This window comes from Micromonospora sp. CPCC 206061 (assembly GCF_036906915.1).
GTDB lineage: Bacteria > Actinomycetota > Actinomycetes > Mycobacteriales > Micromonosporaceae > Phytohabitans.
Genome location: NZ_JBAKHX010000012.1, coordinates 56,748 through 114,418, shown reverse-complemented (window position 1 = coordinate 114,418; position 57,671 = coordinate 56,748). Strand labels below are relative to the sequence as shown.

The 57,671-nt window shown below is 70.7% G+C and carries 52 protein-coding genes (2 of these 52 cut by a window edge); 17 read left to right on the top strand and 35 right to left on the bottom strand.

What is annotated here, in order from left to right; all coding sequences use genetic code 11:
• Window positions 1–188 carry the beginning of an amino acid adenylation domain-containing protein gene (locus tag V6V89_RS12410; RefSeq protein WP_334619199.1) on the bottom strand. It extends 14,281 nt beyond the left edge of the window, so only the first 188 of its 14,469 coding nucleotides appear in the window; its start codon is at window positions 186–188; the stop codon falls past the left edge of the window.
• A complete protein-coding gene (locus V6V89_RS12405) occupies window positions 185–1,462 on the bottom strand; it encodes a lysine N(6)-hydroxylase/L-ornithine N(5)-oxygenase family protein (protein ID WP_334619198.1) in 1,278 nt (425 codons plus the stop codon). The genes V6V89_RS12410 and V6V89_RS12405 overlap by 4 nt, the downstream gene beginning before the upstream one ends.
• A gap of 112 nt (window positions 1,463–1,574) precedes the next feature.
• On the opposite strand from V6V89_RS12405, the gene V6V89_RS12400 reads away from it, so the two are divergent.
• Window positions 1,575–2,522, top strand: a complete 948-nt coding sequence (locus V6V89_RS12400; RefSeq protein WP_334619197.1) for a methionyl-tRNA formyltransferase — start codon at window positions 1,575–1,577, stop codon at window positions 2,520–2,522.
• On the opposite strand, the gene V6V89_RS12395 is transcribed toward V6V89_RS12400, so the two are convergent.
• The 5 genes from V6V89_RS12395 to V6V89_RS12375 form a co-directional block, all read right to left on the bottom strand.
• Complete coding sequence (locus V6V89_RS12395; protein ID WP_334619196.1) at window positions 2,500–3,165, bottom strand: SRPBCC family protein; 666 nt, start codon at window positions 3,163–3,165, stop codon at window positions 2,500–2,502. The genes V6V89_RS12400 and V6V89_RS12395 overlap by 23 nt on opposite strands.
• Window positions 3,162–3,509 carry an ArsR/SmtB family transcription factor gene (locus V6V89_RS12390; RefSeq protein ID WP_334619195.1) on the bottom strand — a complete coding sequence of 116 codons (348 nt, stop codon included), beginning with the start codon at window positions 3,507–3,509 and terminating at the stop codon, window positions 3,162–3,164. The genes V6V89_RS12395 and V6V89_RS12390 overlap by 4 nt, the downstream gene beginning before the upstream one ends.
• Window positions 3,510–3,540: 31 nt before the next feature.
• Complete coding sequence (locus tag V6V89_RS12385; RefSeq protein ID WP_334619194.1) at window positions 3,541–4,836, bottom strand: response regulator transcription factor; 1,296 nt, start codon at window positions 4,834–4,836, stop codon at window positions 3,541–3,543.
• A 123-nt stretch (window positions 4,837–4,959) separates the two neighbouring features.
• On the bottom strand, window positions 4,960–6,519 hold the full coding sequence (locus V6V89_RS12380) for a peroxidase family protein (protein ID WP_334619193.1): 1,560 nt from the start codon (window positions 6,517–6,519) through the stop codon (window positions 4,960–4,962).
• Window positions 6,520–6,747: 228 nt separating this feature from the next.
• Window positions 6,748–7,035, bottom strand: a complete 288-nt coding sequence (locus tag V6V89_RS12375; RefSeq protein WP_334619192.1) for a HesB/IscA family protein — start codon at window positions 7,033–7,035, stop codon at window positions 6,748–6,750.
• 111 nt (window positions 7,036–7,146) lie between these two features.
• Here V6V89_RS12375 and V6V89_RS12370 point away from each other — a divergent pair, with 111 nt between their 5' ends.
• Both V6V89_RS12370 and V6V89_RS12365 read left to right on the top strand, forming a co-directional pair.
• Window positions 7,147–7,410: a hypothetical protein gene (locus V6V89_RS12370; protein WP_334619191.1), complete on the top strand. Its 264-nt coding sequence runs from the start codon at window positions 7,147–7,149 to the stop codon at window positions 7,408–7,410.
• A 22-nt stretch (window positions 7,411–7,432) separates the two neighbouring features.
• Window positions 7,433–7,747: a type II toxin-antitoxin system PemK/MazF family toxin gene (locus V6V89_RS12365; protein WP_265253285.1), complete on the top strand. Its 315-nt coding sequence runs from the start codon at window positions 7,433–7,435 to the stop codon at window positions 7,745–7,747.
• 64 nt (window positions 7,748–7,811) lie between these two features.
• Here the strand turns inward: V6V89_RS12365 and V6V89_RS12360 are convergent, their stop codons facing one another.
• Window positions 7,812–8,576 (bottom strand): arylamine N-acetyltransferase family protein, encoded by a 765-nt coding sequence (locus V6V89_RS12360; protein ID WP_334619190.1) that lies wholly within the window; start codon window positions 8,574–8,576, stop codon window positions 7,812–7,814.
• A 185-nt stretch (window positions 8,577–8,761) separates the two neighbouring features.
• Window positions 8,762–9,487, bottom strand: a complete 726-nt coding sequence (locus tag V6V89_RS12355; RefSeq protein ID WP_334619188.1) for an IclR family transcriptional regulator — start codon at window positions 9,485–9,487, stop codon at window positions 8,762–8,764.
• A gap of 147 nt (window positions 9,488–9,634) precedes the next feature.
• Between V6V89_RS12355 and V6V89_RS12350 the strand changes: the two genes are divergently transcribed.
• The 4 genes from V6V89_RS12350 (at window position 9,635) to V6V89_RS12335 (ending at window position 15,194) form a co-directional block, all read left to right on the top strand.
• Window positions 9,635–10,375: an IclR family transcriptional regulator gene (locus tag V6V89_RS12350; RefSeq protein WP_334619187.1), complete on the top strand. Its 741-nt coding sequence runs from the start codon at window positions 9,635–9,637 to the stop codon at window positions 10,373–10,375.
• A gap of 81 nt (window positions 10,376–10,456) precedes the next feature.
• On the top strand, window positions 10,457–11,971 hold the full coding sequence (arfA, locus tag V6V89_RS12345; RefSeq protein WP_334619186.1) for an arabinosylfuranosidase ArfA: 1,515 nt from the start codon (window positions 10,457–10,459) through the stop codon (window positions 11,969–11,971).
• Complete coding sequence (locus V6V89_RS12340; RefSeq protein ID WP_334619185.1) at window positions 11,971–13,923, top strand: DUF2264 domain-containing protein; 1,953 nt, start codon at window positions 11,971–11,973, stop codon at window positions 13,921–13,923. Before arfA ends, V6V89_RS12340 begins: the two co-directional genes overlap by 1 nt.
• Window positions 13,902–15,194 (top strand): BNR repeat-containing protein, encoded by a 1,293-nt coding sequence (locus V6V89_RS12335; protein ID WP_334619184.1) that lies wholly within the window; start codon window positions 13,902–13,904, stop codon window positions 15,192–15,194. The genes V6V89_RS12340 and V6V89_RS12335 overlap by 22 nt, the downstream gene beginning before the upstream one ends.
• 137 nt (window positions 15,195–15,331) lie before the next feature.
• Here the strand turns inward: V6V89_RS12335 and V6V89_RS12330 are convergent, their stop codons facing one another.
• From V6V89_RS12330 to V6V89_RS12320, 3 genes are read right to left on the bottom strand one after another with little or no spacing between them, the layout of a single operon-like run.
• Window positions 15,332–16,153 (bottom strand): carbohydrate ABC transporter permease, encoded by an 822-nt coding sequence (locus tag V6V89_RS12330; protein ID WP_334619183.1) that lies wholly within the window; start codon window positions 16,151–16,153, stop codon window positions 15,332–15,334.
• Between the two features lies 1 nt (window position 16,154).
• Complete coding sequence (locus tag V6V89_RS12325) at window positions 16,155–17,132, bottom strand: carbohydrate ABC transporter permease (RefSeq protein WP_334619182.1); 978 nt, start codon at window positions 17,130–17,132, stop codon at window positions 16,155–16,157.
• 10 nt (window positions 17,133–17,142) lie between these two features.
• Window positions 17,143–18,426, bottom strand: coding sequence for an ABC transporter substrate-binding protein (locus V6V89_RS12320; protein ID WP_334619181.1), 1,284 nt, complete (start codon window positions 18,424–18,426; stop codon window positions 17,143–17,145).
• 176 nt (window positions 18,427–18,602) lie between these two features.
• Between V6V89_RS12320 and V6V89_RS12315 the strand changes: the two genes are divergently transcribed.
• Window positions 18,603–20,549, top strand: coding sequence for a beta-galactosidase (locus V6V89_RS12315; protein ID WP_334619180.1), 1,947 nt, complete (start codon window positions 18,603–18,605; stop codon window positions 20,547–20,549).
• 7 nt (window positions 20,550–20,556) lie between these two features.
• Here V6V89_RS12315 and V6V89_RS12310 read toward each other — a convergent pair whose 3' ends face one another.
• Genes V6V89_RS12310 through V6V89_RS12295 form a run of 4 tightly spaced genes read right to left on the bottom strand, consistent with a single transcriptional unit; the run spans window position 20,557 to window position 24,193 of the window.
• A complete protein-coding gene (locus tag V6V89_RS12310) occupies window positions 20,557–21,102 on the bottom strand; it encodes a hypothetical protein (RefSeq protein ID WP_334619179.1) in 546 nt (181 codons plus the stop codon).
• The gene (locus V6V89_RS12305) at window positions 21,084–21,479 is read right to left on the bottom strand and encodes a glycoside hydrolase (protein ID WP_334619178.1); all 396 of its coding nucleotides are present in this window, start codon (window positions 21,477–21,479) and stop codon (window positions 21,084–21,086) included. Before V6V89_RS12305 ends, V6V89_RS12310 begins: the two co-directional genes overlap by 19 nt.
• A 14-nt stretch (window positions 21,480–21,493) precedes the next feature.
• Entirely contained in the window at window positions 21,494–22,714 is a 1,221-nt protein-coding gene (locus V6V89_RS12300; RefSeq protein WP_334619177.1) for an ROK family protein, read from the bottom strand.
• Window positions 22,715–22,747: 33 nt separating this feature from the next.
• Window positions 22,748–24,193: an RICIN domain-containing protein gene (locus V6V89_RS12295; RefSeq protein ID WP_334619176.1), complete on the bottom strand. Its 1,446-nt coding sequence runs from the start codon at window positions 24,191–24,193 to the stop codon at window positions 22,748–22,750.
• A 155-nt stretch (window positions 24,194–24,348) separates the two neighbouring features.
• On the opposite strand from V6V89_RS12295, the gene V6V89_RS12290 reads away from it, so the two are divergent.
• Together V6V89_RS12290 and V6V89_RS12285 are read left to right on the top strand one after the other, a co-directional pair.
• A complete protein-coding gene (locus V6V89_RS12290) occupies window positions 24,349–25,104 on the top strand; it encodes an ABC transporter ATP-binding protein (protein WP_334619175.1) in 756 nt (251 codons plus the stop codon).
• On the top strand, window positions 25,105–27,684 hold the full coding sequence (locus V6V89_RS12285) for an ABC transporter permease (protein WP_334619174.1): 2,580 nt from the start codon (window positions 25,105–25,107) through the stop codon (window positions 27,682–27,684). It abuts the gene before it with no gap.
• A gap of 239 nt (window positions 27,685–27,923) precedes the next feature.
• On the opposite strand, the gene V6V89_RS12280 is transcribed toward V6V89_RS12285, so the two are convergent.
• Complete coding sequence (locus V6V89_RS12280; protein ID WP_334619173.1) at window positions 27,924–28,346, bottom strand: sigma factor-like helix-turn-helix DNA-binding protein; 423 nt, start codon at window positions 28,344–28,346, stop codon at window positions 27,924–27,926.
• A 676-nt stretch (window positions 28,347–29,022) separates the two neighbouring features.
• Between V6V89_RS12280 and V6V89_RS12275 the strand changes: the two genes are divergently transcribed.
• Window positions 29,023–30,108 carry a hypothetical protein gene (locus V6V89_RS12275; RefSeq protein WP_334619172.1) on the top strand — a complete coding sequence of 362 codons (1,086 nt, stop codon included), beginning with the start codon at window positions 29,023–29,025 and terminating at the stop codon, window positions 30,106–30,108.
• A gap of 94 nt (window positions 30,109–30,202) precedes the next feature.
• A complete protein-coding gene (locus tag V6V89_RS12270; RefSeq protein WP_334619171.1) occupies window positions 30,203–31,000 on the top strand; it encodes a universal stress protein in 798 nt (265 codons plus the stop codon).
• Window positions 31,001–31,002: 2 nt separating this feature from the next.
• Here the strand turns inward: V6V89_RS12270 and V6V89_RS12265 are convergent, their stop codons facing one another.
• From V6V89_RS12265 to V6V89_RS12245, 5 genes are read right to left on the bottom strand one after another with little or no spacing between them, the layout of a single operon-like run.
• The gene (locus tag V6V89_RS12265; protein ID WP_334619170.1) at window positions 31,003–33,099 is read right to left on the bottom strand and encodes a beta-galactosidase; all 2,097 of its coding nucleotides are present in this window, start codon (window positions 33,097–33,099) and stop codon (window positions 31,003–31,005) included.
• Complete coding sequence (locus tag V6V89_RS12260; protein ID WP_334619169.1) at window positions 33,096–33,962, bottom strand: carbohydrate ABC transporter permease; 867 nt, start codon at window positions 33,960–33,962, stop codon at window positions 33,096–33,098. Before V6V89_RS12260 ends, V6V89_RS12265 begins: the two co-directional genes overlap by 4 nt.
• The gene (locus V6V89_RS12255) at window positions 33,959–34,867 is read right to left on the bottom strand and encodes a carbohydrate ABC transporter permease (protein ID WP_334619168.1); all 909 of its coding nucleotides are present in this window, start codon (window positions 34,865–34,867) and stop codon (window positions 33,959–33,961) included. Before V6V89_RS12255 ends, V6V89_RS12260 begins: the two co-directional genes overlap by 4 nt.
• A complete protein-coding gene (locus V6V89_RS12250) occupies window positions 34,868–36,214 on the bottom strand; it encodes an ABC transporter substrate-binding protein (RefSeq protein ID WP_334619167.1) in 1,347 nt (448 codons plus the stop codon). It lies immediately after the preceding gene.
• Window positions 36,211–37,233 (bottom strand): LacI family DNA-binding transcriptional regulator, encoded by a 1,023-nt coding sequence (locus V6V89_RS12245; protein ID WP_334619166.1) that lies wholly within the window; start codon window positions 37,231–37,233, stop codon window positions 36,211–36,213. Before V6V89_RS12245 ends, V6V89_RS12250 begins: the two co-directional genes overlap by 4 nt.
• Window positions 37,234–37,389: 156 nt before the next feature.
• On the opposite strand from V6V89_RS12245, the gene V6V89_RS12240 reads away from it, so the two are divergent.
• Genes V6V89_RS12240 through V6V89_RS12230 form a run of 3 tightly spaced genes read left to right on the top strand, consistent with a single transcriptional unit; the run spans window position 37,390 to window position 39,970 of the window.
• Window positions 37,390–37,812, top strand: a complete 423-nt coding sequence (locus V6V89_RS12240) for a CBS domain-containing protein (RefSeq protein ID WP_334619165.1) — start codon at window positions 37,390–37,392, stop codon at window positions 37,810–37,812.
• Between the two features lie 42 nt (window positions 37,813–37,854).
• Entirely contained in the window at window positions 37,855–38,820 is a 966-nt protein-coding gene (locus V6V89_RS12235; protein ID WP_334619164.1) for a zinc-binding dehydrogenase, read from the top strand.
• 58 nt (window positions 38,821–38,878) lie between these two features.
• Window positions 38,879–39,970, top strand: a complete 1,092-nt coding sequence (locus tag V6V89_RS12230; protein ID WP_442935126.1) for a nitroreductase family protein — start codon at window positions 38,879–38,881, stop codon at window positions 39,968–39,970.
• Window positions 39,971–39,983: 13 nt separating this feature from the next.
• Here V6V89_RS12230 and V6V89_RS12225 read toward each other — a convergent pair whose 3' ends face one another.
• The 8 genes from V6V89_RS12225 to V6V89_RS12190 form a co-directional block, all read right to left on the bottom strand.
• Window positions 39,984–40,601 (bottom strand): FKBP-type peptidyl-prolyl cis-trans isomerase, encoded by a 618-nt coding sequence (locus V6V89_RS12225; RefSeq protein WP_442935125.1) that lies wholly within the window; start codon window positions 40,599–40,601, stop codon window positions 39,984–39,986.
• A 101-nt stretch (window positions 40,602–40,702) separates the two neighbouring features.
• Window positions 40,703–41,671, bottom strand: coding sequence for a glycosyltransferase family 4 protein (locus V6V89_RS12220; RefSeq protein ID WP_334619161.1), 969 nt, complete (start codon window positions 41,669–41,671; stop codon window positions 40,703–40,705).
• A complete protein-coding gene (locus tag V6V89_RS12215) occupies window positions 41,668–42,783 on the bottom strand; it encodes a DegT/DnrJ/EryC1/StrS family aminotransferase (RefSeq protein WP_334619160.1) in 1,116 nt (371 codons plus the stop codon). Before V6V89_RS12215 ends, V6V89_RS12220 begins: the two co-directional genes overlap by 4 nt.
• Window positions 42,780–43,421: an acyltransferase gene (locus V6V89_RS12210; protein ID WP_334619159.1), complete on the bottom strand. Its 642-nt coding sequence runs from the start codon at window positions 43,419–43,421 to the stop codon at window positions 42,780–42,782. Before V6V89_RS12210 ends, V6V89_RS12215 begins: the two co-directional genes overlap by 4 nt.
• Complete coding sequence (locus tag V6V89_RS12205; RefSeq protein ID WP_334619158.1) at window positions 43,418–44,461, bottom strand: Gfo/Idh/MocA family protein; 1,044 nt, start codon at window positions 44,459–44,461, stop codon at window positions 43,418–43,420. The genes V6V89_RS12210 and V6V89_RS12205 overlap by 4 nt, the downstream gene beginning before the upstream one ends.
• A complete protein-coding gene (locus V6V89_RS12200; RefSeq protein WP_334619157.1) occupies window positions 44,454–45,968 on the bottom strand; it encodes an O-antigen ligase family protein in 1,515 nt (504 codons plus the stop codon). Before V6V89_RS12200 ends, V6V89_RS12205 begins: the two co-directional genes overlap by 8 nt.
• A gap of 44 nt (window positions 45,969–46,012) precedes the next feature.
• The gene (locus tag V6V89_RS12195; protein WP_334619156.1) at window positions 46,013–47,467 is read right to left on the bottom strand and encodes a lipopolysaccharide biosynthesis protein; all 1,455 of its coding nucleotides are present in this window, start codon (window positions 47,465–47,467) and stop codon (window positions 46,013–46,015) included.
• Window positions 47,460–48,671: a glycosyltransferase gene (locus V6V89_RS12190; protein ID WP_334619155.1), complete on the bottom strand. Its 1,212-nt coding sequence runs from the start codon at window positions 48,669–48,671 to the stop codon at window positions 47,460–47,462. The genes V6V89_RS12195 and V6V89_RS12190 overlap by 8 nt, the downstream gene beginning before the upstream one ends.
• A gap of 288 nt (window positions 48,672–48,959) precedes the next feature.
• Here V6V89_RS12190 and V6V89_RS12185 point away from each other — a divergent pair, with 288 nt between their 5' ends.
• Window positions 48,960–49,901: a 5'-3' exonuclease gene (locus V6V89_RS12185; protein WP_442935122.1), complete on the top strand. Its 942-nt coding sequence runs from the start codon at window positions 48,960–48,962 to the stop codon at window positions 49,899–49,901.
• A 645-nt stretch (window positions 49,902–50,546) separates the two neighbouring features.
• Here V6V89_RS12185 and V6V89_RS12180 read toward each other — a convergent pair.
• From V6V89_RS12180 to V6V89_RS12170, 3 genes are all read right to left on the bottom strand, one after another.
• Window positions 50,547–51,410, bottom strand: coding sequence for an MHYT domain-containing protein (locus tag V6V89_RS12180; RefSeq protein ID WP_334619154.1), 864 nt, complete (start codon window positions 51,408–51,410; stop codon window positions 50,547–50,549).
• 97 nt (window positions 51,411–51,507) lie between these two features.
• Window positions 51,508–54,288 carry a DEAD/DEAH box helicase gene (locus tag V6V89_RS12175; RefSeq protein ID WP_334619153.1) on the bottom strand — a complete coding sequence of 927 codons (2,781 nt, stop codon included), beginning with the start codon at window positions 54,286–54,288 and terminating at the stop codon, window positions 51,508–51,510.
• A gap of 16 nt (window positions 54,289–54,304) precedes the next feature.
• Window positions 54,305–55,336, bottom strand: coding sequence for a hypothetical protein (locus tag V6V89_RS12170; protein ID WP_334619152.1), 1,032 nt, complete (start codon window positions 55,334–55,336; stop codon window positions 54,305–54,307).
• A 156-nt stretch (window positions 55,337–55,492) separates the two neighbouring features.
• On the opposite strand from V6V89_RS12170, the gene V6V89_RS12165 reads away from it, so the two are divergent.
• The gene (locus tag V6V89_RS12165) at window positions 55,493–56,236 is read left to right on the top strand and encodes an HAD family hydrolase (protein WP_334619151.1); all 744 of its coding nucleotides are present in this window, start codon (window positions 55,493–55,495) and stop codon (window positions 56,234–56,236) included.
• 97 nt (window positions 56,237–56,333) lie between these two features.
• Here the strand turns inward: V6V89_RS12165 and V6V89_RS12160 are convergent, their stop codons facing one another.
• A complete protein-coding gene (locus tag V6V89_RS12160; protein WP_334619150.1) occupies window positions 56,334–57,233 on the bottom strand; it encodes a YegS/Rv2252/BmrU family lipid kinase in 900 nt (299 codons plus the stop codon).
• 1 nt (window position 57,234) lies between these two features.
• Window positions 57,235–57,671 carry the final stretch of a twin-arginine translocase subunit TatC gene (tatC, locus tag V6V89_RS12155; protein ID WP_334619148.1) on the bottom strand. It continues 496 nt past the right edge of the window, so 437 of the gene's 933 nt are visible here — the last part of the coding sequence; its start codon lies off the right edge, out of view; the stop codon is at window positions 57,235–57,237.

Genomic DNA, 57,671 nt, shown 5'->3' with positions numbered 1-57,671 from the left:
CGGGGCAGCGCCAGCGCCACCACGCGTTCCGGCGTCACCCCCTGGGCGATCAGGGCGTGTGCGAGCCGGTTGGCGCGGGCGTTCAGCTGCGCGTACGTCAGCTCCGTGTCCTCGAACACCAGCGCCACCGCGTCGGGCGCCCGCCGGACCTGTGCCTCGAACAGCTCCGGAAACGTCGCGAGCCTCACGCGCGAGCCACCCCTACCGCCTGCCGCTCCACGATGGACCGCAGGATGTCGGCGACCCGCATGGCCGTGTTCGACAGCAGCGACGACGTGATGCCGTGCGTGTGCTCGGTGCCGCCCTGCAGATAGACGCCGGCGCGCAGCTCGGGTGCGGTGACCACCCGGTAGTCGCGGGCCACCCGCAAGCGGCCGCGCTCGTCCTGCCGGCAGTACCGGCGGATGCCGCCAAGCAGGTGCGCGGGGTCCGCGGGCTGGTAGCCGGTCGCGTAGACCACCACGTCGGCGTCGAGCACGCTCTTCGTTCCGGTGGCGAGGGACTCGACGGTCACCTCGACCTTGTCACCGTTCTCGACCGCCTCGACGACGCGGGAGACGTTGAATAGCCGGAGCCGCTCCTCACCCAGCACCTTTTCCCTATAGACCCGGCGGTACAGGTCGGCGATGAGGTCGACGTCCACAACGGAGTAGTTGGTGTTGCCGTGGTAGTCGACCAGGGCCCGCTTGACGTCCTGCGGCGCGTCGTAGAACTCGCCGACGGCCGCGGGGTCGAAGATGCGGTTGGCGAACGAGCTGTCGTCGGCCGGGCTGTACCCGTACCGGGAGAAGACCGCGCACACCTCGGCGTTCGGGTAGCGCTGGTGCAGGTGGCCGGTGACCTCGGCGGCGCTCTGCCCGGCACCCACCACGACGAACCGGCGCGGCTTCTCGGAGAGGCCAGCAAGCCGGTCGAGCAGGTCGCTGTTGTGCCATATCCGGTCCGACACCGCGACACCGTCCGGTACGCAGGGCCGCAGGCCGGTGGCGAAGACGAGGTTGCGGGTCCGGTACACCGCCTCCTGGTCGCCGGCGCGCACCCGTACGTCGACGAACTCGACGCCGTCCTCACCGGACACCGGCTCGACGGCCACCACCTCGTGCCCGTACCGCACCTGGTCGTCGACCTGGGCGGCGGCCCATTCGAGGTAGTCGTGGAACTCCACGCGCAGCGGGAAGAGGTTCTTGTGGTTGATGAAGTCGATCAGCCGACCTCTGCTGTGCAGGTACCGCAGGAAGGTGAACTCGCTGCCGGGGTTTCGCAGCGTCACGAGGTCTTTGAGGAACGAGACCTGCATGGTCGCGTCGTCGAGAAGCATCCCCCGGTGCCAGCCGAACCGCGGCTGGCGTTCCAGGAAGACTCCGTCGAGTGGCCTCTCACTCTCCGTCAAGGCGATGGCGAGCGCCAGGTTGGAAGGGCCGAAGCCGATCCCCACGACGTCGTACACCGGTAGCTGCGACATGCCCGTCCCATCACTCGGCGTTGCGAACTTAGGACAGCCTTGCTTAAGTTACCGTGTTAGGCAAGCCTCAGATAACCAGAGATAACCAGGTACCTTTCGCGGGAGGACATTCATGCGGGTAGTCATGTTCGGATACCAAACCTGGGGTCACCGCACCCTCCAGGCGCTGCTGGACTCCGAGCACGAGGTCGCCCTCGTGGTCACCCACCCGCCGAGCGAGCACGCGTACGAGAAGATCTGGGACGACTCCGTGGCCGAGCTGGCCGAGAAGCACGGCGTGCCGGTGCTGATCCGCAGCCGCCCCGACGACCTCGTCGAGCCGCTGCGCGCGGTCGACCCCGACATCATCGTGGCAACGAACTGGCGCACCTGGATCCCGCCGGAGGTCTTCACACTGCCCCGCCTCGGCACCCTCAACGTGCACGACTCACTACTGCCCGCGTACGCCGGCTTCTCGCCCCTGATCTGGGCGCTCGTCAACGGCGAGCCGGAGGTCGGCGTCACCGCGCACATGATGGACGAGGTATTGGACGCGGGCGACATCGTCATCCAGCGGGCGGTGCCGGTCGGCCCGACCGACACCACCACCGACCTCTTCTATCGCACGCTGGAGCTGTTTGGGCCGATCACCACGGATGCACTGGCGCTCATCGCCACCGGACGCACCGACTGGGTCGAGCAGGACCGTTCGAAAGCCAGCTTCTTCCACAAGCGGTCCATCGAGGACAGTCGCATCGACTGGGCCTGGCCGGCCGAGGAGATCGAGCGCCTGGTCCGGGCGCAGTCCGACCCGTATCCGAACGCCTTCACGTATCGCGGCGGCGAGCGATTGCGGGTGGTGTCGGCAGCGGTCTCCGAGGGCCGCTATGGCGGTACCCCGGGCCGAATCTTCATCCGCGAGGGTGACGGCGTGGTGATCGTCGCCGGCACGGACGCGCGCCGCGGCCGCAACCCCGGCCTGGTCCTGCGCCGCGTCCGCACCGAGGACGGCACCGAGTACGCCGCCATCGACTACTTCCGCACGATGGGCGGCTACCTCACTGACCGTCCGGCTCCGTGACCGGCGGGACGTAGAACGCGGTCGTGTTGGCCACGCGGCGGGCCACGTCTTCCGGGTCGAGGCCGGCGTCCAACATGGCCGCGCCCCAGGCCTCGCTGCTACGCGTCGCGAACTCGCGGCCCTCCGGTGACGCGTCGAAGGCCTCGCGCTCCTCGGGTGTGAGCTCGCCACCACGAAGGTGCAGTGCGAGCCCGAGCAGCGCGAGGTCCCAGCCGACGCCGACGGCGCCCGGTCCGAACTCGTCGTCCAGCTTCGGGTCGACGACGGCGGCGTGTTCCAGTTCGAGCGTGGTGGTGGCGCCGCCTGGGCCTTCGGACAGGCGCACCGTAACCTCGGAGACGTCGGACGGGCCGGGGTTCTCGCCGTAGACCCACGTCACCTTGAGGTGTCGGGGCGGTTCACAGTGGAGGATCTCGCCACCGGCGTTGCCCTGGAGCTGGTATCGCCCTCCGATCTTGAGCTCCCCGGTGACCGGCATGAACCACCTGGTAATCCGCTCAGGGTCGGTGATGGCTTCCCACACGTCTTCGATGTCGGCTGGATAGCTGCGCTTCAGCGTGACCGTGGCGGCCTCGCCGGCCGGGATCGTGGCGCGGCCGAGTCCACGTTGGACTGCGGCCAGCTCGTCGACGATGTCCTTCATGCGTCATCCTTCTTTTTCGGGCGGCGCTCCCGCTTGCCGCGGGCGAGCTCGGTCGCCAGCGCGTCGAGGCGCTGGCCCCAGAAGCGCCGAAACGTCTCCAACCAGAGGTCGACCTCGCGCAGCGGCGCGGTGTCGACTGTGTACAGGCGGCGGGTGCCCTCGGCCCGGACGGTCGCGAACCCGTTGTCGCGCAGCACGCGCAGGTGCTGCGACACGGCGGGCTGCGAGATCCCGAATTCCCGCTGGATGGCAGCGGTCACCGCGCCGGAGGTCTGCTCACCCTCGGCGAGCAGCTCCAGGATGCGGCGGCGGACGGGATCACCAAGGACATCGAACGCGTGCACGACCAACAATAACGGCGCTAGCTTATATAAGTCAATCCTGGTGGTCGTCCAGCAACTCCAGGAGACCTAAGGCGTGGGCGGTGGCGAGGGCGCCGGCCCGGTTGCGGGCGCCGAGCTTGCGGAACAGCCGGGCCTGGGTGTTCTCCACCGTCTTCTCCGCGATGCCCAGCGACCGCGCGGTCTGGCGTACCGTATGGCCCGCCGCGATCGACCGCAGGATGTCGCCCTCGCGCGTGGTGAGGTCGGGCAGGCCGCCCTCCGGCTCACCGGCCCGGTTGCCCACGGCGTCGATGAGCCACGTCGCGGCCGTCGGGTCGACGGTCAGATGGCCGGAGACCACCAGGGTAAGGGCCGGCACCAGCGCCGTGCCGATCCGCTCGGCCGCGACGATCCCGATCGCGCCCCGGCCAAGGGCTTCGAGGATGTCGCCTCGGGTCATCGGCGCCGAGCACACCAGCAGCACGGGTACCCAGGACTGACCCAGCCTCGGCCAGTGCTCCGGCGCCGGGTCGACCAGGATCACCGGCGCGGCGGACGATCCGACGTAGTCGTCGACCTCCTCGCCGTCCGGCGTGGTGTCGGTGACGAAAGGAATGTGGTGCGACAGCAGCGCGGCCGCCGCCTGGTGCCGCGCCGGCACGTCCGGGCCGCGCAACACCGCGAGCCGCAGCCCGCCCATCGCGTACACCCGGGGGCGGCCGGGCGGCAGCCGGTTCACCAGCCCTAGGGCGGCCGCCCTAGCGACCGCGTGGCTCTGGCTCGACACCGCGAGCTTCTGGTAGATCCGTCGCTTGGCATTCTCCACTGTGCACGGTGTGAGTCCCAGCAGCTCCGCGATCCGGCTCACCGTATGCCCTGCGGCGGTCAGCGTGAGGATTTCGCGCTCCTGCTCGGTGAAACCGACGCCGTTCTGGGGGCCCGCGCCGGTGCGCACGGCCTCGGCGTGCTGGTGCAACAGCATCAGCAACGCGTCGAGGCCGTGCGACGACGGCACGAGGGTGTCGACCCCGGCCTGCTGGCTCGCCGCCAGGTCCGAGGACGACAACCGCTCGTACACCACAACCAGGCGCAGGTACCGGAACCGGGTGCGCAGGTCGATCAGCGTCGCCAGCGCCTCCGTCAGGCGCGGTCCCGCGTCGTAGATGACGACGTCTGGCCCGCACAAGTCGCACAGGCCGAGCAGCGCGCCGTCATCGGCGACGTGACCGACGACTGTGTACTCCGCTTGCGCTGTCAGGCAGACAGCCAGCGTGTCCCGGAACAGCCGTCGGCTGGACCGGATGGCGACCCTGATGACGCGACCGTTCGACAACATCGTCCGCTGCACGGCCTGCCTCCTCGGCATCCGTCCCCAGCCCAGTTTCCAGTTTGTTACATAGACTTCCGTGAGTGTCGGACTTTTACCTCAGATGGCGCATCAGTCCTAGGGGATTCTTGTCCAGATGTCCGGTTACTGGCCACGACTAGCCGGGTCAACCCGGGCGAATCTGAGCAAGTCAGTCACCCGGAAGTTGCCGGGCGTCTGGCTCGGCAGTGTCGGCCTCCACGTCGGCGCGACCGCCAGGTACGAGTTCGGGTCGAGTTGCAACAGACCGATGAACACCTCGCCCACGACCGTACCGCCGACCGGCCCGAGCCGCCGCCCCCCGGCAAGGATCTCGGCCTCCGCCAGCGTGTAGTACCAAAGCGGTGTCTGGTTCTCCAGCGCCACACCGTAGTGCGCCAACTCGGGCAGGTGCAGCTGCGGCGCGCCGATGGCCTGGGCGATGCGCTGCCCGGCGGGAATCGACCAGGTGACATGCCGCAGCAGGTTGCGTTGGGGCAGCGAGATCGGCGGGGCGCCGCTCGCGATCGCGGCCAGTGGCAGCCGGAACATCGGCGTCGAGATCTTGCGGTCGATGAGCTTGTTGTTGCGGACCAGGCCGTCGCCGAAGTCGAAGAACGTCTGCCAGCCGATGAACCGCCGTGGCGACCGGGCGCCGCCGCGCATGTCCTCCGGGTCCGCCTGGCCCTCCGCCGCCGGGTCGAAGATGAACGCGAAGAACTGGGTGTTACCCGGGTTGCCCTGGAAATTCACCCGGTACGACGGGCGCACCTGGGTGTGGCCGAACCGGTAGCAGGCGCCCTGGAACTCGACCGGGATGAACGCCGGGCCGGGCTCCGGCCGGTACCAGCGCCGGCCGCCGGAAAGGATCCGCTGTACGACGTCCGCGCCGATCGTCAGCGGCAGGAACTCGTTCAGGATGATCCACTGGTAGTGCCACGTGAGGATGCGCCGGGCCTGGGCAAACTGGTTGGCCGCGGGCACGCCCTGCGCACGCAGGTCGTCCACGATCCGGTTGTGCGCCAGGATGAAGGCGCACTGGAGACCGGAGATCACCACGTTCTCGTCGTTGCGCGGGTCGGCGATGATGGCCGACCCGTTCGCGTTGCGCGGCACGTCCTCGAACCGGCCGCCCGACTCGATGCGCAGCTTGACCCGGTCCGACTGGTACAGGTTCGGGCTGGCGGCCGGCCCGCCGCCGTACACGGAGTCGAGGTCCAGGGCCGGCGTCCGCACGTTTGGCGTGCTCTCGGGCGCCGTCGGCACACCGAGCGGCGACGACGCGTCGAACGTCATGTCGTGGTCGAGGAACTGCCCGATGAACGTGACGCCAGCCGTCATGCTGGCGTTGTCCGGGTTGTTGACGAACAACGCCGGATCGACGATCAGGTCGACCGGAGCCCTGGTCAGATCGTCCTTGGCGTCCATGATTCCGCCGGCCTTGCCCATGTCGATGAGGGCGGCGCGACGCCGGTCGTCAGCGGGAACGAACGGCGGCAGATTCGGATACATGCGTCCGAAGCGATCGGCGGGGGTGGCCGCGATGACACGGGTTTCCGGGGGTGCGGCGAGCGCGCCGCGGGGACCGAGCGCGACAGCTCCCGCCGTGCCGACGCCCAGGCTGGTGAGGACGGAGCGGCGACTGACCTTGGAGTTTCGACCTTCTGATCGTGGGGTACGGGTCATGGGGGTTGCCCACCCTTCGCCCGTGGGCGGCGCTCGAACGGCGCCGGGATGACCACGGAGTGACCCAAATTCTTGAACGATTACCAATCACGCCATACCGCCCCAAGGGGATTCAGTGGGAGCGCGCCCAAACCCCCCGGTAGGGATTCGGGCCAGGGTGACCGGCGACGGCTTCAAGCCTGACGGCCGTCGCTGGGCACCCCGGCCCGAATCCCTACCGCAACAACCTCAACCAGGCTGCTGTTCGGCGACCGCGAACTGCACCGACCCGTTCGGGTCCACGGCCGCGTCGAGGGCCTTGTCATCCAGCAGCTCGGCAGCCGACGACTCCAGGAAGAGCCGCGCGCCAGACTCGTCGACGACCTGGTCGCCATCCACGGGCTCCGGGGCGAGGCTGAGCGTGAGCGCACCCGCGCTCGGGTCGGTGGCGATCCGGAGGCCCGCGCCGTCCGGCACCTGGGGCTGCTCGGTCAGACTGCGGATAACCGCTACCGCGTTGTCGGTCAGGGTCAGCATTACGCATCCTTTCGACTTCTCGGTCAAGCTCGGTCAGCTCGGTTGCCAACCGGCATATCCGGCCACCGTACCCGCGTTCCCGGAATCCACCACCGGCGTACCATCTCGACCATGGCGGAAAAGGTCACGTTGACACTCAGCGCGGACACCCTGGCCAGGGCCCGTGCCGAGGCCCGCGCGGCTGGCATGAGCCTGTCGGAGTGGATCGACCGCGCGGCGCGCCGCGCCGCGGTCCGGGACGCCGCACGCCGCCACGAGGAGTGGCTGGCGACCGACCCGGACGCGCGCGCCGAACTGGAAGGCTTCGACCGGATGGCGGACCGCCTCGACGGCGGCTGGCCCGACCCACCCACCGACCTGGTGGACGCCGCATGACCCTGCCCATTGGCGCTCGCCGGTGAACCGGGGCGAGGTGTGGACCATCGGTGACCGCGCCGACCTGCGGTACCGCGTGGTCGTGCTCTCCGGCGACGCGCACAACGAACGCCCCAGCGCCGCACCGTACTGCGCCCCGGTTGTCCGGCAACGCGGCACCACCGACCTGCCGCCGTTCGCCGTGCCGCTCGCCGAGACCGACCCGGTGGCCGGCGTGGTCGTCGTCAACCGGATGCGCCGCCTCCCCGCCACGGCCGGCGCCGAACGCATCGGCATGGTCACGGGCGCCAGCCTCGCCCGCCTCGACGAAGCACTACGCGACCTCTTCGAGCTCTAGCGCCGCGGGGGCGCACACCCACCCGCTCACGCGTCGATCTCCCTTGATCTGTGAAGGCGTCAGATTAGGGCGCTTTCGGAACCTCGTCGAGGTGGATGCCGAAGTGCTCCCGGTACGCGGCCAGGGCGGCTTCGTCGGAGGAGAGCGGCTCCTCGGTGCGGGCGCCGTCGCGGGTACGGATCAGCGTGCGGCCGCTGATCGTGACGCGGTCACCGCGGTCCAGGCGCGAGCAGATCGTGTTGCGGGTGAAGTTCGAGCCGGGAGAGGTCTGCTGCCACCAGCACGTCGGCTCGAAGTCGGCCAGGGTCCGCGGGCGGAGCTCGATCCGGTACTGCGGCTCACCGTCCTTCACCACCTCGACGTCCCCGTCGTCCGTGTCGACCAGCGCGAACCGCCCGTCCGGGTCCACCTGCTCCGCGCGGTCGTCCCAGCGGAGCGGGTGCCGGCTGTGCGCGCCGAACCCCACGTCGGCCAGCCACGTTCCGGTACCGTCCGCAGTGGACACCAGCAGCGCGAGGTGGTCGAACGGCGGTCCCCACCGCCCGCCGCCGAACACCCGGGCGCCGACCCGCGTCACCGTGTACCCGAACGCCTCAAGCAACACCGCGAACGCCCCGTTGAGCTCGTAGCAGAAGCCACCACGGCGCCGCTTTACGATCTTGTCGAACAGTGCGTCCTCATCGAGGGAGATCTGCTCGCCAAGGTGAATGCTGAGGTTCTCGAACGGTACTGCCGAGAGGTGGGCTTCGTGCAGGTCGCGCAGCGCGCTTGCGGTGGCCGCCGAGGGCCGCGGGGCGCCGATCCGGTCGAGGTACGCGTCGACATCCATGCGTCAAGCCTGCGACCTCAACCCGGCTTCACGTCAAGCTCGCGCCCCACGGATCAAGGGACTTTTCACCGATCAAGGGCGAACGCACGCGGAAAAGAGATCGAACCACGTGCGTTTGCCCTTGATCGGCGGAAGAGGGGCGGCGGGGCGGGGGCGGGCCGGGGCGGGGGCGGGGCGGGGGCGGGTTAGCCCAGGTTTTGGGAGAGGGCTGTCGATGTGCGGGTCAGCGCTGTTGCGGCCTCGTCTTCGGCGTCGCCGGACAGGGAGACGGCGGTGCCCATGACGGCCAGGGCGGCCACGATCTGGCTGCGTTCGAACACGGGTGCCGCGATCACGCGTACCCCGTTGTCTTCCGGGACGTTGACGGCGTACCCGCGACGGCGTACCTCGTCGACGATCCGGCGCAGGTCGGTCGATGCCTTGATCCGGCGGGCGACCGCGGGCGCCTCGACGGCGGGCAGGAAGGCGCAGAACACGCGGCCCTGCGCCGACCGCGTCAGGTCGAGCTGCGACCCCGTGCGAACGCTGAGGCGCACGTCGCCGGTGGTGTTGTCGAGACAGCGCACCACGCTTGGTGCGTCGCCGTTCCAGACGCTGAGCACGCTCGTGTGGTCGGTCTCGCGGGTGAGCCGTTCCAGGTACGGCTCGGCGGCCGTCACGATCGGCAGCCCGGCGCGGGCCGCCGCCTCCAGCGCCAGGATGCGCGGCCCGAGCGTGTACTTGCCGGAGGCCGGGTCGTATCGCAGCAGGTTGGCGGCTCGCAGCGCCCGGGCGTACCGGTGGGCGGTGGCCTTGCTCATCCGAAGTTCGGCGGTGATCTCGGCGAGGCTGAGCCGGGGCCGTTCGACGCTGAACGCGCTCAGCATGGCGGCGGCGCGCTGCACGGTCTGGATAGCGGGCCCATCGGGCATGTGCCGGACTTTAGTGCGTTATGCCCTCCCCGAGCTGTCGGAAGGGCGACCCGATGGGGCATCGCAATGTTCACCAACATGACATGATGACGTCGCCTCCCGTGATATTGCGGAGTCTCCCGTGATCCAGCGGAAAGGATGGGCTCGGTGGACGCGTCGCCCGCGATCCAGACCGTGCAGCGCGCCGCCGTGATCCTCAGTGCCTTCACGGTGAGCCGGCCCCGGCTCAGCCTCAACGAGCTGACCGCCAGCCTCGGCACCAGCAAGGCCACCGCCCATCGATACACAAAGGCGCTGCGGGAGAGCAACCTGCTGCGATATGACGAGCGCGAGGCGCTCTACTCGTTGGGTCCGCAGATCCTCACGCTCTCAGCCGCCGCCCGGGCCGGCATGCCGGTGATCGGCGTCGCCGGCCCACACATGCAGCGGCTCGTGCGCGAGCTCGACGAGACCGTCGTGTTGAGCGTGTGGGACGGCGACACCGCGGTCGTGGTCCGGGTCGACGACAACACCGACAGGGTGATCCGCATCAGCGTGCGCACCGGTTCCCGGCTGTCGCGCACCGCGTCGTCGCAGGGCCGCGTGTTCTGCGCGTTCCTCAGCTCCGCTGAGGTGCCCGCGCTGGTCGCCGACCTGGCCGCCTCCCCCGAGCTGCGCCGCGAGCTCGAACGCATCCGCGCGGCGGGTGTGTCTGCTCACACGCCGCCGGTCAACGGCATACGCAGCGTCGCCGCGCCGGTTTTCCGAAACGGTACGTTGATCGCCAGCATGGCGGTCGTCGGCACCACGAGCTCGGTCCCAGAGGGTGCCGACTCGCCCCTCGCCGCCGCGCTCAAGCACACGGCAGCCCAGCTCACAGCGGAATTGAACAGCGCCAACCCTGGATGATCGGGTTATCGGTAACTGGCCGGAAGGCTGTCTTATTCCAACCCGTTGACGAAGCCGAGGGGCGTCCCTACGCTGGCCACGGTGAGCAATGATCAGCAGAAAGTTACGGCAACCGCCTTCCTTGATCCGCACTTCACCGTCGGTGAGGTGAACCCCCGGCTGTTCGGGTCCTTCCTCGAGCACCTCGGCCGGGCCGTCTACAGTGGAGTGTTCGAGCCCGATCACCCCCTGGCCGACGAGGACGGGCTGCGCACTGACGTACTGGGGCTGATCCGCGAGCTGGGCACCACGATGGTCCGGTACCCCGGCGGAAACTTCGTGTCCGGGTACAAGTGGGAAGACGGTGTCGGCCCGGTCGAGCAGCGGCCACGCCGCCTCGACCTCGCCTGGCGCACCACCGAGACCAACCAGTTCGGGCTGAGCGAGTTCATGCGGTTCACCGCCAAGACCGGCCTGGAGCCGATGCTCGCGGTCAACCTCGGCACCCGCGGCGCCGCGGAGGCGTACGAGTTGCTCGAATACTGCAACCACCCCGGCGGCGCCGCGTACTCCGACCTGCGCCGGGCGCACGGCGACGAGAAGCCGTACGGGATCAAGCTGTGGTGCCTGGGCAACGAGATGGACGGCCCGTGGCAGATCGGCTTCAAGACCGCTGAGGAGTACGGCCGGCTCGCCGTGGTCGCCGCCAAGGCGATGCGCCTGGTCGATCCCGACCTCGAACTGGTCGCCTGCGGCAGTTCCGGGCGGGGCATGCCCACCTTCGGCCAGTGGGAGGCCACGGTCCTGGAGCACGCCTACGACGCCGTCGACCTGATCTCCTGCCACGCGTACTACCAGGAGCGCAACGGCGACGTCGACAGCTTCGTGGCGTCCGCCGCCGACATGGAGGCGTTCATCGACGGCGTGGTGGCGACCGCTGACTACGTGGGCGCCAAGCGCCGCGACCCCAAACGCATCAACATCTCGTTCGACGAGTGGAACGTCTGGTACCAGGAGAACTCCCCGCACCCCGAGCCGGAGCCGTGGGCGGTCGCACCCCGACTGCTGGAAGACCTGTACTCGGTGACCGACGCCGTCGTGGTCGGCAGCCTGCTGATCACGCTGCTGCGACGCAGCGACCGGGTCACCGCCGCGTGCCTGGCCCAGCTCGTCAACGTGATCGCGCCGATCATGACCGAGCCCGGCGGCCCGGCGTGGCGGCAGACCACCTTCTACCCATTCGCCGACGCCGCCCGCTACGGCCGGGGCGAGGTGCTGCGGCTCGCGGTCCAGAGCCCCACCCACGACACGGCCGCGCACGGCACCGTACCGCTGCTGCACGCCACCGCCGTGCGTGGCGAGGACGGCTCGCTGACGGTGTTCGCGGTCAACCGTGACACCACCCGCCCGCTGGAGCTGGCGGTCGACCTGCGCGCGTTCGGCGACGCCGCCGGGCCGGTGACGCACACCTACCTGGCCGACGCCGACCGGCACGCCAAGAACACGCTCGACCAGCAGGACCGGGCCACGCCGAAGGCAGGCCCGCGGGTGGTGCCGGATGGTGGCGTGCTGCGCGTCGAGCTGCCGCCGCTCTCGTGGAACACGATCCGACTCTGATGGGCCCGCGCCAGGACCGGGCCCGGTCACCGTACACCGGGTGGACGCGAGCGCACTGGGAGGCGGCCGCCGACCGGACGCTGGCCGCCGTGCGCCCGTACGCTTCGCCCGGGCACGCGCTCGTCGACCTGCCCGGTCCGCCCAGCATCTCCGGACGGCGCAGCGACGGCCTGGAGGGCTTCGCGCGCACCTTCCTGGCCGCGGGCTTCCGGCTCGCGAACGCTTCGGGGGGCGCTGAGGGCGCCGACGGCACGCTGGCCGAGTGGTACGCGGACGGCCTCGCCGCCGGCACCGACCCCGGCTCGCCGGAGCGCTGGCCGCGGGTCACCGAGGTCAACCAGGCCAAGGTGGAGGCGGCGTCCATCGCACTGGCCCTGCACGAGTCGCGGCACGTGCTGTGGGACGCGCTCGACGACGGGGTACGCGAGCGCGTGGTGACGTGGCTGGCCGAGGTGATCGGCCAGCCGTACCCGGCGTGCAACTGGCTGTGGTTCCAGAACGTCGTCGAGGCGTTCCTGCGCTCGGTCGGCGGCCCGTGGTCGGCCGAGGACATCGAGTCCAACATCTCCACGATGGACGGCTGGTATATCGGCGAGGGCTGGTACACCGACGGGTACGAGGGTCGAGGCACCGCTCGCAACTTCGACTGGTACGCCGGCTGGGCGATGAACTTCTATCCACTGTGGTATTGCCGGATGTCCGGCGACCACGCCGGACCGGAGCTGTGGAGCCGGTACCGGGAGCGCCTGCACCTCTACCTGGAGGGCGCCCAGCACCTTTACGCCCCGGACGGCGCGCCGCTGCACCAGGGCCGCTCGCTCACCTACCGGCACGCCGCGCTCGCCCCGGTGTGGGCGGGCGCCATCTTCGACGCCAGCCCCCTGGCACCCGGCCGGGCACGGCGGCTCGCCAGCGGGGTGCTGCGGCACTTCGCGGAGCGCGGCGGCGGGCCCACCCCGGACGGCTCGGCACCGGACCGGCTGGAGTCGATCGGCTGGTACGGGCCGCTGGAGCCGATCCGGCAGCCGTACTCGGGGCCCGGCTCGCCGTACTGGTCCAGCAAGGGCTTCGCGGGCCTCGTGCTGCCGGCCGACCATCCGGTGTGGACAGACGTGGAGCAGCCACTCGAAGTCGAGGAGCGCGACGTGGCCCGCACGCTCGCCGTGCCCGGCTGGCTGGTGTCGGCCACCCGCGCGGACGGCGTGGTCCGGGTCGTCAACCACGGTGCCGACCACGCGGCCGACGAGGCGCTCAGCACCGACGACCCCGGCTACTCGCGGTACGCGTACAGCACGCACGCCGGACCGGAGTACGCCTGCCGCCCGGTCGACAACCACGTCGCGCTGCTCGACCCGAGCGGCTACCCCACGCACCGCCGGCCGCTGCGCCCGGTCTCCGTCGAGGGCCGGGTCGCCATCTCCCGGCACCGGGCGCACTGGCCGGTCGGCGAGCTGCCCGACGAGCACACGTGGCCGCCGCGCCAGCCTGCGTTCTGGACCGGCCCGTGCGTCACCACCGCGTCGGTGCTGCGCGGCGCCGTCGAGGTGCGGCTGGCCCGGGTGGACGGCGCGGCGCACGGCGGGCCATGGACGCTACGGATCGGCGGGTACGCCCTCGCGGACGCCGAACCGCCGGAGGCCGAGGCCGACGGGGCGACAGCGACGGCTCGCCGACCCGACGGGTTGACGTCCACTGTGGTGGGATTGGTGGGGCTGCCGGCCGGCCGGGTCGCGGATCGGTCCGGCGTCAACGCGTTCGGCACGTACTCGGCGACCCCCACGGTGGAGAGCGGCGCGCCGGTGCGGCTCGGCGAGGTTTACGCGGCGGCGGTGATCCTCACCGCGGCGGCGGGGCCGGAGCTGCCAACGGTGACGGTGTCGCCCGACGCCGCGATCTTGGTGAGATGGCCCGACGGGGAGGAGGATCACCTGTGGCTGGGCCCCCCGGAGTGAGCCTGCTCGGTGACTCGGTGCTCGACCCGACCGCCCTTTACTTCGTCTCGTACCAGGGCATCGTCAACAACGCCTCGTACCAGCAGCACGGCCTGCTCACGCACGCCGGACACCAGTACGCGGCCTGGTACACGGCCAGCCGGCACGCGGTCGTGGCCCGCCGGCGGCTGCCGCACGGCATCTGGGAGCCGGTGCGCCTGGCGCACCAGCTCAGCGTCGACGACTCGCACAACACCATCTCGCTCGGCCTGTCGCCTGCGGACGGCATGCTGCACGTGGCCATGGACACCCACGACAACGCGGTGTTCTACTCCACTCTGGAGGGACCGGTCCGGCGTACCCTAGGCGACCTGGACCTCGGCTCCATCACGTACCCGCGGTTCCTGGTGACCCCCGAGGGCCGGCTCCAGATGTCCTACCGCACCGGGCGCTCGGGCAACGGCGCGATGGAGCTCGTCGAGTACGACGGCGCCTGGCACAAGGTGGGTGCCTGGTCCTCCCCGACCGGCGCGTACACGGTGAACGGCACGACCAGCGCGAGCCGCAACATGTACCTGCACGGCCTGGCCTACTGCCGCTGCGCCCGGCTGCACGCGGCGTTCACCTGGCGCGAGGACAACAGCGCCGTCCTCACGCACCCGGGCGGGCTGGCCAACCACGACACCGGGTACGTCTACAGCGACGACCGCGGGCGCACCTGGCACAACGCCGCCGGCGACGTGGTGGCCCGGGCCGGCACCGACCAGCTCGTGGCGGTGGACTCCCCTGGGCTCGTCGTCGACCCGGTGGGCGTCGACCGCGCTCTAATCAACCAGGAGTGCCTGGTCGTCGACTCGGTCTGCCGGCCGCACGTCGTGATCAGTTACGTGCCCGAGCGGTTCGTGCCGGCGGTGTCCGACTTCGTCGGCGAGCGGGAGCGGTACGGCCGGGTCTTCCACCTGTACCTGGACCGCGAGCGCGGGTGGCAGAAGACCGAGATCCCGGTGCCGCTGGCGGCGTTCGGCCGATCTCAGCTCGTGCTCGACAGCGCCGACAACGCGTACCTGGTGCTGCCGTACGGCCGGATCATCACCGCCAGCGCGGCGAGCGGCTGGACCGACTGGACGCCGCGTCTGGAGGGCGCCGGCCTCGGCGCGTTCGGCGAGGTGGTGGTCGACCGCACCCGGATGGGGATCGACGGCGTACTGTCAATCCTCTACCAGCGGCCCTCCACCGGCGACGAGCCGTCGCCGATCCACGTCGCCGACTTCGCGATCGATCCACAACATTGACATAGATCCATGCGAACTCTTCGCGCCCACGGAACGTGTTCGGCGGGCGAAATCCGCGCGCAGCTCGGCCATCATCGCCAGGACCGCGCACGGCGAGCCTGGCGTCCGTTTGTGCGGACGCCAGGCTCTTTGTGTGATCAGCCTTTGATGCCGGTCATCATGACGCCGCGCACGATGTACCGCTGCGCCAACAGGAACACCAGTGCCAGCGGGATCACCGAGACGACGGCGCTGGCGAACAGCGCCGGCAGGTTGATCGACTGCGATGTGAGGTTGGTCGACATCGCCACCTGGACGGTCCAGAACGCGGGGTCCTGGCCGATCACCAGCGGCCACAGGAAAGCGTTCCAGTGCTCGATGAACGACAGCACGCCCAGCGCGGCCAGCAGCCCGCCCGAGTTGGGCAGTGCCAGCCGGGCGAACACGCCGAGGTGGCCGAGGCCGTCGACCCGGCCGGCGTCTTCGATCTCCTGCGGGAAGCGCAGGTAGAAGCCGCGGAACAACAGCACCGCGAACGCGTTGAACAGGCCTGGCACGATCAGGCCCCACAGCGTGTTGACGCCGCCCATCGACCCGACCACGACGAACGTCGGCACGAACGTGGCGGCACCCGGCACCATCATCGTCACAATGATCAGGGCGAACACCGGCTTGGCGGCGGCCACCTTGATGCGGGCCAGGGCGTACCCGGCCATCGCGGCGAGCAATGTGGACACCGGCGCGGAGACCACCGCGACGATCGTCGAGTTCATCAGCGCCCGCCCCAGCGGCACGCTGGTGTTGTCGAACGCGTCCTTGAAGCCCTGGAAGCTGATGTCGCTGGGCCACCAAACCCAGTCGAGGCCGCCCAGCTCCTGCTGGGTCATCAACGAGTTGCGCAGCAACAGGTAGAACGGGAAGAGGAAGGGGATCGCGAACACGATCCCCGCCAGATAGGTTCCCACGCGGGCGTTCTTCACGTCAGTCCTCCTTCCCAAAACCCGTCAGCCTGCTCTGCGTCAGCGTGAACGCGATAATCAGCAGGGTCACGACGAACGCGCCGGCCGAGCCGAGGCCGTAGTCCTGTTGGCCCATGGCGACGTCATAGAGGTACACGAGCGGCGGGCGGCCGTCCGGACCGGGCGCGCCGGCGAGACCGGTCGACAGCAGGTTGTAGAACTCGTCGAACGCCTGGAACGACGCGATGATCAGCAACATCGCGATCGCGACCGAAGTGTTACGCAGCAGCGGGAACGTGATGTGCCGGAAGAGCTTCCACTCGCTGCGCGCACCGTCGACCCGAGCCGCCTCGTACAGCTCGGCGGGGATGTTCTGGATCGCGGCGAGGAACAGGATCATGTACAGGCCGACCTGGAGCCACAGCCGCACGGTGATGATCACGATCCAGTACAGGGGCGGGTCGACGGTCGCGATCCACGCGGTCGGCTCCTGACCCAAGAGGCCGGCCAGCGAGTTGGCCGCGCTCGCAGGCACGCCGCTGAAGAGGCTCATCTTCCAGATGAGCGAAGCGACCACATAGGACACCGCGGCGGGGATGAAGAACGTGGTGCGGAAGAACGCCCGCCCGCGGCGCAGCCGGTTGACGAGTACCGCCAGCCCCAGCGAGATGCCGAACGTGATCGGCACGATCACCAGGGTGAACAGCACGATCATCCAGAGCGCGTCCTGGAACCGGGGGTCGGCGAAGAGCTGGCGATAGTTGTCGATGCCGACCCAGTTGCCGAGCGAGATCGTGCCCCGGGCCTCGCTGAAGCTCAGCAGGAAGCCCCAGGCCATGGCGATGTACTTGAAGATCAGCAGGCCGACGACGATGGGCGCGGTCAGCAGGATGAAGGCCCGCCAGGCCGGCCAGTCCACGCGGCGGCGCCGCGCCCCCGCAGTGCCCTGCGGGGAGCGCGGCGCCGCTTTCGCGCCGGATGAGGCGGTACGGAGGGACACCGTACGCGCCTCAGACCTGCGGAAGTGCGTCGAGCGCCTGCTGCGACTGCTGCTGCGCCTTGGTCAGCGTGGCAGTCGCGTCCGCGTTCTTCTTGATGATGTCGGAGACCGCGTCGTCGTACGGCTTCTGCACCGACGGCGCCCACAGCGCGGTGTTCCGGATGCCGTACTGGTTGAGGATCTCCACCGCGGTCTTGGCCTCGCCCGACTGGAGCGGCGTGGCGGAGGCGGCGGTGGACGCGCGCGGCGGGACGTGGAAGCCGTAGCTGAGCGCCCAGTCCTTCTGCACGTCGGCGTTCTGCAGCCACAGCCACTGCACGTACTTCTTGGCCGCGTCGATGTTCTTGCTCTTGCCGTTGACGACCTGCGACCAGCCGCCCAGGATCACGACCGGCTTGCCGTTCGCGCCGTGCTTCGGCCAGGGGATCAGCCCGAAGTCGCCGGGGATCTGCTTCTGCAGCGCCGGGAGCGCCCACATGCCGCCCCAGGAGATGGCGGTGGCACCGGAGATGAGCGCGTCCGGCTGGTACCACTCGGTGGTGTAGTTGAGCAGCATCGAGTTGTTCGTGAACAGCTGGCGGGCCACGGTGAGCGCGTCCGCGATCTCCGGGCTGGCGTAGACCGCCTTGCGCCCGTCGAGGTACTGCTGGCCGACCGAGAACGCGAGCACGCCCCTCATGCCGGCGATGCCGTCGTTGCCGACGAAGATGCCCTTCGTCTTGCCCTTGGTGAGCGCCTTGGACGCGGCGACCAGGTCGGTCAGCGTGGTAGGCGGCTGGATGCTCGCGCCACTGAGCAGGCTCTTGCGGTAGTACAGGTACATGACGTCGATGATCATGGGGACGCCATACGTCTTACCACTGTGCGTGAGCGCGCCAAGGGCGTGCTCGTTCAGCTCGCTCTTGGTCGACCCGATGATGTCGTCCAGCGGCGTGACCTGCTGCTGCTGGACCATGTCGGGTGTGACTTCGTTGATCTCGTAGATGTCGGGGCCGTCGGGGGTCAGCACGGAGGACTGCCACTTGGTCTTGTAGTCACCGGGCACCCAGGTGACCTTGACGGCCACGTCGGGGTTGGCCTTGGTGTAGTCGGCGGCGTAGCGCATCGCGGCCTCGCGGGTGCCCTGCTCGCCGTACTCGTGGTACCAGTGGTTCAGCGTGATCTTGGCATCGCCGGAACCGGAATCGGAACCCGTGGGGTCCGAGGTGCAGGCGTTCAGCGCGACGCCACCGACGAAGAGCAGCGAGGTACCCAGGAAACCGCGACGGGACAAGCCGGGGGTTGATCCGCTCATGATGCGACGTCTTTCTTCTCGTAGTTAGATACGCATCGACAGGTCGACCGGTCGAAAACATTTCGGGCCAGTTAAGTGAGGCGTAGCCTAGGTATCACCAACCACTTCGTCAAGGCCAAAGAATAAGTGTTGCCAACCCGTTGACGCGGCCTTCTTCGGTGTGGACGATCTCCGCCATGGCCTTCGGCATTCCCTCCCTATCCGGCTTCGCCTTCGGCGGCGACTACAGCGCCGAGCAGTGGCCGGAAGAGGTATGGACCGAAGACCTCCGGCTGATGAAACAGGCCGGCGTCAACCTCGCGACCGTCGGCGTGTTCTCGTGGGCGATGCTGGAGACCGCCCCCGGCCGGTACGAGTTCGGCTGGCTCGACCGGCTCATGGACCTGCTCGCCGCGCACGGTGTCGGCGCCGACCTGGCCACCGCGACCGCCACACCGCCGCCGTGGTTCAGCCACAAGCATCCCGAGTCACTGCCCGTCGGCCCCGACGGGCAACGTCTCTGGTACGGCAGCCGCCAGTCGTACTGTCCCAGCTCTCCCGCGTACCGGGACGCCACCGTGGCGCTCGTCGAGCAGCTCGCCAGCCGATACGCCGAACACCCGGCGCTCGCCATGTGGCACGTCAACAACGAGTACGGCTGCCACATCGCGCGTTGCTGGTGCGACACGTCGGCTGAGGCGTTCCGGCGCTGGCTGCGGGACCGGTACGACACTGTGGACGCGCTCAACGCCGCCTGGGGCACCGCGTTCTGGTCCCAGCGGTACACGTCCTTCGACGAGGTGATCCCGCCCCGGCAGACGCCCAGCTTCACCAACCCGACGCAGCAGCTGGACTTCTACCGGTTCTCCTCGGCCGAGCTGCTCGACTGCTACCGCGCCGAACGCGACGTGCTGCGCCGCCTCTCCCCCGGCGTACCCGTCACCACGAACTTCCTCAACGACGGGTGGAAGGTCGACTTCTGGGCGTGGGCGTCCGAAGTGGACGTCGTGGCCATGGATCACTACCTGTTCGCCGAGCGCGCCGACCCGTACGCCAACCTGGCCTTCATCGCCGACCTGGCCCGGTCGCTCGCCGGTCGCCGGCCTTGGGCCCTGATGGAGCACGCCACCAGCGCCGTCAACTGGCAGCCGCGCAACCTCGCCAAACCGCCCGGCCGCCTGCGCCGCGACTCCCTCGGGCACGTCGCCCGCGGCGCCGACGCCGTCCTGTACTTCCAGTGGCGCGCGTCCCGGGCCGGCGCCGAGAAGTGGCACTCCGGCATGGTGCCGCACGCGGGCACGGACACGAAGGTGTGGCGCGAGGTCGTCGGCCTCGGCGCCGAGCTGGGCGCCCTCAGTGGCGTCACCGGCAGCGAGGTGGTCGCCGACGTGGCGATCCTGCTCGACTGGTCGAGCCTGTGGGCGCAGAGCCACCCCAGCCAGCCCAGCGTCGACATGGACCCGGTCGCGTTCACCGAGCAGTGGCACGCGGCGCTGCGGGCGGCGACGATCACGTGCGACTTCGTGCCGCCCGGGGCGGACCTGTCGCGGTACAAGCTGGTGCTGGCGCCAGCGCTGCACCTGGTGAGCGACGCCGACGCCGCTTCGCTCACCTCCTATGTGGCCGGGGGCGGCACCGTCCTCATCGGACCGTATTCAGGCGTGGTCGACGAGAACGACCACATCCGGCTCGGCGGATACGGCGCCTGGCGTGACCTGACCGGCGTACACGTGGAGGAGTTCTTCCCCCTCGCCGCCGGTGCTCGGGTCGCGCTGTCGAACGGCGCGTCCGGTCGAGTGTGGACCGAGCTGGCGACGGCGGTCGACGCCGAGGTCCTCGTGTCGTACGCGGACGGGCCGCTGGCCGGGGCGCCGGCGCTGACCCGGCGCCCGCACGGCGCCGGCACCGCGTACTACCTGACCACCCACCTGGACGACGCGGAGGTACGCGCGCTGCTGGTCCGGGTGGCGGCGGCCGCCGACGTCGCGCCGATCCTGTGCGACCCGCCGCCGGGGGTCGAGGCGGTCCAGCGCCGCCACCCCGACGGCCGCACCTACACCTTCCTGACCAACGACTCCGATACCGAGGTGAGAGCCGCCGACACCCCCCTCCCACCCCACACCGTGACCATCCTCGGCCCGTGACCCGCCTCTAGGAGCGCTGCCAGGACTGGTTTGTCGCGCCGTGGCAGGTCCATAGGTTGGTGCCGCCATTGCAGGTGTAGATGGCGGTCGGGGTGCGGACGGTCAGCGACGTGCTGGCGTTGTTGAGGTTGTTGACGACCAGCGTCCACGCTCCATCGTGGTCGAACGCGGACACCTGTACACCGCTGGGCGCACCCGTCACGTTGTGCCGCACCGCACCCGGCCACACGAACCGGCTGTAGTGCGCGAGGCCGTAGTAACGCTTCGTCACGTACAGGGACTGGTTGCCGTTGCTGGCGTAGTTCGGGTCGTAGTAGATGAGGCCGTCGTTCCAGCCGGACGAGTTGGCCCGGTTCTGGCAGCCGGAGCTGGCGACCGGATCGCAGCCGAGCATCGGCGACAGCGCGGTCCACCAGTGGAAGGCGCTGTCGGCCAGGTACGCGGCGAACGCCTGGGTGCTCCCGGAGGCGAGGGTGCCGCCGCAGCTCTGCCCGTTGCTGGTCCACGCCGCCGGGGCGCTGTTGACGAAGCCGATCAGGTCCCGCACGCCCATGTCGAGGCGTACTGGAGGAACATCCGGCCGCCCGCGTCCCTGTTCCAGTCATAGCCGCCGGACGAGGTGCGGAAGGTCTGCGGCGCGCGGACCGGGTTGGTGACCGCCGTGCCGCCGCCGCCGATGTTGTACCGGTACGCGCTCAGCGCAAGCCCGCTGGACCCGAAGAGTAGGTTGGCGACCTGCTGGCGCGCCGCGGGAGCGAAGTTGACCAGGTCGTTTGGCCACCAGGCGCCGGACGCGCCGAAGTTGTCGATGGTCTGCGCCGGTGCCGGCGAGACCTCGGCGCCGGCGGCCGCGTACGCCGGTGTCGCAACCGAGAGGGCGGCGGTGAGCCCGACGACGAGGGCGGCAGCCAGCTGGCGGGAAACGCGCATACGGTACCTCCGGGTCAGGTTTGGCGGACGAGACCTCCCGCGTTGGTGCCGATGGCGGAGAGGAAGCGTTCCAGGGCGAAGGTCGCCGCGCCGAGACTCACGGGGTTGCCGGCGATGCGGCACAGCGTGATCTCGGTGGCCGCGAGCGGGCGGCGGAGCGCGTGACGGCCCACCACGGCTCGCACCTCGGCGAGCAGCGCGTCGCCGAGACGGGCGGCGACCCAACTGCTGAGCACGACGACTTCGGGGTTGACGAGGTTTATGAGGTCGGCGACCGCGACGCCGAGGTACCGCGCGGTCTCGGTGACCACTTTGGCCGCCACCGGGTCGCCGTCGGCCACTGCGCGAGCTAGCGCCTCGATCGTGGCGGTCTGGTCGTCCGGGTGCAGGAATGGGCTGTTGGGGGCGAGGTCGCGCAGGTTCTGCATGATGCCGGGCGCGCCGACGTAGGTCTCGACGCAGCCACGGCTGCCGCAGTGGCAGAGCCGGCCGTCGACGACGAGCGTGGTGTGGCCCCATTCGCCGGCGCTGTTGGTGGCGCCGCGGTAGAGCGCGCCGCCGAACGCCAGGCCGGCGCCGACGCCGGTGCCGAGGTTGACCACGACGACGTCGTCGCGGCCGCGCCCGGCGCCGAACCACAGCTCGGCCACCACGCACGCGCGCAGCGGGTTGTCCAGGTACAGCGGCATGTCCAGGGAGCGCGCGAGCTGGCTGCGCAGGGGTACGTCGTGCCAGTCCCAGTTGGGGGCGAAGACGGACACCCCGCCCTCGCGGTCGACCTGGCCCGGCACGCTTATCCCCGCGCCGAGCACCCGGTCGTGCCCGACGCCCGCCGTGGCCAGCGCCGACTCGACGCTGGACACGACGTGCGCCACCACCTGATCGGGGCGGTTCTCCTCCGGGTGCAGCTCTTCCTCGACACTGGCGAGTACCGTCAGCGCGGGGTCGAACAGCTCGACGTGTACGTACGTCTCCGCCACGTCGATGCCGACCAGGACGCCGCCGTTGGGGTTTATGGCGACCAGGCCGCGGGGCCTGCCGCCACCCGAGTCCTGGTAGCCGACCTCGACGAGCAGGCCCAACTCGAGCAGCTCGCCCACGAGGTTGGAGACCGTGGCGAGGCTCAGGCCGGTGTCGCTGGCGATCTGCTGGCGGGACACTGTGGCGGACGCGATGATGTGCCGTAGCACCTCGAAGCGGTTCGCTACCCGAATGTCTCTGGACGTACGCTTCACGAGCAAACTGTAACCCTTCGACGAACCCTTAGATTACGGCGCTCCGGTCCGTTGCCACTGCTGGTTCGTACCACTCGTGCAGGCGTACTGGATAGCCCTGGTGCCGGCGGTGGTCGAGCCGCTGACGATGTCCAGGCACTTGCCGCTGTGCCGGGCGGTGAGCCGGTAGTAGCCGCTGCCCACATCGGTGATCTGCCACTGCTGGTTGGTGCCGCCGCCGCAGGCCTGCTGGGTCACCCGCACCCCGTCGGCGGTCGACGACGACGGTACGGTTAGGCACCTGTTGCTGTGCCGCGCGATGAGCTGGTGGTACCCGGTGCCGAGGTCGAGCACCTGCCAGTGCTGGTTCGCGCCGCCATTGCAGCCGTACTGCCCCACCTCGACACCGTCGCCGGTCGCCTGGCTGACCACGTCGAGACATTGTCCACTGTGGCGAGCGCGCAGCGTCTCGTACGCGTTGCCGGAGCCGTTGCCGCTGACCGCTCCGGTGGCGGTGTCGATGTTCACGCGGGGGTACCAGGTCATCGACAGGGACGTGTTGGACGGGAAGGACAGCGGCAGCCACACGTACTTGGAGTCGTTCGCCTTGCCGCCCCAGGCACCGGCCCACCGGTCGCCCAGGTAGAGGTACGAGGTGGTCGAGGTGCCCTGCACCGGCACGACGTACGCGGACTGGGAGCCGTACGTGATGCTGTTGCCGACGTTCGTCGGCGAGGTCCAGCTGCCCGTGACGCTGCTGGCGGTCGCGTACCGGGCCTGGTTGGGCGACCAGCCGGTGGCGCCGGAGGTGAACAGGAAGTACACCCCGTTGCGCTTGAACATCGCCGGGGCCTCCCGGTACTGCCCGACCCAGAGCGTCTGGACCAGGCTGGCGACCCCGAGGTAATCGGAGGTCAGGCGATAGATGTTGAGGTCGGCGTTCACGCGGGTCGCGGAGATGAGGTACGCGGTGCCGTCGTCGTCGCGGAACACGGTCATGTCCCGCGAGTCGTACCCGAGGGGCCGGAAACTGCCCCGGTAGGTGTAGTTGCCATCCACGGTGGACGACGTGGCGACCGCGACCCGGGCCTGGCCGTAGTCGGAGCCGTTCTCCCAGTGCATCCAGAGCACGTACTGCCCCGTGGACGAGTTGTAGATGACCTTCGGGCGCTCGATGTTGCTGACGTTCAGCTCAGCCGCTGAGCTCTGGGTCAGGACGTTGTTGCGGAACTCCCAGTTGCGCAGATCGGTGGAGCGGTACACGGAGACGTACCGGAAGGTGTTGTTGTCGTTGCGGTTCTCGCCGAACCAGTAGTAATAGCCGCCGACCTTGATCATCCCGCCTCCGTGGGCGTGCAGCGGGTTGCCGGAGGTGTCGGTGAACTGGACGCCGTTGGTGACCGTGACGGTCGCGGCGCGGGCGGCGGCCGGGAACGCGAGCAGGAGGAGCAGCCCGGCCAGCACGGCCGCCAGATGTCTTGTGCGCGGTGCCCTGCGCATGGGACCTCCTTATTCGGGGGCTTATGATAAGCACGCGACATAGTGCGAGCGCTAGACCTTCATCGATGCCTTCGTGGCCTTCTCCACCTCAGGCAGGGCACGCGACCCTTCCTGGGAAGGACGGAAAGTGTCGCCCGCGCCCCTACGGTGATGGGGTGACCACGACTACGACCGATGTCGCCGCTCGCGCAACCGACCTTTGGAAGGTGTACGGCTCGGGGGAAGCCCAGGTCATCGCGCTCCGCGGAGTGAGCGTCGACCTGGAACGAGGCCGATACACCGCGATCATGGGGCCGTCCGGCTCCGGCAAGTCCACACTCATGCACTGCCTCGCCGGCCTCGACACCGTCACCCGGGGGCAGGTCTTCATCGGCGAAACCCAGGTCACCGGCCTCGGCGACGCCGGGCTCACCAGGCTACGGCGCGACAAGGTGGGCTTCATCTTCCAGCAGTTCAACCTGCTGCCGACGCTCACCGCGCAGGAAAACATCCTGCTGCCGCTGTCTATCGCCGGCCGCAAGGCCGACCCTGACTGGTACAAGACGGTCATCGAGACGGTCAACCTCAGCGACCGCCTCGGCCACCGGCCCAGCCAGCTCTCCGGCGGCCAGCAGCAGCGCGTCGCCTGCGCCCGAGCCCTCGTCGCCCGACCGGAGGTCATCTTCGCCGACGAGCCCACCGGCAACCTCGACTCCCGCTCCGGTGCCGAGGTGCTCGGCTTCCTGCGCAACTCCGTCCGCGAGTACGGGCAGACGATCGTCATGGTCACCCACGACCCGGCGGCCGCCTCGTACGCCGACCGGGTCATCTTCCTCGGCGACGGGCAGATCGTCGACGAGATGACCGAGCCCACCGCCGAAGCGGTGCTCGACAAGCTCAAGGGCCTCGATGTCGGAACGGGAGGCGCGTAGATGCTGCGCGCCAGCCTCAAGAGCCTGTTCTCCCGCAAGCTGCGGCTGACCCTCGCCATCGTGGCGATCGTGCTGGGCGTGTCGTTCCTGTCCGGGGCGTTCGTGCTCAGCGACTCGCTGACCGCGCGCTTCGAAAAGCTGCTGCGGTCCATCAACCAGAACGTCGCCGTCCAGGTCATGCCCACCGAAGAGGCGGCCGATGACGACCCGCAGCCGCTGCTCACGCAGCAGCAGGTCGACGCACTCGCCCAGGTGCCGGGCGTGGCCACCGCGCAAGGCGACGTCACCGCCCTCGGCGTGATCCCGTTCGACGTGCGCGACGGCAAGCCCGTCACCACCCAGGGCGCGCCGCAGATCGGCGGCGGCGTCACCGGCGACGACCCCTTCGCGCTCGTCTCGATCGCCGATGGCCGGTGGCCGACGGCCGAGACCGAGGTGACGATCTCGCGGTACACGGCGGAGCAGGCGCACGCCGCCGTTGGCGACCGGCTCAAGGTGTACCTGCCAGAAGTCAACGAGGCCCGCGAGTTCACGCTCGTCGGCATCGTGGCTTACGAGGGTGACCGCGACTCGCTCGCCGGCGAGACGCTGATCCTCTTCCAGGAGGCGTTCGCGCAGCGCACGTTCTACGGCGCCGAGGGCCGGTTCTCCGGCGCGTACCTTGGCACCGAGCCCGGCGTCACGCAGGAGCAGCTGCGCGACCGGGTGGCGCCGCTGGTGCCCGCCGGGTTCGAGGCCAAGACCGGCGAGCAGGCCAACGAAGACGCCGCCAACGAGGTGCAGGAAGGGCTGTCCGCGGTCACCACGTACTTCTTCGGGCCGTTCGCCATCGTCGCGCTGCTCGTAGGCATCTTCCTGATCTTCAACACGTTCAACATCCTGGTCGCGCAGCGGGCCAAGGAGCTGGCGCTGTTCCGGGCCATGGGCGCGAGCTGGGGCCAGGTCACCAGCTCGGTGCTCGTCGAGGCGGTGCTGGTCGGTGTCGTCGGCAGCACGCTCGGGCTGCTCGCCGGCATCGGCCTGGGTATGGCTGGCAGCAGCGCGCTCACCTCGTTCATCGGGGCTCAGCTGCCGGGCGCCGGCATCCAGGTGGGCGCCACACCGATCATCCTGGCGTACGCCGTCGGCGTACTGGTGACCGTGATAGCGGCCTTCGTGCCGGCGGTTCGCGCGTCGGCGGTCCCGCCGCTGGCGGCCATGCGCGACGTGGCGCGGCCCGACAAGCCCCTCCTCGCGCTGTCCATCGCGGGCACGGCCCTGGCCGTGCCCGGCGCGGCGCTGACCGGCGCCGCGCTCACCGGCATCGGCGGCCTCACGCTGCCCGCCCTGCTGATCGGCGTGCTGCTGTTCTTCCTCGGCGTCACGCTGCTCTCGCCGCTGCTCACCCGCCCGCTCGCCGGGCTGATCGGGCGCGCGGTCGGCTGGGGCATCAGCGGCCAACTCGGCGTCCGCAACGCGCTGCGCAACCCGCGCCGCACCGCGGTCACCGCCGCCGCCCTGATGATCGGCGTGACGCTGGTCAGCACGGCCAGCGTGCTCGCCGCCTCGTTCAACAAGACGATCGACGAGACGATCAGCTCGACAATTGGCGCCGAGATCGTGATCCAGACCAACTCGACGCAGGGCCCGCCGGACGGCACGATCGGCTTCTCCTCCGAGGCCATCGACGAGGTACGCGCGCTGCCCGGCGTCGACCAGGCGGTCCCGTTCTACCTGACCGTCGACGCACGGGTCGACAACGGGTCACCGCCGTTCGGCGGCGTCTTCGCGATCGACGACCTCGCCGTGGCGCGCGACATGTTCGCCCTGAAGGCCGTCGAGGGCGACCTGCGCACGCTCGGCCCGGACGAGGTCGTCGCGGACCAGAACACCGCCGACTCGCGCGGCTGGTCCGTCGGCGACGCCATTCCCGTCGAGCTGAACAAGGGGGGCGAGCGGCCGTACCGGCTCGTCGGCGTCTACGAGTCGACGCCGATCTGGACCGACACGATGATCCTGCCCCAAGCCGCGGTGTCGAACTTCAACGGTCCGCTGGCGTTCCAGGCCTACGTGTCGCTCGACGACGGCACCGACCCCGGCACCGTCATACCTGAGGTCGAGAGCATCATGTCCGACTATCCGCTGGTCACGGTGGGCGACCGGTCCAGCCTGATCGACCAGTTCACCAGCTTCACCGACATCGCGCTGGGGATCATCTCGGTGCTGCTCGGCGTGGCGATCGTCATCGCGCTGCTCGGCATCCTCAACACGCTGCTGCTCAGCATCTACGAGCGCACCCGCGAGCTGGGCATGCTGCGCGCCGTGGGGATGAGCCGCGGCGGCGTCACGCGGATGGTCGGCACGGAGTCGGTGGTGATGGCGGTGTTCGGGTGCGTGCTCGGCATCGTCATGGGCATCGCGCTGGGCGTGGCCATCGCGACCGCCCTGATCGACCGCGACTTCCTGACGACGATCGCCATCCCGTGGGTCAGCCTGATCGTGTTCGTGCTGATCGCCGTGGTGGCGGGCGTCCTGGCCGCCCTGTGGCCGGCCCGCCGCGCCGCCCGTTTGAACGTTCTGGCGGCGATCGCCTACGAGTAATGGGCTTCCGCCCGTGGGCGCGGCGGGCCTCCGCGGAGGCCCGCCGCCCCTTCTTCCGTCGATCAAGGGAATATGCACGTGGTTGGATCTCTTTTCCACGTGCGTTTGCCCTTGATCGACGGAATGGCCTTGATCGGCGCGGACCGGCAGCAGCACGGCCGTCGGGCGGCACGGCCATCGGCCGCGGCACGCCTCTCGGGCGGCACGGCTCTCGGGCGGCACGGCCGTCGGGTGTGTGGTCAGGCGGCGCGGGCGGCGTGGTCCAGGGCGCGGATGGCCGCGTACACGCGGGCCTTCACCGTGTCGACGGGCAGGCCCAGCGTGGTCGCGGCCTCCGTGACCGTACGGCCGCGGAAGTACGTCTCGGCCAGGATCTCGCGGTGCACGGGGTCGAGCCTCGACAGCGCCGCCGTGACCGCCGCCGCGTCGAGCCTGGCGCCGGACGAGGTCGCCGCCGGCTCAGCCAGCGGCGGCGGGTCGGCCTGGTGGGGCCGGTGGGCGGTCCGGGAGGGGGTGGCGCTGGACCAGCGGGTGTTCCGGTGCTCGCCGCCGCTCCCCTGCTCCGCGCCGCGCCGCCCGTCGCCGCCGGCGAGTGGGGGGTGCCGGTGCCGGCCGCCCGCCGGCCGCGCTAGCCACATGACCTGCCCGTTATGGTCGCTCATCCCGCAGCCTCTCAATCCCCCAGTTGATTCGCGCACGACTAGGAGATGCGGGCCGCCAAAGCGGATAACACAAATTTTCCTTGCGGGCTTCGGGTGGGTACGAGCGAGTGCGGCCCGGCGCTAGCCGACCGGGAGATGTCGAGCAATCCGGCCGGTAGTGGCGTTGGCGGGGCCGCGCGCCGGCGTGGTCCGGAACGAGCGCGCAACGGCACCGATCAAGGAGATCTGCATGGATCAAGGGCAAACGCACGCGGAAAAGAGATCAAACCACGTGCATTTGCCCTTGATCGACGAGCAGAGCGCGCGCGGAGGCGCGCCCGCACGCGGCGCGCGGAGGCGCGCGGGGAGGCGCGCGGGGAGGCGCGCGGGGAGGCGCGCGGGGAGGCGCGCGGGAGGGGGATGGCTTGGCCGGCGGCCAGGAGGGGGCCGTGGGTCGCTGCCCACGCCGCGATGGGGCGTCGCTGATGGGAGATCGGCCTCCAGGACCGCGAGTGGGGGGAGCACTGACGCGCCCACCGGTGTACCGCTTCTTGGGAACTACGGCGTTGGCGACATAAAGTCCATGCTCAAAGCGCCGTATATCCTATCCGCTTAGTAGAGTTTTCGATTTGTCGCGATCGGCAGCCGTCGAAACAGCCGATCCGCACACGGGGTGGGATTTGGGACGATACGGGCCATGACCATCAGCGGAGTCCGGCCCATCGACACGCCCGCCCGCACCGATGGGGTCCGGGCGGCCACCCCACGCGAAGACGCCGTCATGGTGCTGCTCGCCGCATGTCTCGTCGGCGGCGCGCTCTCCGACGGCTGGGCACACGCCAACGTCATCGAGACGCTCGAAGGGTTCTTCACCCCGTGGCACGGCCTGCTGTACGCCGGCTTCGCCGGCAGCGCGGCGTGGACGTTCTGGCTCGCCTACCAGCGACGAGACCAGGCGCCGCGCTGGTGGCGCGACGGCTGGCCGGCCGGATACCGGCTCGGAGCATTCGGCGTGCTGCTGTTCCTCACCGGCGGGCTCGCCGACATGGTCTGGCACGAGACCATCGGGATCGAGGTCGGCCTGGAGGCCACGTTCAGCCCGAGTCACATGCTGCTCGACGTGGGCGGCGTCCTCATCGTTACCAGCCCGCTGCGCTCGTGGTGGGCGACCGGCCGCGGCGCGATCGCGGGCATCGTCTCGGTGACCCTCGGGGCGATGGCCGCGACAATCCTGCTCACGCACTCGTCCGCGTTCATGACGATGGCACCCACCCAGCCGTATGACGGGGTGGACGGTGACGCGAGCGGGCTCGAGGGAATGACCCGACTGGTCGCGCTGACCGGCGTGAGCAGCTACGTGATCACGACGCTGCTGTTGACGGTACCGCTGCTGCTGGTGCTGCGGCGGCGGCCGGCGCCCGGTGCGGCGACCGCGGTCACCGCCGGTGTGGCGCTCTTCATCATGGTGATGTTCGAGTTTCCGGCGGCCCAGGCCGCCGGCGCGATCGCCGCCGTGTGCGGCGCCGCGGTCGCGGACGCGCTTCTCATCCGCTTTGATCGGGTACGCGGCATTGGCGCCCCACTCCGCCTGATGATCGCCGGTGCCCTTTTCCCCGCCCTTGTCTGGTCGGGGCAACTGCTCGGATTGCACCTCGCCGAAGGCGTGCGATGGCCCGCGGAAATGTGGACGGGGGTCATCGTGTTCACGGCAATCCTCGGTGCACTGCTCGGAACGCTGGCGGGCGGTTACGCGGGGCAGCCTGCGGGCAACCGGCAGTCATGAGCGAGCCCGCGCCGCTGATCTGGGTATGCATCTGTCCGGAAGCCGTCACATGCGGTTAGCTAAGGGAGGGGAGCCAGCGACGGAGGTGGCGGCCATGATCGTCGAAAACGCGCCGGTGGTAGCGGGTTTGAAAGACATGGCCACCGACTCCGACACCATTCGGCTCGCCGCGCAGGAGGCCGCCTCGACAAGCAGCCCGCTACACATCGTGCACGCCTTCGTGTGGCAGCTCTTCCTGTCCAGCGAGTACGGCGACGACCGCGAGTTGGCGCACCAGATGCTGGGCGAGGCCGTGGCGCTCGCCCGCGACGAATACCCCTCGTTGACCGTGACGTCCGAGGTGGTCGACGGCGACCCTACCCGGGTGCTGTTGCGCGCCGCCAACGACGCCGAGTTGCTCGTGCTCGGTGGGCAGGGTCTCGCGCGCTACGGCACCGACCCGGCGTTGTCGGTCTCCATCCAGGTGGCCGCCCGCGCCAGCCAACCGGTGCTCTTCGCCTGCGGCGCCGAACGGCCGGGGCCGATCGTGGTCGGCGTCGACGGCTCGGCCGACGCGGCCGTCGGACTGGAGGCCGCGTACGACGAGGCCCGCCGCCGCCACACCGGCGTGGTCGTCGTGCACGCCGAGGGCGCCCCGTGCGCGGAGCCTCCTCCCCCGGCGGTGCCAGCCGAACACCGCATCGTCGACCTGCCCGCCGACGAGGCACTGATCGCCGAGTCGAGCGGCGCCCAACTGGTCGTGGTCGGCGCCCAGGGCGACCGCCCCACCCTGCTGGGCCCGGTGACCCAGGCCGTCCTGCGACACGCCCACTGCCCGGTCCTCGTAGCGCGAGTCCACCCGAACCACGCCGGCAACGGCGTACGCCGCACGGACCAGGCCCTCGCCTCGTGACATCAGGTTTCGAGCATCACGCGGACGTCCCACGGGGCCAGGGGTAGCTCGGTGCCGGCGCCGTGGTCGGTGCCCGCCAGGATGTCGCGGGCCGACACCGGCACGGTCAGCGTTGTCGGTTCCCAGGACCAGTTGTGCAGGAAGCGCAACCGCCGCCCGTCCGTCGCTGTCGCGCCGGTCGAGGTGACCGTTGTGGGCACGCCGGCCCAGGTGCCCGCGTTGGGCGCTAGCCAGCGGAAGAGGGCAGCACCCAGGGCCGGATTCGGGATCGTGCCGACGTAGGTGACGCGGCCCCGGCCGTGCGCGCGGGTCGTGATGGCCGCGAACCGGCCGAAGTGCGGGTGGTCGTAGCCGGCGACGACCTCGGCGCCGTCCGCGACGAGGCCGTCGGCCCAGCGCGTGCCAGCGGCCCCGTCGGGCAGAGCCAGCCCGGCCCGCGCAAGCACGGGCAGATCCAGCCCGGCCCGCGCAAGCACGGGCAGATCCGCCGGCAGGTTGTTGAACTCCTCGTACCAGGCGCCCGCCGCCTCCGCGAGCCGGGCCGGCTGTACCTCGCCGCGGGCGCGCGCCTCGTGGTCCGCGTATCCCGTGCGGGGGCCCAGCACGAGGTGGCCGCCCCCTTCGGCGTACGCGACGAGCCAGTCCAGTGTGGAGTCGTCGGCGACGTACAGGCCGGCCACCACCAGCACCGGGTGGCGGGCGGCGAACTCGTGAGGCGCGACGTCGACGGCCTGCGGCGTGTGCAGGACGCGCACCTGCTTGCCCGCCTCGAACGCGCCCCGGTAGAACGGGTCGAACACGCCCTGGTACGAGCGCGGGTCCGGGCCGCCGTCGGGGAGGGCGAGCGCCGGCTGGGCCGCCAGAGCCCACTTGCTCGGTGTCGAATACAGCATCGCCACGTCGGCGTCCGGGGTGAGGCCGTCGACGAGGTCGCCCGCCTGGGCCAGCTCGGCGCCGATGCGGGCGATCTCGCGGTAGGTGCGGCCGGGGCGTCCACTGTGGGGCAGCACGCCCATCCAGTAGGTCTCGGTGCCGAACTGGAGGGTGCGCCACTGCCAGTACTCGATCATCTTCGCGCCGCGGGCGACGAGCGCCCACGCGGCCTGGCGCCACTGCCCCTCGTACGCGGGCTGGTTGGTCCACGAGCCGCCGATGGCCTGGGCGTTGGTCTCGGTGACGAGGTACGGCTCCTGGCGGGAGGACCACATGCGGTCGGCGGTGAGGTAGAGCGCCCAGCAGTCCTGGGTCATCCAGTGCTGCTGCCTGTGCTGAGGGCTGGGCACGGTGAGCCCGTCCTGCATGGCGTAGTAGGGGTTGCCGGCGGTGACGTCGAGGGTCCGGGTGAGCTCGTCGTCGGCGACGCCGGGCCGCTCGTACGAGATGCAGGTGGTGACGAAGTGGTCGGGCCGGGTGTACTCGCGCACGATCCCCGCCTGCCAGGCGATGAACTCGGTGACCTGCTCGGCCTGGAAGCGCCGCCACGCCTGCTCGTACTGCGGCTGCACGTTGCCATCGGGCACCCACAGATCCGCCCATGTGGACAGTCGGTGCGACCAGTAGACCAGGCCCCACTCGCGGTTGAGCGTCTCCACGTCGCCGTACCGCTCGCGCAGGTCGTCGACGAACCGCTGGAAAACGCCGTGGTTGTACAGGAGCTCGTTGCCGGGCTCGTTGTCCACCTGGTACCCGATGATGGCCGGGTGGTCGGCGTACCGCTCGACGACTCGGCGGATGATCCGCTCGGCGTGGAACAGGTAGGCCGGGTGGGTGAAGTCGACCTCCTGCCGGGCGCCCCACGGGATGCGGCGCCCGGTGGCCCGCTCCCCCGCGATCTCCGGGTACTGCCGGGCCAGCCACGGCGGCACCGCGTACGTCGGCGTACCCAGGACGACGCCGATGCCACGCTCGTGGGCACCGTCCAGTGTGGGCTGGAGCCAGTCGAGGTCGAAGCGCCCGTTTTCGGGCTCCCACGTGGACCAGACCGACTCACCGACCCTGATGACCGTGAAGCCCGCCTCGGCCATCAGGTCGAGGTCGGTCTTCAACAGGTGCGACGGGTGGTACTCCGGGTAGTAAGCCGCTCCGAACAGGACACTCACTGCTTCACTCCTCCGGCGCCGAGGCCGCTCTGCCAGTACCGCTGGAGCATCAGGAACGCGGCGACCAGCGGGACGATGGACAATAACGAGCCGGTGACCACCAGCGGCAGCACGTCGCCGCTGGCCCCGCCACCCATCGAGGCCTGCGCGGCCCAGTTCGCGAGGCCCACGGTCACCGGATACAGGGATGGGTTGTTGAGCATGATGAGCGGCAGGAAGTAGTTGTTCCAGGTGGCGACCAGCGTGAAGAGCAGCACCGTCACGAAGCCGGGTGCGAGCAGCCGCATCGCCACCTGCCAGAAGATGCGAAACTCGCCCGCGCCGTCGATGCGGGCGGCCTCGATGAGCCCGTCGGGCACGGCGTCCTGGGCGTAGACCCGCATGAGGTAGAGGCCGAACGGGTTCACCAGGGACGGCAGGATGATGGCCCACGGGGTGTTGACGAGGCCGACCTTGCTGAACACCAGATATGTCGGGATGGCCAGCGCGGTGCTCGGCACCATGATGGACCCGAGCACGACGCCGAACAGCGCGTTGTTGCCCCGAAACCGGAACTTCGCGAACCCGTACCCGGCCAGTGCCGCGAGCAGCGCCGCGCCGCCCGCGCTGACGACGGCGTACACGGCGGTGTTGAGCAGCCAGCGGGCGTAGACGCCGTTGTCGGCGGCGAACACCTCCCGGACGTTGCGCGGCAACGAGAAGTCGTCGGCGAACCACAGCCCGAAGCTGGAGAACAGGTCGCCGGTCGTCTTCGTCGAGGCGATCACCAGCCAGAAGAGCGGCAGCATGAAGTACACGAGGAAGGCGAGCATCGCGAGCGTCAACACAGGGCTGCGCCTGCCGGGAAGACGGTCCGCCGTCATGACCGCCTCCGGTTCGCCGCGAGCTGGACGGTGTACGAGACCGCGACGATGACGACCCCGAGCAGGAACGACACCGCGGCGGCGTAGTTGACGTCCTGGCTGGTGAAGGCCAGCGAGTACGCGTACAGGTTGGGTGTGTAGGCGCTGTCGATGACGTTCGGCGCCAGCCGCTGCAGCAGCTGTGGCTCGTTGAAGAGCTGGAAGCTGCCGATGACCGAGAAGATGAGGGTCAGCAGCAGCGCCGGGCGCAGGGCCGGGATCTTGATACTCCACGCGATCCGCCACGCGCCCGCGCCGTCGACCGCCGCCGCCTCGTACAGCTCGGTGGGCACCGACCGCAGCGCCGCGTACAGGATGATCATGTTGTATCCGGTGAACTCCCACGTCACCACGTTGGCCAGGGAGCCGAGCATCAAGTCCGACCCGAGCAGGTTGGGCGCGTTCCATCCCACCTTCTCGAACAGTTGGGCGATCGGGCCAAAATCCGGGCCGTACAGGTAACCCCACATGAGGGCGGCCACCACGCTGGGCACCGCGTACGGCACGAAGATGCCCAGCCGCAGCAGCCGCGACAGCCACAACACTCCACTGTCGAGCGCGAGGGCGAAGAACAGCGCCAGCCCCAGCATGACGGGCACCTGGATGGCGAAGAACGCGCCGACCCGCGCCACTCCGCCGAGCAGGCGGTCGTCGCTGAGGGCCCGGGTGTAGTTGTCGAGTCCCGCGAACGTGGTGCCGCCGATCAGCTGCTCCCGGAAGAGGCTGAGGTACCCGGCGTACGCCAGCGGCACCACGAGCATCGCGACGAACACCACGAGGAACGGGGCCACGAAGAGGTACCCGGCGGCGGCCCGGCGGGATCCAGCCCGCCGGCGCCGCGGCACCGCGGCGGTCACAGTGGACATCTATTCCACCTTGAAGCCCTGGTTCTTCGCGTACGTCGTGATGCGTTGCTGCCACTGGTCGAGAGCGGCCACGGTGTCGGTCCTGTCGGCGAGGGACTTGCCGACGGTCTCGTCCCAGTCGTTGACGGTCTGGTCGAGGAACGGCGGCCACTGGAAGTCGGTCGCCACCGTGTCGCTGATGCCGGCGAACACCTGGTTGACCTGCTGGCCGCCGTAGAACGCCGGCTTCTGGTCGCTGAACGCCGGGTTCGACAGCACGGCCTTGGTAGCCGGGAAGAGGAACTGCTCGGTCGCGAACATCATCGTCGACTCGGGGTCGGTGTTGAGGAACTCGGCGAACTTCGCCGCCGCGATCGGGTTCTTCGTCGTCTTCACCACGGCGCTGGTCGAGCCGCCCCAGTTGCCGGCCTCCTGCCCGCCGTCCGTCCACTGTGGAAGAGGCGCGGCCCGCCACTTGCCGCTGGTGTCCTTGGCGCTGGTGGACAGGAACACCGGACCCCACGCGGCGGTCAGCCAGGTGGCGTACTTGCCGCGGTTGAGCCCCTGGTACCACTGGTCGGTGAAGTCGGCGTCTGTCGAGATGACGCCCTCTTTCGCCAGGCCGCCCCAGTATTGGCCGAGCTTCTTGGACGCCTCGTCGTTGACGCTGACGCTGATCCGGTCGCCATCGGTCTTGAAGGGACGCGAGCCGGCCTGCCACAGCAGCCCCATCCAGGCGCCGTTCTGGTTCGAGGCGAGGTTGGTCAGGTACACGTTGGGGTCGGCGGCGTGCAGCGTGCGGGCCGCCGCGGCGAACTCGTCCCACGTGGTCGGCGGCTTGATCCCGTACTTGTCGAAGATGTCTTGCCGGTACAGCATGCCCATCGGCCCGGTGTCCTGCGGGATCGCCCACACCTGCCCGTCCGCGCCGGTCACCTGGCCCCAGGTCCAGTCCACGAACTGGTCCTTGAGCGCCTCCGCGCCGTAGGGGCGCAGGTCGAGCAGGTCGCCCGTGATGGTGAAGGTGGGGATGTACTGGAACTCGATCTGCACCACGTCGGGCGCGCCGCTGCCGGCTTTGAGGGCGGTGCGGAGCTTCGTGTACTGCGGCTCGCCCTGACCGGCGTTGACCAGCTTCACGTTGATCGCGGGGTACTCCTTCTCGAAGAGCGCGATCTCCTTGTCGATGTTCGGCACCCAGCTCCAGAACGTCAGCTCGGTCGGCGTCTGCATCGCCTTGTCGATGTCGGCCTGGCTGACGGCGCTGGACGTACCGCCGGAGTCGTCGTCCGACCCGCCGCCGCAACCGGCGAGGACCAGCCCGGCGGCCACGCCCGCGGCGAGGAGCCGGAGTCGCGGTGTTCTCATGATGTCTCCCTCGGTGGTGCGGTCGACTCGCGTACGACGAGGTGCGCGGGGAGTTCGTGGTGGGCCGCCGCCGCACCGCTCTCGATCTCCTCGACGAGCAGCGCCAGGCCGTACTCGGCGATGGCCTCGAAGTCCTGGCGGATGGTGGTGAGCGGCGGGCTGAGGTAAGCCGCCGCGGGGATGTCGTCCATGCCGACGACGCTGACGCGGCCCGGAACGTGGAGGCGGGCCTCCGCGAACGCCCGCAGCACCCCGATCGCCATCTCGTCGTTGGCGACGAACACCGCGGTGACGTCGGGGTTGGTAGCCAGCTGCCGCCCGGCGGCGTACCCGGACGCGGGCGACCAGTCGCCCTCGATGACAGGTGGTTCGGCGACGCCGGCGGTGGCAAGGGCGTGCCGCCAGCCGCTGGCGCGGTCGCGGGCCGCCCACCACTGGCTCGGGCCGGCCACGTGCCAGACGGTCGCGTGGCCGAGCGCGAGCAGGTGTTCGGTGGCGACCCGTCCGGCGTCGACGCCGGACGCGCCGGTGAGGACGACGCGCGGTCCTTCGATGCCGGGCGTGGGCCCGAAGCTGAGCACCGGTACCTCGGGCTCGATGCGCAGCTCCTGCCCCTCGTCGATGGGTTCGGAGAGCACGATGCCGTCGACGCCCTGCGCCAGCAGCGAGTCGACGGCGGCCATGACGCTGCCGTCCTGGCCTTCGAGGGTGTGGACGATGCTGAGCGCGTAGCCGGTCTCGCGGGCCCGCCGCTCCAGCGCGACCAATGTGGACGACGGGCCGTAGAGCGCGCTGCCCAGCGACACGACCCCGATGCGGTGGAAGCGGCCAAGGTTGAGCGCGCGGGCCGCGGTGTTGCGCCGGTACCCCAACTCGCGCGCCGCCGCGAGCACGCGCTCGCGGACGGCCTCGCTGACGTACGGCTCGCCGTTCATCACGCGGGAGACCGTCTTCTGCGACACCCCGGCCAGCCGCGCCACGTCCGTGCTGCCTGGCGGGCGGCGGCTGGCCTGGGACATCGCACCCTCCCGCAGGCTTGACTACGTAGTCAGGACTACGTAGTCAGGACTACGTAGTCAGACTGTGCGCCTCCGGGCTGCGGATGTCAAGAACGTGTTAACGGCCAGCGACTGGGTAGGGCCCATGTATCCACATCACTGCTTTGGAGGTACGCCATGACGCAGACGGTTCGCGATGTGATGACCCCTGGCCCGGTGACCGTAGCGCCGGACGCCACACTGATCGACGCCGCACAGCAGATGCGCGACAAGGACATCGGCGACGTGCTCGTCGTCGACCTGGACGGCCACCTGCGCGGCATCGTCACCGACCGCGACATCGTGGTCCGGGCGCTCGCCGACGGCCGCGAGGCCCGCGTCACCATGGTCGGCGACGTGTGCAGCCCCGACCCGGTGTCGGTGGCGCCGGACGACGACGTCGAACGGGCCGTGGACATGATGCGCGGCAAGGCGGTACGCCGGCTGCCGGTCGTCGAGAACGGCCGGCTCGTGGGCGTCGTGTCGCTCGGCGACATGGCCATCGAGCGCGACCCGCAGTCCGCGCTCGGCCAGATCAGTGCGGCGGCCGAGAACAACTGACCATTTGACCTCAAGTCGTGTTGAGGTTGCATGGTCGGTGCCATGCGAGTCATTGAGGTAACCCAATTCGGCGGTCCAGAGGTACTTGCGCTGAGAGAGGCGCCCGATCCGGTGCCCGGGCCCGGCGAGGCGGTGGTCGACGTGGCCATCGCCGACGTCCTGTGGGTCGAGACGAAGATCCGGAGCGGGGACGGCAAGCCGTACTTCGACCACGAACCGCCGTACCGCGCGGGCGTCGGCGTCGCCGGGACGGTCGCGGCGACCGGGGCGGGGGTCGACCCCGCGTGGCGGGGCCGCCGGGTGGTCACGGGCACCGGCGCGCACGGCGGATACGTCGAGCGGGCACTCGTGCCGGTGGACGGGCTGGTACCGGTACCCGATGAACTGTCACTGACCGACGCGGCCGCGCTGCTGCACGACGGCACCACCGCGATCGCCGTCGCGGACCTCGTCGCGATCAAGCCCGGCGACAAGGTTCTCGTCACGGCCGCCGGCGGCGGCCTGGGCGCGCTGCTCGTGCAGCTCGCGCACGCGGCCGGCGCGTACGTCGTGGCCGCCGCCCGCGGCAGCGCGAAGTTGGACCGCATCCTCCGCCTCGGCGCGGACGCCACGGTCGACTACTCCAAGCCCGACTGGATCGAGCGGGTACGCGCGGCGGCCGGCTCCCTCGACGTGGTGCTCGACGGCGCCGGCGGGGAGTACGGCCGGGCGGCCTTCGACCTGGTCGCACCGGGCGGGCGGGTCTGCGCGTACGGCACGCCGGCGGGCGAGTTCGCGGTACCCGACCCGGACGTGGCCGCCGCGCGCCGCATCACCGTGACCGGCATCCAGGACGTGCAGCTCACCCCGGAGCAGTTCCGGGAGCGCCTCGGGCGGGCGCTCGCCGCCGCGGCCGCCGGACGTGTCACCCCGCTGGTGGGACAGGTGTACCCGTTGGAGCGCGCCGCCGAGGCACACGCCGCCATCGAAAAGCGCGCTGTGACGGGGAAGACACTACTGTCGGTCTGAGGACCTTCGGCCCTGTCCGCCGGGTGGCCCGGCACGGAGGGTGGGACGGATGACGGCGATCACGACCGGATTCACGGCCGACGATCTGCGCTGCGCGGTGGCGGCCGCGGTGCACGCGCCGTCGCAGCACAACAGCCAGCCGTGGCGGTTCCGGCTCCGTGACGGCGGCATCGAGGTGTACGCCGACCATGACCGCCGGCTCTCCGACTGGGCCGCGTACCTGGCGTGCGGGGCGGCCACCTTCAACCTCCGGCTGGCGCTGGCCGCCGCCGGCATCGTCCCCCGGGTGCGGCTGCTACCGCATCCGGACGAGCCCCACGTGGTGGCGCGCCTGGAGCCCGACCGGTACCGCGCCGCCGCGCCGCACGAGCACGCGTTGTTCGCGGCGGTGCGGCTACGGCACAGCAACCGGGCGCCGTTCTTGCCCGACCCGGTGCCGCTCGACGCCCGCTGGCGCCTGGTCGAGGCGGCGCGCGCCGAGGGCGCGTGGGTCGAGCTGGTGATCGGAGCATCCGGGGTGAGCGCGCTCGGAGAGCTCGCGCACAATGCGCACCGAGCTCTTCAACGCGATCCGGAGCAGCGCGCGGAGATCTCCCGGTGGACCCGGCACGGGCCGGCCCACGACGGGGTGCCCGCGGCCGTGGGCGGGCCGGTCGCCGCCCCGGACGAGCTGCTGCCGATGAGGCACCGCGCGCCCACCGCCATCCCCCTCCAGGCGCGCCCCCTCACCGCCACGCGAGGAGCGAACGGCGGTCCCGGCTGGGATGCCACTTCGGACCGGAACGACCCGCACGGCGGGCGTGGTCGCGACGGCGGGCGCGGCGGCAACAGCGGGCCGAGCTGGGACGGCGGGCGCGGCGGCGAGGTCGAGCCCGAACCGCTGGTCGCCGTGATCGGTACGGCCGGCGACAGCGCCACCGACCAGATCACCGCCGGCCAGGCGCTGCAACGGATGCTGCTCACCGCCACCAACGCCGAGCTGACCGCCTCGATGATCTCGCAACCCATCGAGGTGAGCGGCGCCCGCGAGCAGCTGCGGCGCGCGCTCGGCCGGTTCGGGGTGCCGCAGATGGTGCTGCGCATCGGGTACGGCCAGCCGGGCCGCCCGACACCCCGCCGCTCCCCCGACGAGGTCACCGACGGCCCATAGCGTGATCAGGGCGCTACTGGGCGCCCAGAAGGTCGACGACGAAGCGCAGGGCGCCGCCCGGCCGGCCTTGGCCCGGGTTGTCGCCGTACGCCAGGTCAGAGGGGATGTCGAGCTGCACGCGGCTGCCCACCTTGACCCCAGCGAGCCCCTGGTCCCAGCCCGGGATCACGCCACCCTGGCCGAGCTGGAACGTGAAGGCCTCTTGACGCTTCCAGGACGCGTCGAACTCCTCACCTGTCTTGTAGGTGACGCCGACATAGTTGACCGTGACCTGCTGACCCTGCGCGGCGGCCGGGCCGGTGCCCTCGATGAGCGTCGTGACCTTGAGCTTGGTCAGGTCGCCGGTGCCGGCCTTCACCACGGGCTTCTCCCCGAGCGCCGGGTCGGCGCCGGCGGGCAACGGCGGGAACGGGGCGGCGGTGGGCGAGGCGCTTTCGCCCGGCGTGGTGGTCAGCGCGGGCGACGCCGTACCGTCGCTGTCGCCGCCTCTGACCAGTGCGAACACCACGACGATGACCGCGATCGCGGCGAGACCGGCCGCGGCGCCGGCGATCGCCTGGTTGCGGCGCTTGCGCTCGGCGGCCTTCGCCGCGGCGGCCTTGGCGGCCGCCCGCCGCTCGGACTTGGTCATGCGCGGCTGGTTGCTGGTCACGCCGGGTCCTCCTGGGTCGGTCACAAAACTCCGCACACCGTACCCGGCGCGCCTGGACGCCGCGGCCCCACCCGATGGGATCAGCCCACCACGGACTCGTACACCGCCGCGAGGCGGGCTATCACGGCGTCCTGAGAGTATTCACCGAGCTTTGAGCGGCCGTCGCTCCGAGCGCCTGCAGCCAGGACCTCGGCCGCCGCCCACACCAGGTCGGCCACCAGATCATCCCGCCGCGCGGGGAACGGGACGACCGCGCTCGGGGTGACGCCGGCCAGCACCTCGGCGGCGTCGCCGACGTCCACGCTCACCACGGGCAGGCCCATCGCGGCGGCCTCCTTGACCACCAAGGGGCCGCTCTCGGTGCCCTGGCGCGAGGTGACCAGCAGGACGTCGGCGGCGGCGAACTTGGGTACGACGTCCGCGCGGGTCTGGCCAGGGCCGGGCAGGACCAGCTCGCGCGCCGCGACCCCTTGCGCGACAAGGGCCTCCAGCACGTCCTCGTACAGGTCGTACTGCTTGACGGGGTTGTCGGGCGCGGCGCCGAAGAGCAGCACCTTGTCGTCCGGCCCAAACCCGAGCGCCGCGCGCGCCGCCGCACGCTCCTGTTCGGACGGTGGCTGGAAGAGGTCGAAGTCGACGCCGTTGGGCACGACGATCCCGGCTGGGTCGCCGGCCGCGTCGACGAGCCGCCGTGACGGGTACACGCGGGCCGCCGGGCGGCCGTCGAAGAGCTTGGTGACCCGCGCCTGCCAGGGTGTGTTGACGTCGCTGCCGTACAGCGACAGCACGGTCGGCAACGCACCGACGAGCCGGGCGGAGAGCGCGGTCAGTCCATAGTGGACGTGCACGAGGTCGTACTGGCCGGACCTCGCGCGCCTGGCCACCCGGGGCGCGGCGAGCAGGTAGTCCTTGGTGCCGCGAGCCTGCGCCACCACCTCCACGTCGACCTCGTGGCCGAGCCGGCGCAGTCCCGCCACCTGCTCGGCCACGAACACGCCGCGGAAGCTGCCCGGCTCCGGCCACAGGTTCGTGACCGCCAGGATCCTCATGCGAAGAAGTCGGTCACCGCCGCGACAACCGCCGCGTGCTGGGAGGAGGTCAGCTCCGGGTACAGCGGCAGCGACAGGCACTGGTCGGCCCACGCCTCGGTGGCCGGCAGGTCGCCGCGCTGGAAGCCGAGGAACTCGTAAGCCGGCTGCAGGTGCAGCGGCACCGGGTAGTGCACGCCGGCGCCGATGCCCCGCTCGGAGAGGAACGCCAGCAGCGCGTCGCGGTGGGCGGTGCGCACCAGCGCGTGGTGGTAGACGCTGTGCCGGCCCGGAGTTTCCGGCGGGAACCACAGGTCGCCGACGCCGGCCAGGGCAGACTCGTAGCCGGCCACCAGCTCGGCGCGCCGCTGGTTGTCGGCGTCCAGGGTGCCGAGCTTGGCGTGCAGCACCGCCGCCTGGAGCGTGTCCATGCGGTGGGCGTACCCGATGATCTCGTGCTCGTACTTGGAGGTCCTCCCGTGGTCGCGCAGGCGGCGCACGGCGGCGGCGAAGTCGTCGTCGTTGGTGGTGATGGCGCCGGCGTCGCCGAAGGCGCCCAGGTTCTTGCCGGGATAGAAGGAGAAGCAGCCAGCGAGCCCGTACCCGCCGGCCCGTACGACGGTGCCGTCGGCCCGCGTGATCTCGGCGCCGTGCGCCTGGGCGGCGTCCTCGATGACCGGTACCCCGGCGTCGGCGGCGATCGCGCCGATCTGCTCCATGTCGGCGGGTCGGCCGTGGATGTGCACCGGCAGCACCGCGCGCACGCCGTCGACGACGTTCTTGAGCGCGGCCGGGTCCATCGCACCGGTCAGCGGGTCGATCTCGACGAACCGCGGCTTGGCGCCCAGCCAGCTCACCGGCTCGATGGTGGCGATGAACGAGTGCGCCGGCACCGCGACCTCGTCGCCCGCGCCCACACCGGCCGCGGCGAGCGCCAGGTGCAGGGCCGCCGTGCCAGAGCCGACGCCGATCGCGTGCCGGGTGCCGCAGAACACCGCGAACGCCTCTTCGAAAGCCCGCAGCCGCGGTCCCTGGATGAACGCGGTTGACTCCACGACGTCGCGCATGGCGGCGTCGATGGCGTCCTTGTGCCGCAGATACGCGGCCTTCACGTCGACGAGCGGGACGTTCACGGGGTCTCCAATGGGTAGGGACGGTGGTCGAGCCCAGCCGGGCACAGCAGGTCGTCGATGGTCTTCACGGGGCGGGCGGCGGCGCCGACCACGACCGCGCCCGGCGCGACGTCCTTGGTGACGACCGCGCCGGCGCCGATCAGCGCCCGCTCTCCGATGTGGACGCCGGGCAGGACGGTGACGTTGGCACCGATCCGGGCCGCGCGGCCGATATGGACGCCACGCAGGCAGCGGGACACGTCGGGGCAGCGCGGGAACGGCGCGTTCGTCAGCGTGACCCGCGGGCCCAGCCACGCGTCGTCTTCCAGCACCGAGTACTCGGGCACGAAGCAGTGCGAGTGCACCCGCACCCGGTGGCCGACCGTGACGCTGTGCTCCAGCACCGACATCGAGCCCACCGACACGTCGTCGCCGACCGTGGTGTGCTCGCGGACCAGGGTGTGGTGCCCGGTCTGGAATCGGTCGCCGGTGCGCACGCCCGCGTACACGACGGTGTGGCTGCGCAGCGTGGTGCCGTCACCCAGCTCGGTCTTGACGCCGGCCGGACCGGACCTGCCGACGACGCAGAACTCCTCGACGGCGGTGCCCACACCCAACCGGACCCCGTCGGCGACGACAGCCAGCGGGCTGACGGTCACGCGCCGCCTCCCGCAGCCGCCACCAGCGGGGCGCGCACCGCCACCTGCGCTCCGCCGGCCCGCAGCGACGCGTTGACGGCCTCCAGCACCGCGACCACGTCGACGCCGTTCCAGCCGTCGGTGCGGGGCCGCGCACCGGTGTCGACGCAGTGCAGGAAGTGCCGCAGCTCGGCCGCGAGCGGCTCGACCTCCTCCAGCGCCGGCGTCTGGATGACCCCGTCGCGCAGCTTGTACTGCCAGCCGCCGTACTCGTCCTCGAACACCCGGTCGGCGCCCTTGTCGAAGACGCGCAGCTTGGCCACCGGGTCCATGTCGTCGTACACGAGCATCTGCTTGCTGCCGACCACCGTGGTGCGCCGGGTCTTCGACGGGTCGAGCCAGCTCACGTGCATGTGGGCGAGGACGCCGTCCGGGTACCCGACGGTGACGAACGTGACGTCTTCGACAGAGGCGTTGAGGAACCGGGCACCCTCAGCCGCGGCCCACTGTGGACGCTGGCCGACGAGGTAGTTGGCGATCGACACGTCGTGCGGACCGATCGACCAGAACGCGTTGATGTCGCTCTGGATGCGGCCCAGGTTGAGCCGCTGCGAGTGCAGGTACAGCAGGTCGCCGATCGAGCCGTCCTCGACCAGCTCGCGCATCCGCCGCACCGCCGGCACGTACTCGAAGGTGTGCCCCACCATCAGCGTCAGGCCGCTGTCGTCGGCGCGCACAGCCAGGTCGATGGCGTCCGGTGTGGACAGCGCGAGCGGCTTCTCCACCAGCACGTGCTTGCCCGCCTCCAGCAGGCGCCGGGTCAGCGGCGCGTGCGTCGCCGCCGGGGTCGCCACGACGACCGCGCTCACCGACGGGTCCGCGAGCACCTCGGCGAGGTCGTCGGTGACGGTCACACCCGGGTACAGGCCGGTGGCCTTGGCGCGGCGCTCGGGGCTCAGCTCCACCAGATACCGCCAGCGCGGGCCGGCGTGCGCCTGGAGGTTACGGGCGAGGTTCGGCCCCCAGTATCCGAAGCCGATGAGTGCGACGCCGTCAGTCACGATCCTTCTCCAATGTGGTGGTTGATTCGCGGCGCAGCCACACCCACGCCAGGCCGAGGATCGTGAACAGCTGCGCCGGGAACAGCGGGTCCTCCAACGACGGGGCGAGGCACGCCACGAGCACCGCGAACGTCATCGCGGCGGCCGCCCAGTACAGGAACGGGTGCGCGCCCTCCCGTCGCCGCCACGCCGCCCGCACGATCGGCGCGATGAGCAGCGTCAGCCACACCAGGTAGGCCAGCGCGCCCAGGGCACCGGTCTCGACGAGCAGGTGCAGCCAGAACGAGTCGACCTGCTTCTCGTTCGACCCGTACAGCCGGAAACCGTCCGGCCCGAAGCGCGCGTCCTTGTACCAGAGCGGGTCGTGCTGGTACGCGACGATCCCGCCGAACTGGCCCACGCCGTACCCGAGAATCGGCCGCGCCAGCCACAGCTCGACGCCCTGCTGCGTGTACAGGACGCGGACCTCGCGCTGCGGGATCTGGTTGCCGCCGTCTTCGTCGCAGCCCTCGTTGCCCTCGACGCAGAAGCCGTCCCGCTCGGCGCCGCTTGGCAGGTCCAGCGCGCTGAACACGCCCGCGAGCCGGCGGCTCAGCTCGGACCGGTTCTCCGGGCTGATGGCGAGCTGCGCGGCGGCGAAGCCGACGACGAGGGTGACCGCCGCCGTGCCGGCGAGCCAGCGGCCGCGGCGCAGCAGGCAGATGACGCCCGCGCCGGCGACGAAGCCGAGCGTCGACTCGCGCGACTGGGTGGCGGAGAGGGCGAGGGCGAGCACGCCGAACGCGACCCACCACTTCCACCGGACCGGACCTGACCGAGTGATCAGCCAGGCGAACAGGCCCAGCATCGCCAGGGCGAGGAAGTGGCCGAGGTGGTTCGGGTGGTCGAGCAGCGCGTGCGCGCGGTTGATCCGGGCCCAGGTCATGTCGACCCAGCCCAACTGCTGGTACGAGCTCCGGCCCGCCATCGTCTGCCAGATCGCGATCAGCGCGTTGAGGCCCACGACCGCCGCGACCACACCGAGCACTGCCCTGGTGCGCCGCCGGTCCGGGTCGGCCGCCCGCCACGCGTAGAAGACGATGACGCCGCGCAGGTAGACGTAGGCCGCCTCGCCGATCAGCTTGACCGGTGAGCCGCCGACGAAGCCGGCGACCACGAACACGCCCGCCAGCACGGCCAACGCGATGTCGGCCGGGGTGCGGAACTCGCGCCAGCGCCGGTCCACCAGCACCTTGACCAAGGTGACCGCGAGCAGCGTCAGGTACAGGCCGTTCTTGACCTGCTTGGGCCAGCCCGGCCCCTCGGCGATCAGGTTGCCCTCGTCGTTGACGTACGGAGTCGCCAGCAGCGTTTGCACCCAGGTCTCGAACAGCACCTCTACGAGCAGCACACCGAGCAGTGCCACGAGCGATGCTCCGAGCACCCGGGACAGCCGCCCGCCGGGGTGTTCGTCGGGGCGTGGTCCATCTGCCGCGGCAGTCTCGATCCGCGGTTGTGCAGCCAGCATGAACCCCCCGAAATCCCTTCCTTGCGTCTTGGACAACCGAGCCATCACACGCCGCCCGCCCGACCAGTTGGTGAACTGCCGGCGACGGCCGGCTGACCGGTCGCCGAATCGTCCGGCCGCCCGCCGCGCCCGCGGCGCAGCGTGACCAGGTCACGACACAGCACCAGTACGCCGGCCACGAAGACCACGCCGGCGACCGCCGCGTCCAGCGCCGGCTCGCGCGGCAGCCACCAGGACGCGAGCAGCGCTCCACCCACGACACCCGCGCCGCGCAGCACCGGCCCGGACCAGAACATCCCGTGGAACCGCCACGCGGTCACGAACGGCCCGCCGGCGGTCACCGCCGTGCCGCACAGGTATCCCAGACCGACGCCGGTGGCACCGCCCAGCAACGCCACCACCGCGAACCCCGTCAGCGTCCCCACCACCGCCGACGCCACCGGCACCCGCACGTGCGCGCCGCTCGACAGCGCGTTCACCGCGGGGACACTCACGACCGCCAGGTAGGTGGCCGCCAGCATCAGCCGCAACACGGGGGCGCCGCCGGCATACCCGGAACCACCAAAGACGGTCAGGACCTCCGGCGCGAGCAGTAGCGCGACGGCGACCATCGGTGCGAGCACCGCGAGCAGCGCCCTGGTCGACAGGTCGGCCTGCCGGCGCACGCCGCCCACATCACCAGCGCCGTGAGCGCGCGCCATCGCCGGGAAGAGCACGATGCCCAGCGCCCGCGGCACGAAATAGACCGGGGCGATCAGGGTCACCGCGGCCGCGAAATACGCCACCTCGCGCGGTGCGGCAAACCGGTTTGCCAGCAGCTGCGTGCCCTGCAGGAAGCCCTGCGAGCACAACGTTCCGACGCAGGCCAGCACAATGAACGCGGCCATCTCGCGGCGCAGCGCGCCGCCCGGCGCGGACGCCGCGCCGCGCGTCACCGGCCGCAGCCGCCACCACGCGCCGAAGGTGAAAAGCGCGTAGCCGGCGGCCAGCGGCAGCAGATAGACGGACCAGCCGAGCGCCACCACCAGCGCCGTCGCCGACAGCGACAGCGCCGAGCAGGCCAGCTCCAGCTTCGTGTACCCGGACACGAGATCGAACCCGTAGAGCACCGACTTGAGGATCGAATACATCGAAAAGGCGGTGCACAATGCGGCGACCTGGATCGCGTCGAGCACCCGCAGGTCAAATGCCACCTGAGCGCCCCACCCCGCCCCGACGCCGAGCCCGATCGCACCGACCCATCCCACTCGGAGCACCAGGCGGAATACACCGCGCGCCGCAGGGCCGTCGCCCCGCCCGTGCTGGTACGGGATGAACTTCGCCGCGGCGCTCGCCAGCCCCGCCGGAAGCAGCAGGCTGCCGATCGTGGTGACCGCGATCAGCGAGCCCACCAGGCCGTACGTCTCGTGGTCGGTGGCGCGGCTGACCAGTACGCCGTGCAGCAACCGGGTGAGGCCGAGCGCGACCAGCCCCGCCATGGTGAGCAGGGTTCTACGCACGCTTCGCCAGGCGGTCGATGACGGCGAAGTAGTGCTTCTTCTGCTCGCTCCAGCGCAACTCGGCCATCACCTGGGTGGCGCGCCGGGCCTGCGCCAGCGCCTTGTCGGGGTTCATGGCGAGGTCGCGCATCGCCACGGCGAGCGTCTGCGGGGTGGCCGGGTCGACGTACCGCACCGAATCCTCCGGGAAGTAGCGGGCGATGACCGGGTTCCGGAACGTGATGACCGGGATGCCGAGGCTCGCGTACTCCAGGAGCTTGGTGGGCAGAACGCCGTCCGTCCACGGGTCGAGCTGGCTCGGCACGAGTCCGATGTGGACCCGGCCGAGCTCGGCGACGATCTCGGGCAGCGGGTAGAGACGGGTGGGCAGATCCACGTCTGCGCCGAGCGCCTCGACGCGTTGCCGCAGCTCGTCGAGGCCGTCGCCACTGCCGCGTACCTGAAGTCTCGCTCCCGGCACCTCGCCGCGGATCGCGGCCAGTGCCTCCGTCGCCGCCACCAGGCCGTGCCGGGGCGCGATCAGGCCGTGGTAGCTGAAAACCACCTCGCCGTCGGGGCTCCAGCCACGCGGTTGCTCGCGGGGCACGAACAGGCGCTCGTCCGGGCAGTTCATCACCACCGACACCGGTCGGCGGGTCAGGTCACGCAGCATGTCCGCGTACGGCTCGTGGACCGTCAGCACCTCGCGGGCGAACCGCAGCGACGCCTTCTCCGACGCCGAAACGGCCGCCAGCACCCTGCGCCGGTCGGCGAACTTCGAGGCGAACAGCTTCGACGTCAGATCGTGCACGTCCAGCAGCACCGGCACCCCGAACAGCCTCGGCACCGCGGCCGCGAACACCAGCGCCTCCGGCATCGAATGCGCCTGCACCACGTCAAAAGCGCGTGGACGCCGGCTGAGCCACGCCGCGGCCCGGGCACCGAAACCGCCGTACAGCGACAGGTACGCCTTCGCGGAACTGCCCCGGTACTTTCGGGTGGGCAGGTGCACGACGCGCACACCGTCCACAATGTCCACCTCCGGGCGGCCGGGCGCGTCGAGGGCCAGGACGGTCACCTCGTCGCCGCGCGCTACCAACGCCTCGGCCTGGCGGCGTACCCGTGGGTCAGACTCGTACTCGCTCACCACCACCATCCCGACGCGCAACGGACGGGTCCGCTGGGGCAGCGCGGGGGCAGGGATCTCGGTCACCGGCAAGGTCACGGCAGCGACAATAAGCACCAGAACAGGGGTGTTGACCCGCTCGCGCGGTAGATCCGCCAACCTTTCGCTCCGCGTACCCTCCGCCGACATATGCCGGTAACCAACCCCGCCGGCCCCCTCCCCCCGCCCCTTCCCCCCGCCGCTCCCTTCCCGCCGATCAAGGGCAAATGCACGTGGTTCGATCTCATTTCCGCGTGTATTTGCCCTTGATCGATGCGGATCTCCTCGATCGACGACATCGGGCTCGCGCGGCGCGGGTCACCGCCGCGCTAGGCGCGGCCGGGCGGGATGTCGGGGGTGTGTGACAGGCTGTTGGGCATGACGCTGCTCCTGGTGGACGCGCCGAGCCTGTACTTCCGGGCCTACTTCGGCATCCCCGAGTCGGCCGCGCGAGCCCCCGACGGCTCCCCGGTCAACGCGGTGCGCGGCTTCCTCGACATGCTCGCCACGCTCATCCGCAGCCGTCGCGCCGACAGGCTGGTGTGCGCGTTCGACGCCGACTGGCGACCGGCCTGGCGGGTGGCGCTCCTGCCATCGTACAAGGCGCACCGGCTCGCCGAGGGCGGCGCTCCCGGCGAAGAGGTCGTGCCCGACACCCTCGTCCCCCAGGTGCCGCTCATCCTCGACATGCTCGCCGCGATCGGCATCCCCGCGATCGACGCGCCCGGATACGAAGCCGACGACGTTCTGGGCACCCTCGCCACCACCCAGCCCGGCCCGGTCGAAGTGGCGTCCGGCGACCGCGACCTGTTCCAGCTCATCGACGACGCCAAGCCCGTCCGCCTGCTGTACTGCGGCCGAGGCGTCGCCAAACTCGAAGACTGCGACGACGCGGCGGTACGCGCCAAGTACGGCGTGCCGGCGGCGGCGTACGCGGACTTCGCGGCCCTGCGCGGCGACCCCAGTGACGGGCTGCCCGGCGTGCCTGGCGTCGGCGAAAAGACGGCCGCACGCCTGGTCAGCCGGTACGGCACGCTCGACGGCATCGTGGCCGCGCTCGACGACCCGGCATCCGGCTTCGCGCCCGGTCTGCGGGCCAAGCTCCTCGCCGCCCGCGACTACCTGGCCGTCGCGCCAAAGGTGGTTCGCGTGGCCCGCGACATCCCACTCCTCGACCTTGACACGGCGCTACCGTCCGCCCCCGCGGACGGCGACCGCCTGCTGGCCCTGGCCGAGAAGTGGAACCTGGCCGGCCCCTGCCGCCGCCTGGTCGACGCCCTCCCCCGCTAGCCCACGCCCCACCCGCCTTCGGCGAGGTCGGTTGCCGTTCGGGCGGTGCATCACCACCGCTAGAGCGTCCTAGGAGGCTAGCCTCTTAGGCCCTGCGGCCCTTGGCGCCCGTTCAGCGCGGCGCGTTCAGCGCGGCGCGTTCAGCGCGGCGCGTTCAGCGCGGCGCGTTCAGCGCGGCGCGTTCAGCGCGGCGCGTTCAGCGCGGCGCGTTCAGCGCGGCGCGTTCAGCGCGGCGTCGGCGTCGGCGTCGGCGTCGGCGTCGGCGTCGGCGTCGGCGTCGGCGTCGATCAAGGCTAAGTCCATCGATCAAGGGCAAATGCACGTGAAAAGGAGATCGAACCGCGTGCGTTTGCCCTTGATCGACGAACAGTGCGGGGTTCGCCGGAGGACGCGTGGATCGCCCACAGCGGCGTCCGCACTATCGAGCGCAGGACCTGCGGCGATCAAGGGCTTTTGCATGGATCAAGGGCAAATGCACGTGGTTTTGAGATCGAACCACGCGCATTTGCCCTTGATCGACGGAGGGGAGCGCGCCCCGCGCGGACCGGCGCGGGCGGACGGCGCGGGCGGACGGCGCGGGCGGACGGCGCGGCGCGGGATGGGGTGGGGCGGGGTGGGGTGGGGCGGGACGTGGGGGTTGAGCGGTTAGCGGCGGCGCGGGGTGTAGGAGGTTGTGGTGCGGCGGGGGCGGGGGGTGAAGCCGTTTGGCGGCGGAGTCACCTCGGGCTGGTCCTTTTCGCGGTCGGCGATGCGGGCGTCCAGGTAGGCGGCGCCGGCCCTGTCGTCTTCGGTCGGGGCGGCCATCACGGCGTATATCAGCGCTATCACCACGAGGATCACCGCGAGGATGATCGGTACGAGCAGGTTGGAGGCGGTGGCGCCGGTCGGGTCGCCGGGCTGGTCGTGGAGGTGGGCGGACATCGAGGACATGCCGGTGAAGTGCATGCCGTTGACGGCGACGCCCATGACCAGGGCGGACGCGATAATCGCCAGTACGCCCTTGACGTTGACGACCAGCCACAACGCCACGCACGCGGCGACCACGGCGATCACCACTGACAGTGTGACGCGGGTGGGGTCGTACGCGATGTCGGCGTCGACCCGCATGGCGGCCATGCCGGTGTAGTGCATCGCGGCCACGCCGAGCCCGGCGAAGAGCCCACCGAAGAGGATTTTCACGATCGAGGGCCGGCCCATGCCGACGATGAACAGCCCGATGCCGACCACTACGACGGCGATGATCGCGCTGGCGGCGGTAAGCGCCACGTCGTACCGGATGCGCTGGCCGACGACCGAGAACCCGAGCATCGCCATGAAGTGCATGCTCCAGATCGCGGTGCCGCCGATCGCCCACGCGGCGAGCATCAGGAACCAGGCCCGCTGCGCCGACGAGTGCGCCTCCCGCACCCGGACCGCGCAGGTCAGGCCGAGCAGCGACCCCAGCACCGACAGCGCGTAGCTGAGACTGGGCGTTATCAGGCCATACTCAAAGTGATGAATCTCCGCCACAGGTCCCCCCAGTGTTCCGCCCGAAGATACGAAGACGGTTCGCGTCCGCGATCATTTACGGACGAAGATAGTTCTGCAAGGGGCGAACGGCTAAAAGTCAGACTGAATTGTAGGCAAGCACACCGCGATTGACGGCGGTCATCGCCGCGCGTGCTGTATCGCGCACGCCGGGCGACGCAGCGGCCGCGTCGGTCAGTTGACCGAGAAGGTCGACCACCTGGCGAGCCCATCGCACAAAGTCACCGGCCGGCATCTCGCCGTCGAGATTGTGGCCGCTCGCGAGCACCTTGGCGAGATCCTCGCCGCGCGCCCATCGGAAGATCGGCCACACGAACCCGAGGTCGGGCTCGCGGGTCAGATCAAGGCCGCGGGCGGCCTCGTCGGCTTCCAGCTCGGCCCAGATCTTGAGGGTGGCGTCGACGGCGTCGGAGACGGGCCCGCGCGGTACCGACGCCCGCTCGTCGGCCTCGCGCCGCGCCTCGTACAGCACCACCGACACGGCCGCGGCCAGCTCGGACGGTGACAGGCCGTCCCAGACGCCGCGCCGCAGGCACTCGGCGACCAGCAGATCGGCCTCGGTCCAGATCCGCGCGAGCATGCGGCCGGCGTCGGTCACGTCGCCCTCGGGCGTCAGGTATCCACGCGTGGCCAGCAGGTCGCAGACGTTGTCGAACGTACGGGCCAGCGAGCCCGTGCGGCCGGCGACCTTGTCGCGGAGCTGCTCGGTGTCGCGCTGGAGCCGGTGCCGGCGCTCCGCCCAGCGGGCGTGCTCCTCCTTCTCATCGCACGCGTGGCAGGGGTGCTGCCGCAGCTGGATGCGCAGCAGGGCCAGCTCGTGATCCTCACCGTTGCCGCGAGACTTGTTGCGCCGCCCGGCATTCCGGTCAAGACCGGTCGCGGTCACCGCCGACGCCAGGTCGCGGCGCGCCGCCGGCGCGCGGTGGTTGAAATTCTTGGGTACGCGGACACGCGCCAGCACCTCGGCGGGAGCGCTGAAGTCGGCGGGTGACACCCGACCGGCCCAGCGGTCCTGGGTCAGCACCAGCGGTCGCGGCTCACCGAAGCCAGCGGCGCCCGCCTCGAGAACCACCGCGAGCCCGGCGCGCCGGCCCGACGGTACTCGAATGACGTCACCGACGCGGAGGCGCTCCAGCGACCGCACCGCCTCCGCGCGGCGCTGGCTGGTGCCCTGCTTCGCGAGCGCCCGCTCGCGCTCGGCGATGGCCACGCGAATGGCGAAGTACTCGTCGAAGTCGCCGTGGTGGCAGCGCACCTCCTTGCCGTACGCCTCGGCGGTCTCCTGGTTGCGCTGCACCTGCCGCGCGAGGCCGACCACCGACCGGTCCGCCTGGAACTGGGCGAACGACGACTCCAGCAGCTCGCGCGCGCGGTCGGTGCCCACGGTGCCGACCAGGTTGGCGGCCATGTTGTACGACGGGCGGAAGCTGGACCGCAGCGGGTACGTGCGGGTCGAGGCCAGGCCCGCGACGTGCCGCGGGTCGACCTCGGGCGCCCACACGACCACCGCGTGGCCCTCGATGTCGATGCCGCGCCGCCCGGCCCGGCCGGTGAGCTGGGTGTACTCCCCCGGCGTCAGGTCGACGTGCGCCTCGCCGTTGAACTTGACCAGGCGTTCGAGCACGACACAGCGGGCCGGCATGTTGATGCCGAGCGCCAGCGTCTCGGTCGCGAACACCGCCTTGACCAGGCCGCGGACGAAGAGCTCCTCGACGACCTCCTTGAACGCCGGCAGCAGGCCCGCGTGGTGTGCAGCGAGCCCCCGCTCGAGCCCGTCGAGCCACTCCCAGTACCCGAGCACCGACAGGTCTTCGCCGGAGAACGCGACCATGCGGCCCTCGACGACCCGGCGGATCTCGGCGCGCTCCTCGGGTGTGGTGAGGCGCAGACCGGCCTGGAGGCACTGCTGGACGGCGGCGTCGCAGCCGGCGCGGCTGAAGATGAACAGGATCGCGGGGAGCAGGCCCTCGCGGTCGAGGCGTTCGACGACGTCGGCGCGCAGCGGCGGCCGCCAGCGCCGGCCCCGGCGGCCGCGTCCCCACGCCGGGTTGTAACCATCGGTCATCTCCAGCCGGCGCAGCGTCTCGCGGGTGTAGCGCAGCAGCTCGGGGTGCACGTCGTGCTTGCGGGCCGCGTCGGCGTCGTGGAACAGATCGAACATGCGCTTGCCGACCAGCATGTGCTGCCACAGCGGCACCGGCCGGTGCTCGCTGACCACCACGGACGTCTCGCCCCGCACGGTGACCAGCCAGTCGGCGAACTCCTCCGCGTTGGAGACGGTGGCGGACAGCGACACGAGGGTCACCGAGGCCGGCAGATGGATGATCACCTCTTCCCAGACCGCGCCGCGGAAGCGGTCGGCGAGGTAGTGCACCTCGTCCATGACCACGTAGGCGAGGCCCTCCAGGGTGGTCGAGCCGGCGTACAGCATGTTGCGCAGGACCTCGGTCGTCATCACGACCACGGGCGCGTCGCCGTTGATCGCGTTGTCGCCGGTGAGCAGGCCTACCCGCTCCGCGCCGTACCGCTGCACCAGGTCGTGGTATTTCTGGTTGGACAGCGCCTTGATCGGCGTGGTGTAGAAGCACTTGCGCCGGGTCTGTGACGACAGGGCCAGGTGCACCGCGAACTCGCCGACCACGGTCTTGCCGGCACCGGTCGGCGCGCACACCAGGACGCCGCTGCCCCGCTCCAGGGCCTCACAGGCTTCGCGCTGGAAGTCGTCGAGGTCGAAGCCGAGCGCCGGAGCGAGCTCGTCCAGGGCGGGAAACGTGGCGGCCTGGGCGGCCCGGCGGCGCGCCGCGGCGTACCGCTCGGCGGGGCTGACTTGCTCCCCTGACCGCGGGGTGCCCGGATTCATGCTGCAAGGTTATCTGCTACGTCAGCCCATATTCCTCGCGGCGGGGCACGAGCCGCATGGCGAGCCGCGCGCGGCCCGGACCGTCGAGCTGGCGCGGCCCGTACTTGGCGTCGAACATCCGCAGCACGCTGTCGCGGTCGGGCACCGAGTCGCCGTCGACACGCGCCAGCCGGAAGTTCCGCCCGATCCGCCCGTCGATGCTGAGCGGGCGCGCGCTGACGATGTCGAGCCGCCCGGTGCCGTGGTCGGTGAGCTGGTCGACCATGGGCGCGCCGTCGATGAACCAGGCGCCCTCGACGAGGACGAAGTGGACACCACAGCTGCGCAGGGGGGTGTCGCGGTGAAAGACGGTCACCGGCACCGCGACGTAGTCGCTGAGCGGGCGCGTGCTGGCGTGCCGCCACAGGTCGTCGAAGCGGCCCTGGACGAACTCGCCGAGCGGGCTCTCCAGGTACACCTCCAGGTGCGGCGACGCGGACGCCCGCACGCCGATCGGGAAGAACGAGATGAGCGCCTTGTCGTCCCAGCGGAACATCTGGATCGACGGCGACGCGTCGTAGATGCGCACCTGGAACCGGGCCTGGTGCGCGGGAGACAGCGTGAGGGCGAACTCGTACAGGTGCCGCAGGTTGTCCTGGATGACTCGGCGCACGTCAACCGGCCGGATCTCCTCGGCCCGCTGCGAGGCGGCCGCCGAGTCCGGGTCGAGCAGCAGCACGCGTACCGTCGCGCCGTTGCCCAGCGCCATGCGCACCGCCTCCAGAAACCGCCCGCGGCTCGTGCCCTCCAGCATGTGCATGCCGGTGTCCATGACCGTGACCAGGTCGGACGCGCCCGCCACGTGCCCGCTGAACTCGTCGTGGTCGAAGCTCGGGTGCTCCTCGACCCGTGACCGGCGCAGCTCCTCGAAGATGGGGTCGAAGACGGCGTACGACAGGGCGACCATCACCACGGCGGCGCCGATGTTGAGCAGCAGGTCGCTGTTGAAGCCTGTGGTGAGCCGGGCCCATAGCAGGAGGATCGCGGCGAAGACCAGCAGTATCAGCACGCCCACCAGGCGCCGTGCCCGCCGGCGAAGCCGGAGGCGGGCCTTCCTCCACCACCCGCGCAACGACCCCTCCCCGGTGTGTGCGTGCGCTCTCGCGGAGTGAGCGTAGCGTGTCCCCCGGCAAGCCCCGGCGAGCCGCTCGATAGGGTCACGAACGTGCCGGACCATGCCGAATCGCTCAGCCCACCACCACAGCGGCGCCCGGTCGAGGCCGTGCTCTTCGACTTCCACGGCACACTCGCCCAGGTCGAAGACCCGGTGTCCTGGGTGACCGCCGCGGCGCAGGCCTGCGGGGTGGCGCTCGACCGCGGTCGCGCCACCGTGCTCGCCGACCGTCTCGTCACCGCCGGCCGTCCCGGCGGGCCGCTGCCGCACCGGGTGCCGCCGCACCTGGCCGAGGTGTTCGCCGACCGCGACCTGTACGAGCACGCGCACCGGGCCGCCTACCTGGGGTTGGCGGCGACCGTCAACGCAGGCTTCGACGGGTTCGAGGAGGCCCTTTACGACCGGCTGCTGCGCCCGGACGGTTGGGTTCTCTACACCGACACGCTGGCCACGCTCGTCGCGCTGCACCAGGCCGGCGTGCCGGTCGCCGTGGTCAGCAACGTCGGCTTCGACATTCGGCCGCTGTTCGAGGCGTGGGAGCTGAGCGAGTACGTCGACGCATACGTGCTGTCGTACGAGGTGGGGCGCTGCAAGCCCGACCCGGCGATCTTCATGCGGGCCTGCGCGGCGCTGCGCGTAGACCCGGAGCGGACGCTGATGGTCGGCGACACGCCCGCGGACGCGGGCGCGGTGAAGGCGGGGTGCGCGGCCCTGGTGCTGCCGGCGGCCGACCCGGGCCGCGCCAACGGCCTGACCGCCGTCCTCGACCTAGCCGCCGCCAAACCACCGGCCTAGCGCGTCATGCCGCACCCCGGTCGATCTTGGCAAGCAACGTCGGCGACGCCGACGCACGTTATCGGCGGAAAACAGGAGCCGGGTACGCGCAGCGGTGTCAGCCCAGGAGGCGGATCGCGGCCGGGACGGCCTCGACCCTCACCGGGAGGCTGAGACAGCGCTCGCCGTCCACGTAGGTCGTGATGCCCTCGGCCTCGATCTCGACCACGCGGGCGCGCGCCGTGTGGACCAAGGGGTGGTCGATGTGGGTGCCCTCGTAGGTCTTGGGCTTCAGCCGGACCAGGGTCAGCCGGTCGACGTCGGCGTAGACGACGTCGAGCAGGCCGTCGGTCGGGTCGGCGGTCGGGCAGATGCGGATGCCGCCGCCGTAGCTCGGGCAGTTGCCCACCGCGAGCAACACCGCGTCGAGCCGCCGCTCCTCACCGTCGAGCCGCAGCACGTACCGGCGGGCCTTGAGCCGCACGAGCTCGACGAGGATCGCCAGGTCGTACCGGCGCGGGCCGCGCGGCCAGCGCATCCGGTTGGCACGCTCGTTGACGACCGCGTCGAACCCGGCCGCCAGCACCGAGCCGTACCAGTACGCCTCGCCACCGGGCGACGTGACCATCGCCAGGTCGACCGGGCGGGTGCGGGCCGCCTTGACCGCGTCGGCGATGGCCGCGGCGGCCGCGAGCGGCTCGGCGGGGACGCCGGTCGCCGCCGCGAAGTCGTTGCCGGTGCCGGCCGGCACCGCGCCGAAGAGCACGTCGGTACCGGCCACCGCCTGCAGCGCCAGGTGGACGGTGCCGTCGCCGCCCACCGCCACGAGCGCGGCCGCGCCGTCGGCGACCGCGGTGTGGCACGCCGCTTGGGCTTCTTCTCGGGTACTGGCATCGAGCAGCCGGATCGGCCGGCCCGACTCGGCGAGCCGGTCCAGCACGGCTTGTGCGACATCGTGGAAGCGGCCCCGCCCGGCGCCCGGGTTGGTCAGCACCGCGAGCGGTGCCGTGTTGTCCAACTCAGGTGCTCTCGTCGTAGCGGCGGGACTCGATCACCTGGGGCGGCGGCAGCGGCGCGACGGGCTCCAGCGGCTCTGGCTCGTCGACCGGCTCGAAGGCGTCCAGCGGCGACGCCTCGTCGTCGCTGAGGCCCGTGTACTGGTTGTCGCGCTTCGCGCGGCGGCGGTCGTTGAGGAACGCCACGCCGACGGCGACGAAGTACATCGCCGTGAGGCAGAGCGCGAGGGCGGTCATGCCGAACGGGTCGGGCGTCGGCGTCACGATCGCGGAGAAGGCGAAGAACACGAAGACGGCCGCCCGCCACCAGCTGAGCAGCCGCTTGCCGCTCGCGATGCCCACGAAGTTGAGCATCAGGATCAGCAGCGGGAACTCGAACGCCACCCCGAATATCAGGATCAGGTTGGTGACGAACGAGATGTACCGCGTGACCTCGAGCT

Coding starts and splice junctions, on each gene's coding strand:
- V6V89_RS12405 (WP_334619198.1), bottom strand. CDS start 1,462: ATGTCGCAGCTACCGGTGTACGACGTCGTGGGGATCGGCTTCGGCCCT.
- V6V89_RS12400 (WP_334619197.1), top strand. CDS start 1,575: ATGCGGGTAGTCATGTTCGGATACCAAACCTGGGGTCACCGCACCCTC.
- V6V89_RS12395 (WP_334619196.1), bottom strand. CDS start 3,165: ATGAAGGACATCGTCGACGAGCTGGCCGCAGTCCAACGTGGACTCGGC.
- V6V89_RS12380 (WP_334619193.1), bottom strand. CDS start 6,519: ATGACCCGTACCCCACGATCAGAAGGTCGAAACTCCAAGGTCAGTCGC.
- V6V89_RS12375 (WP_334619192.1), bottom strand. CDS start 7,035: ATGCTGACCCTGACCGACAACGCGGTAGCGGTTATCCGCAGTCTGACC.
- V6V89_RS12370 (WP_334619191.1), top strand. CDS start 7,147: ATGGCGGAAAAGGTCACGTTGACACTCAGCGCGGACACCCTGGCCAGG.
- V6V89_RS12360 (WP_334619190.1), bottom strand. CDS start 8,576: ATGGATGTCGACGCGTACCTCGACCGGATCGGCGCCCCGCGGCCCTCG.
- V6V89_RS12355 (WP_334619188.1), bottom strand. CDS start 9,487: ATGCCCGATGGGCCCGCTATCCAGACCGTGCAGCGCGCCGCCGCCATG.
- V6V89_RS12340 (WP_334619185.1), top strand. CDS start 11,971: ATGGGCCCGCGCCAGGACCGGGCCCGGTCACCGTACACCGGGTGGACG.
- V6V89_RS12320 (WP_334619181.1), bottom strand. CDS start 18,426: ATGAGCGGATCAACCCCCGGCTTGTCCCGTCGCGGTTTCCTGGGTACC.
- V6V89_RS12315 (WP_334619180.1), top strand. CDS start 18,603: ATGGCCTTCGGCATTCCCTCCCTATCCGGCTTCGCCTTCGGCGGCGAC.
- V6V89_RS12310 (WP_334619179.1), bottom strand. CDS start 21,102: ATGGGCGTGCGGGACCTGATCGGCTTCGTCAACAGCGCCCCGGCGGCG.
- V6V89_RS12305 (WP_334619178.1), bottom strand. CDS start 21,479: ATGCGCGTTTCCCGCCAGCTGGCTGCCGCCCTCGTCGTCGGGCTCACC.
- V6V89_RS12295 (WP_334619176.1), bottom strand. CDS start 24,193: ATGCGCAGGGCACCGCGCACAAGACATCTGGCGGCCGTGCTGGCCGGG.
- V6V89_RS12285 (WP_334619174.1), top strand. CDS start 25,105: ATGCTGCGCGCCAGCCTCAAGAGCCTGTTCTCCCGCAAGCTGCGGCTG.
- V6V89_RS12280 (WP_334619173.1), bottom strand. CDS start 28,346: ATGAGCGACCATAACGGGCAGGTCATGTGGCTAGCGCGGCCGGCGGGC.
- V6V89_RS12275 (WP_334619172.1), top strand. CDS start 29,023: ATGACCATCAGCGGAGTCCGGCCCATCGACACGCCCGCCCGCACCGAT.
- V6V89_RS12270 (WP_334619171.1), top strand. CDS start 30,203: ATGATCGTCGAAAACGCGCCGGTGGTAGCGGGTTTGAAAGACATGGCC.
- V6V89_RS12260 (WP_334619169.1), bottom strand. CDS start 33,962: ATGACGGCGGACCGTCTTCCCGGCAGGCGCAGCCCTGTGTTGACGCTC.
- V6V89_RS12255 (WP_334619168.1), bottom strand. CDS start 34,867: ATGTCCACTGTGACCGCCGCGGTGCCGCGGCGCCGGCGGGCTGGATCC.
- V6V89_RS12250 (WP_334619167.1), bottom strand. CDS start 36,214: ATGAGAACACCGCGACTCCGGCTCCTCGCCGCGGGCGTGGCCGCCGGG.
- V6V89_RS12245 (WP_334619166.1), bottom strand. CDS start 37,233: ATGTCCCAGGCCAGCCGCCGCCCGCCAGGCAGCACGGACGTGGCGCGG.
- V6V89_RS12240 (WP_334619165.1), top strand. CDS start 37,390: ATGACGCAGACGGTTCGCGATGTGATGACCCCTGGCCCGGTGACCGTA.
- V6V89_RS12235 (WP_334619164.1), top strand. CDS start 37,855: ATGCGAGTCATTGAGGTAACCCAATTCGGCGGTCCAGAGGTACTTGCG.
- V6V89_RS12225 (WP_442935125.1), bottom strand. CDS start 40,601: ATGACCAAGTCCGAGCGGCGGGCGGCCGCCAAGGCCGCCGCGGCGAAG.
- V6V89_RS12220 (WP_334619161.1), bottom strand. CDS start 41,671: ATGAGGATCCTGGCGGTCACGAACCTGTGGCCGGAGCCGGGCAGCTTC.
- V6V89_RS12200 (WP_334619157.1), bottom strand. CDS start 45,968: ATGCTGGCTGCACAACCGCGGATCGAGACTGCCGCGGCAGATGGACCA.
- V6V89_RS12185 (WP_442935122.1), top strand. CDS start 48,960: ATGTCGGGGGTGTGTGACAGGCTGTTGGGCATGACGCTGCTCCTGGTG.
- V6V89_RS12175 (WP_334619153.1), bottom strand. CDS start 54,288: ATGAATCCGGGCACCCCGCGGTCAGGGGAGCAAGTCAGCCCCGCCGAG.